The 57,671-nt window shown below is 68.0% G+C and carries 54 protein-coding genes (2 of these 54 cut by a window edge); 29 read left to right on the top strand and 25 right to left on the bottom strand.

All coding sequences use genetic code 11. The features are described 5' to 3' along the window. Positions 1–440: the 3' portion of a TetR/AcrR family transcriptional regulator gene (locus tag ACQHI0_RS16415; protein WP_427908800.1), read on the top strand. Its footprint begins 157 nt before the window's first position; the window shows 440 of its 597 coding nt (coding positions 158–597); its start codon lies beyond the left edge, outside the window; its stop codon occupies positions 438–440. Here ACQHI0_RS16415 and ACQHI0_RS16410 read toward each other — a convergent pair. Then, positions 427–1,809 (bottom strand): flavin monoamine oxidase family protein, encoded by a 1,383-nt coding sequence (locus ACQHI0_RS16410; protein WP_427908799.1) that lies wholly within the window; start codon positions 1,807–1,809, stop codon positions 427–429. The two genes, ACQHI0_RS16415 and ACQHI0_RS16410, sit on opposite strands and share 14 nt — an antisense overlap. Before the next feature lie 58 nt (positions 1,810–1,867). Between ACQHI0_RS16410 and ACQHI0_RS16405 the strand changes: the two genes are divergently transcribed. From ACQHI0_RS16405 to ACQHI0_RS16375, 7 genes are all read left to right on the top strand, one after another. After that, positions 1,868–2,065, top strand: coding sequence for a hypothetical protein (locus tag ACQHI0_RS16405; protein WP_427908798.1), 198 nt, complete (start codon positions 1,868–1,870; stop codon positions 2,063–2,065). A 136-nt stretch (positions 2,066–2,201) separates the two neighbouring features. Continuing rightward, positions 2,202–2,879, top strand: a complete 678-nt coding sequence (locus ACQHI0_RS16400) for a PadR family transcriptional regulator (protein WP_427908797.1) — start codon at positions 2,202–2,204, stop codon at positions 2,877–2,879. 62 nt (positions 2,880–2,941) lie between these two features. Beyond that, positions 2,942–3,961, top strand: coding sequence for an esterase/lipase family protein (locus ACQHI0_RS16395; RefSeq protein ID WP_427908796.1), 1,020 nt, complete (start codon positions 2,942–2,944; stop codon positions 3,959–3,961). Between the two features lie 76 nt (positions 3,962–4,037). Next, positions 4,038–4,577: a peptide deformylase gene (def, locus tag ACQHI0_RS16390; protein WP_427908795.1), complete on the top strand. Its 540-nt coding sequence runs from the start codon at positions 4,038–4,040 to the stop codon at positions 4,575–4,577. Next, entirely contained in the window at positions 4,577–5,500 is a 924-nt protein-coding gene (fmt, locus tag ACQHI0_RS16385; RefSeq protein ID WP_427908794.1) for a methionyl-tRNA formyltransferase, read from the top strand. Before def ends, fmt begins: the two co-directional genes overlap by 1 nt. 745 nt (positions 5,501–6,245) lie before the next feature. Further along, on the top strand, positions 6,246–7,604 hold the full coding sequence (locus ACQHI0_RS16380; RefSeq protein ID WP_427909184.1) for an RsmB/NOP family class I SAM-dependent RNA methyltransferase: 1,359 nt from the start codon (positions 6,246–6,248) through the stop codon (positions 7,602–7,604). Between the two features lie 94 nt (positions 7,605–7,698). Then, positions 7,699–8,043: an MmcQ/YjbR family DNA-binding protein gene (locus ACQHI0_RS16375; protein WP_427908793.1), complete on the top strand. Its 345-nt coding sequence runs from the start codon at positions 7,699–7,701 to the stop codon at positions 8,041–8,043. A gap of 23 nt (positions 8,044–8,066) precedes the next feature. Here the strand turns inward: ACQHI0_RS16375 and ACQHI0_RS16370 are convergent, their stop codons facing one another. Then, positions 8,067–8,975, bottom strand: coding sequence for an RNA polymerase sigma factor SigF (locus ACQHI0_RS16370; protein ID WP_427908792.1), 909 nt, complete (start codon positions 8,973–8,975; stop codon positions 8,067–8,069). After that, positions 8,975–9,343 (bottom strand): anti-sigma factor, encoded by a 369-nt coding sequence (locus tag ACQHI0_RS16365; RefSeq protein WP_427908791.1) that lies wholly within the window; start codon positions 9,341–9,343, stop codon positions 8,975–8,977. The genes ACQHI0_RS16370 and ACQHI0_RS16365 overlap by 1 nt, the downstream gene beginning before the upstream one ends. A 152-nt stretch (positions 9,344–9,495) precedes the next feature. Between ACQHI0_RS16365 and rpe the strand changes: the two genes are divergently transcribed. Beyond that, entirely contained in the window at positions 9,496–10,152 is a 657-nt protein-coding gene (rpe, locus tag ACQHI0_RS16360; RefSeq protein ID WP_427909183.1) for a ribulose-phosphate 3-epimerase, read from the top strand. On the opposite strand, the gene ACQHI0_RS16355 is transcribed toward rpe, so the two are convergent. Next, positions 10,153–10,623, bottom strand: a complete 471-nt coding sequence (locus ACQHI0_RS16355) for a hypothetical protein (protein WP_427908790.1) — start codon at positions 10,621–10,623, stop codon at positions 10,153–10,155. 549 nt (positions 10,624–11,172) lie between these two features. Here ACQHI0_RS16355 and ACQHI0_RS16350 point away from each other — a divergent pair. From ACQHI0_RS16350 to ACQHI0_RS16335, 4 genes are all read left to right on the top strand, one after another. Further along, positions 11,173–11,796 (top strand): riboflavin synthase, encoded by a 624-nt coding sequence (locus ACQHI0_RS16350; protein ID WP_427908789.1) that lies wholly within the window; start codon positions 11,173–11,175, stop codon positions 11,794–11,796. Between the two features lie 205 nt (positions 11,797–12,001). Then, positions 12,002–13,246 carry a bifunctional 3,4-dihydroxy-2-butanone-4-phosphate synthase/GTP cyclohydrolase II gene (locus tag ACQHI0_RS16345; RefSeq protein ID WP_378627050.1) on the top strand — a complete coding sequence of 415 codons (1,245 nt, stop codon included), beginning with the start codon at positions 12,002–12,004 and terminating at the stop codon, positions 13,244–13,246. Positions 13,247–13,271: 25 nt separating this feature from the next. After that, positions 13,272–13,748: a 6,7-dimethyl-8-ribityllumazine synthase gene (gene ribH / locus ACQHI0_RS16340; protein ID WP_427908788.1), complete on the top strand. Its 477-nt coding sequence runs from the start codon at positions 13,272–13,274 to the stop codon at positions 13,746–13,748. A gap of 2 nt (positions 13,749–13,750) precedes the next feature. Continuing rightward, complete coding sequence (locus ACQHI0_RS16335) at positions 13,751–14,236, top strand: PH domain-containing protein (protein ID WP_427909182.1); 486 nt, start codon at positions 13,751–13,753, stop codon at positions 14,234–14,236. Positions 14,237–14,385: 149 nt separating this feature from the next. Here the strand turns inward: ACQHI0_RS16335 and ACQHI0_RS16330 are convergent, their stop codons facing one another. Continuing rightward, complete coding sequence (locus tag ACQHI0_RS16330; RefSeq protein ID WP_427908787.1) at positions 14,386–16,338, bottom strand: gamma-glutamyltransferase family protein; 1,953 nt, start codon at positions 16,336–16,338, stop codon at positions 14,386–14,388. A gap of 158 nt (positions 16,339–16,496) precedes the next feature. On the opposite strand from ACQHI0_RS16330, the gene ACQHI0_RS16325 reads away from it, so the two are divergent. Then, positions 16,497–17,189: an HAD family hydrolase gene (locus tag ACQHI0_RS16325; RefSeq protein WP_427908786.1), complete on the top strand. Its 693-nt coding sequence runs from the start codon at positions 16,497–16,499 to the stop codon at positions 17,187–17,189. A gap of 82 nt (positions 17,190–17,271) precedes the next feature. On the opposite strand, the gene ACQHI0_RS16320 is transcribed toward ACQHI0_RS16325, so the two are convergent. After that, positions 17,272–17,682, bottom strand: a complete 411-nt coding sequence (locus ACQHI0_RS16320) for a hypothetical protein (protein WP_427908785.1) — start codon at positions 17,680–17,682, stop codon at positions 17,272–17,274. A gap of 214 nt (positions 17,683–17,896) precedes the next feature. Here ACQHI0_RS16320 and uvrC point away from each other — a divergent pair, with 214 nt between their 5' ends. From uvrC to tpiA, 7 genes are all read left to right on the top strand, one after another. Further along, the gene (gene uvrC, locus ACQHI0_RS16315) at positions 17,897–19,882 is read left to right on the top strand and encodes an excinuclease ABC subunit UvrC (protein ID WP_427908784.1); all 1,986 of its coding nucleotides are present in this window, start codon (positions 17,897–17,899) and stop codon (positions 19,880–19,882) included. Positions 19,883–20,002: 120 nt separating this feature from the next. Further along, positions 20,003–20,959, top strand: coding sequence for an RNase adapter RapZ (gene rapZ / locus ACQHI0_RS16310; RefSeq protein ID WP_427908783.1), 957 nt, complete (start codon positions 20,003–20,005; stop codon positions 20,957–20,959). Next, positions 20,956–22,002 carry a gluconeogenesis factor YvcK family protein gene (locus ACQHI0_RS16305; protein ID WP_427908782.1) on the top strand — a complete coding sequence of 349 codons (1,047 nt, stop codon included), beginning with the start codon at positions 20,956–20,958 and terminating at the stop codon, positions 22,000–22,002. Before rapZ ends, ACQHI0_RS16305 begins: the two co-directional genes overlap by 4 nt. Continuing rightward, positions 21,993–22,976 carry a DNA-binding protein WhiA gene (gene whiA / locus ACQHI0_RS16300; protein WP_056810477.1) on the top strand — a complete coding sequence of 328 codons (984 nt, stop codon included), beginning with the start codon at positions 21,993–21,995 and terminating at the stop codon, positions 22,974–22,976. Before ACQHI0_RS16305 ends, whiA begins: the two co-directional genes overlap by 10 nt. A gap of 217 nt (positions 22,977–23,193) precedes the next feature. After that, positions 23,194–24,210: a type I glyceraldehyde-3-phosphate dehydrogenase gene (gene gap / locus ACQHI0_RS16295; RefSeq protein WP_056810475.1), complete on the top strand. Its 1,017-nt coding sequence runs from the start codon at positions 23,194–23,196 to the stop codon at positions 24,208–24,210. A 5-nt stretch (positions 24,211–24,215) separates the two neighbouring features. Then, positions 24,216–25,430: a phosphoglycerate kinase gene (locus tag ACQHI0_RS16290; RefSeq protein WP_378627067.1), complete on the top strand. Its 1,215-nt coding sequence runs from the start codon at positions 24,216–24,218 to the stop codon at positions 25,428–25,430. A gap of 3 nt (positions 25,431–25,433) precedes the next feature. Further along, positions 25,434–26,222, top strand: a complete 789-nt coding sequence (gene tpiA, locus ACQHI0_RS16285; RefSeq protein ID WP_427908781.1) for a triose-phosphate isomerase — start codon at positions 25,434–25,436, stop codon at positions 26,220–26,222. A 65-nt stretch (positions 26,223–26,287) separates the two neighbouring features. On the opposite strand, the gene ACQHI0_RS16280 is transcribed toward tpiA, so the two are convergent. Together ACQHI0_RS16280 and ACQHI0_RS16275 are read right to left on the bottom strand one after the other, a co-directional pair. After that, positions 26,288–27,070 carry an META domain-containing protein gene (locus ACQHI0_RS16280; protein WP_427908780.1) on the bottom strand — a complete coding sequence of 261 codons (783 nt, stop codon included), beginning with the start codon at positions 27,068–27,070 and terminating at the stop codon, positions 26,288–26,290. A gap of 61 nt (positions 27,071–27,131) precedes the next feature. After that, on the bottom strand, positions 27,132–27,665 hold the full coding sequence (locus tag ACQHI0_RS16275; protein ID WP_427908779.1) for an MmpS family transport accessory protein: 534 nt from the start codon (positions 27,663–27,665) through the stop codon (positions 27,132–27,134). Between the two features lie 239 nt (positions 27,666–27,904). Between ACQHI0_RS16275 and ACQHI0_RS16270 the strand changes: the two genes are divergently transcribed. Both ACQHI0_RS16270 and secG read left to right on the top strand, forming a co-directional pair. Beyond that, positions 27,905–29,500: an MFS transporter gene (locus tag ACQHI0_RS16270; protein ID WP_427908778.1), complete on the top strand. Its 1,596-nt coding sequence runs from the start codon at positions 27,905–27,907 to the stop codon at positions 29,498–29,500. Positions 29,501–29,534: 34 nt separating this feature from the next. After that, on the top strand, positions 29,535–29,768 hold the full coding sequence (secG, locus tag ACQHI0_RS16265) for a preprotein translocase subunit SecG (protein ID WP_101468684.1): 234 nt from the start codon (positions 29,535–29,537) through the stop codon (positions 29,766–29,768). Positions 29,769–29,773: 5 nt separating this feature from the next. On the opposite strand, the gene ACQHI0_RS16260 is transcribed toward secG, so the two are convergent. Next, positions 29,774–31,984, bottom strand: coding sequence for a thiamine pyrophosphate-dependent enzyme (locus tag ACQHI0_RS16260; RefSeq protein WP_427909181.1), 2,211 nt, complete (start codon positions 31,982–31,984; stop codon positions 29,774–29,776). Positions 31,985–32,512: 528 nt separating this feature from the next. Between ACQHI0_RS16260 and ACQHI0_RS16255 the strand changes: the two genes are divergently transcribed. Then, on the top strand, positions 32,513–33,499 hold the full coding sequence (locus ACQHI0_RS16255) for a hypothetical protein (protein ID WP_427908777.1): 987 nt from the start codon (positions 32,513–32,515) through the stop codon (positions 33,497–33,499). A 107-nt stretch (positions 33,500–33,606) separates the two neighbouring features. Here the strand turns inward: ACQHI0_RS16255 and ACQHI0_RS16250 are convergent, their stop codons facing one another. After that, positions 33,607–34,575, bottom strand: a complete 969-nt coding sequence (locus ACQHI0_RS16250) for a hypothetical protein (RefSeq protein WP_427908776.1) — start codon at positions 34,573–34,575, stop codon at positions 33,607–33,609. Positions 34,576–34,944: 369 nt separating this feature from the next. On the opposite strand from ACQHI0_RS16250, the gene ACQHI0_RS16245 reads away from it, so the two are divergent. The 3 genes from ACQHI0_RS16245 to ACQHI0_RS16235 are packed head-to-tail and all read left to right on the top strand — an operon-like array spanning position 34,945 to position 39,376. After that, entirely contained in the window at positions 34,945–35,910 is a 966-nt protein-coding gene (locus tag ACQHI0_RS16245) for an alpha/beta hydrolase fold domain-containing protein (RefSeq protein ID WP_427908775.1), read from the top strand. Beyond that, entirely contained in the window at positions 35,907–37,670 is a 1,764-nt protein-coding gene (locus tag ACQHI0_RS16240) for an ABC transporter ATP-binding protein (protein ID WP_427908774.1), read from the top strand. The genes ACQHI0_RS16245 and ACQHI0_RS16240 overlap by 4 nt, the downstream gene beginning before the upstream one ends. Continuing rightward, entirely contained in the window at positions 37,667–39,376 is a 1,710-nt protein-coding gene (locus ACQHI0_RS16235) for an ABC transporter ATP-binding protein (RefSeq protein WP_427908773.1), read from the top strand. Before ACQHI0_RS16240 ends, ACQHI0_RS16235 begins: the two co-directional genes overlap by 4 nt. A gap of 46 nt (positions 39,377–39,422) precedes the next feature. Here the strand turns inward: ACQHI0_RS16235 and pgl are convergent, their stop codons facing one another. From pgl to tkt, 5 genes are read right to left on the bottom strand one after another with little or no spacing between them, the layout of a single operon-like run. Continuing rightward, complete coding sequence (gene pgl / locus ACQHI0_RS16230) at positions 39,423–40,202, bottom strand: 6-phosphogluconolactonase (protein ID WP_427908772.1); 780 nt, start codon at positions 40,200–40,202, stop codon at positions 39,423–39,425. After that, positions 40,195–41,103 carry a glucose-6-phosphate dehydrogenase assembly protein OpcA gene (opcA, locus tag ACQHI0_RS16225; RefSeq protein ID WP_427909180.1) on the bottom strand — a complete coding sequence of 303 codons (909 nt, stop codon included), beginning with the start codon at positions 41,101–41,103 and terminating at the stop codon, positions 40,195–40,197. Before opcA ends, pgl begins: the two co-directional genes overlap by 8 nt. Beyond that, positions 41,100–42,671, bottom strand: a complete 1,572-nt coding sequence (gene zwf, locus ACQHI0_RS16220) for a glucose-6-phosphate dehydrogenase (RefSeq protein ID WP_427908771.1) — start codon at positions 42,669–42,671, stop codon at positions 41,100–41,102. Before zwf ends, opcA begins: the two co-directional genes overlap by 4 nt. A gap of 4 nt (positions 42,672–42,675) precedes the next feature. Next, entirely contained in the window at positions 42,676–43,809 is a 1,134-nt protein-coding gene (gene tal, locus ACQHI0_RS16215) for a transaldolase (RefSeq protein WP_427908770.1), read from the bottom strand. A gap of 4 nt (positions 43,810–43,813) precedes the next feature. Further along, positions 43,814–45,955: a transketolase gene (gene tkt, locus ACQHI0_RS16210; protein WP_427908769.1), complete on the bottom strand. Its 2,142-nt coding sequence runs from the start codon at positions 45,953–45,955 to the stop codon at positions 43,814–43,816. Positions 45,956–46,400: 445 nt separating this feature from the next. Between tkt and ACQHI0_RS16205 the strand changes: the two genes are divergently transcribed. Continuing rightward, complete coding sequence (locus ACQHI0_RS16205) at positions 46,401–47,393, top strand: heme o synthase (RefSeq protein WP_427908768.1); 993 nt, start codon at positions 46,401–46,403, stop codon at positions 47,391–47,393. A 125-nt stretch (positions 47,394–47,518) separates the two neighbouring features. On the opposite strand, the gene ACQHI0_RS16200 is transcribed toward ACQHI0_RS16205, so the two are convergent. Beyond that, complete coding sequence (locus tag ACQHI0_RS16200; protein WP_427908767.1) at positions 47,519–48,484, bottom strand: quinone oxidoreductase family protein; 966 nt, start codon at positions 48,482–48,484, stop codon at positions 47,519–47,521. A 76-nt stretch (positions 48,485–48,560) separates the two neighbouring features. On the opposite strand from ACQHI0_RS16200, the gene ACQHI0_RS16195 reads away from it, so the two are divergent. After that, positions 48,561–48,926, top strand: a complete 366-nt coding sequence (locus ACQHI0_RS16195) for a hypothetical protein (protein WP_427908766.1) — start codon at positions 48,561–48,563, stop codon at positions 48,924–48,926. An 80-nt stretch (positions 48,927–49,006) separates the two neighbouring features. On the opposite strand, the gene ACQHI0_RS16190 is transcribed toward ACQHI0_RS16195, so the two are convergent. The 9 genes from ACQHI0_RS16190 to ACQHI0_RS16150 all read right to left on the bottom strand — a co-directional run. Next, positions 49,007–49,978 carry a COX15/CtaA family protein gene (locus ACQHI0_RS16190; RefSeq protein ID WP_427908765.1) on the bottom strand — a complete coding sequence of 324 codons (972 nt, stop codon included), beginning with the start codon at positions 49,976–49,978 and terminating at the stop codon, positions 49,007–49,009. Between the two features lie 68 nt (positions 49,979–50,046). Further along, complete coding sequence (locus ACQHI0_RS16185; protein ID WP_427908764.1) at positions 50,047–50,826, bottom strand: ABC transporter permease; 780 nt, start codon at positions 50,824–50,826, stop codon at positions 50,047–50,049. Beyond that, positions 50,823–51,755, bottom strand: a complete 933-nt coding sequence (locus ACQHI0_RS16180) for an ABC transporter ATP-binding protein (RefSeq protein WP_427908763.1) — start codon at positions 51,753–51,755, stop codon at positions 50,823–50,825. The genes ACQHI0_RS16185 and ACQHI0_RS16180 overlap by 4 nt, the downstream gene beginning before the upstream one ends. Next, positions 51,752–53,470 carry a polyprenol phosphomannose-dependent alpha 1,6 mannosyltransferase MptB gene (mptB, locus tag ACQHI0_RS16175; protein WP_427908762.1) on the bottom strand — a complete coding sequence of 573 codons (1,719 nt, stop codon included), beginning with the start codon at positions 53,468–53,470 and terminating at the stop codon, positions 51,752–51,754. Before mptB ends, ACQHI0_RS16180 begins: the two co-directional genes overlap by 4 nt. Before the next feature lie 120 nt (positions 53,471–53,590). Beyond that, a complete protein-coding gene (locus ACQHI0_RS16170; protein WP_427908761.1) occupies positions 53,591–54,121 on the bottom strand; it encodes a hypothetical protein in 531 nt (176 codons plus the stop codon). Positions 54,122–54,202: 81 nt separating this feature from the next. Further along, positions 54,203–54,703 (bottom strand): hypothetical protein, encoded by a 501-nt coding sequence (locus ACQHI0_RS16165; protein WP_427908760.1) that lies wholly within the window; start codon positions 54,701–54,703, stop codon positions 54,203–54,205. Beyond that, positions 54,700–55,956, bottom strand: a complete 1,257-nt coding sequence (locus ACQHI0_RS16160; protein ID WP_427908759.1) for a hypothetical protein — start codon at positions 55,954–55,956, stop codon at positions 54,700–54,702. Before ACQHI0_RS16160 ends, ACQHI0_RS16165 begins: the two co-directional genes overlap by 4 nt. 156 nt (positions 55,957–56,112) lie before the next feature. Then, positions 56,113–56,739, bottom strand: coding sequence for a DUF3558 domain-containing protein (locus tag ACQHI0_RS16155; protein WP_427908758.1), 627 nt, complete (start codon positions 56,737–56,739; stop codon positions 56,113–56,115). Between the two features lie 131 nt (positions 56,740–56,870). Beyond that, positions 56,871–57,671: the 3' portion of a rhomboid family intramembrane serine protease gene (locus ACQHI0_RS16150; RefSeq protein WP_427908757.1), read on the bottom strand. The gene runs 129 nt beyond the window's last position; 801 of the gene's 930 nt are visible here — the last part of the coding sequence; its start codon lies beyond the right edge, outside the window; the stop codon is at positions 56,871–56,873.

Here is a 57,671-nt window from a genome sequence, read left to right as displayed (position 1 = left end):
GCCGCAGCACCTTCTACGACCACTACACCGACAAGGAGACGCTGCTCGCCGACGCGATCGAACGGCACGCGCTCGACGCGGGCATCTCGCTGCGCGAGGGCGGCTTCGACGACGGTCTACCCGACCAGCCGCCGCAATTCCTGATCGGCTACGTCCAGCACATCGCCGATCATGCCCAGCTCTACCGGAATGTGCTGGGCGCGCACGGCTCGGCGGCGGTGCACGCCCGGCTGACCCGGCGGATCGCGACCATCCTCGCCGAGGGCATCCGGTTGCTCGGTGAGCACGCGCCGGTGGTCTCGGGCGTGCCGATCGAGGTGGACGCGGCGGCGCTGGCGGGCGCGATGCTCGCGGTGCTCACGCACTGGCTCGAGCGATTGCCCGACACGCCGGCGCCGGTTGTCGCGGAATGGATCTGGGAGATCCTCACCCGGGAATGAGGCGTGCCCCGGCGTCGAGCAGGGTGTGGACTTCGGTGGCGGCGCGTTCGCCCGAGGTGAGCGCGCCGTCCATGTAGCCGTTCCATACGGTCGCGGATTCCGCTCCCGCCCAATGGATTCGGCCGATCGGGACGCGCACGGTGTCGTGATAGGCGGTCCAGGCGCCGGGTGGCAGGTAACCGCCGTAGCAGCCCCTCGACCACTCTTCCTGGCTCCAGTCCTTCTCGACGAACTGTTCGGGTTCGGCGGCCGCGGGCCCGAAGTGGCGCGCGAAACACGCGAGCACCTCAGCTTTACGGTCGGCGGCGGGCAGCTGCCCGAGGCGGCGGGCATGGCCAGCCTCGAGGAAGCCGAGCAGCACACCTTTGCTGGCGTCGGGTGGTGAGTTGTCGTAACAGAGTTTCACCGGGCCGACGTCGCTGGTCGCTTGGCCGTTGAGCCCGTCGCGGCGCCAGAACGGCTCGGCGTACACGGCCATACATTTCACGACCGAGCCCTGAATGTAGCGCTGTACCAACTGGTCTCGGTGTCCCGGCAATGGTGGGTCGTAGGCGATGCGGCTGGTCAGGGTCGGCGGGATGGCCACGATCACCGCGCTCGCGCGGACCGTGCGACCGTCGGCGACGACGGTGACGTCGTAGTCGGTGGTCTCGATGCGCCGCACCGGTGCGGACAGTTCGACCGCGTCGCCGAGATCTTCGGCCATCCGCTGCGCGATGCGCTGCGAGCCGCCGACGATGCGCCACTGCTGGGCGCCGTCGACGGTGGAGATCAGCCGGTCGATGCCGCCACCGGAGTGTAGGTAGAACAGAAAGTGCAGCAGTGAGATATCGGCGGGTTCGGCCGCGAATACCGCCTGGCAGACCAGCGTGCATACCTCACGCGCGCCCTTCGTGCGGACATTGCGGCGCAGCCAGCTGTCGAAAGTCTGTGCGTCCCATACGGATGCGCGCCGGGCGGTCCATGGCGCGTCGAGCGGCACCGTCCGGGCCATCCGGTCGAGGCGCACCTGAGCTTGGGCGACATCGGCCAGCGCCATCGGGCGCAGCGGGGGGATCGCGCCGCGGTAGCGCTTGGTGCGGCCGCCGAATTCGATCTGGGCCAGGCCCTCGTTGTAGGTGGCGTGCCTGCTCAGGCCCAGTTCGTCGATCAGGGCGAGCACGCGATCCTGTGTCGGGCCTACCCACTGGCCGCCGACCTCCACGACATTGCCGTCGCCGATGGATTCGTTGAGTGTGCGGCCACCGACCCGGTCGCGTGCCTCGAGAACCAGGACGCGACGGCCCTTGGCGGTGAGTTCTCGCGCGGCGGCCAGCCCGGCCAGTCCGGCCCCCACCACGACAACGTCATAAACATCGGTACCCGTCACGCCGACCCTCCGGTGAACTTCGACTGAACGCTTGTCCAGTTCAAGCCTAGGGTGCGGTGTGTTCCGCCGGGGTGAAACGCGAAAGGAGTCGGCGCGTCGGGCATCGTGTCGCCTCGGCTCACTCGACTGGCTGCCAGCCTGGGCACAACAGGTCGATGTCGGTGATCGCGCCATCGTCCGCGAGCCGGACGGCGAGAACGGTCTGGCGCAGGACGTGTTCCTGCGGCTGGCCGAGCCCGAGGTCGGTGGCCAGTGACAGCGAGGCGACCAGTTCGGCGAGCCGAAGGGGCAGGGGCGGGTCCGGCAGGAATTCGGATTACTCCTTGCATTCGATGCATTGCCGATATATCGTCGATAGTGTCAAGAACAACGAGAGGCCACAGGAGGCTGTCATGCATAACCAAGAGCAACGAGAATTCGGACACTTCCGGCGCGGTCGCGGACCGGGCCCCCGGGAATTCGGTCCCGACCGTCAGCAGTTCCGCCACGGCGGTCGACACGGGCACGGCCCCGAGTTCGGACCGGGCTTCGGCCCAGGTTTCGGACCGGGATTCGGTCCCGGTTTCGGTCGCGGACGCGGCCGCGGTGGTCGTGGCAGGCGCGGTGACGTGCGGGCCGCGGTGCTGCTACTGCTCGTCGAGCGCCCCATGCACGGCTACGAACTGATCCAGCAGATCCGCGACCGCAGCGACGACATCTGGCGTCCGAGCCCGGGGTCCATCTACCCCGCATTGGCCCAGCTCGAGGACGAGGGTCTGGTGCTCATCGAGAAGGTGGCCGGTCGCAAGACCGCCCAGCTCACCGACGAGGGCAAGGCCTATGTCGAGACCCATCGTGAGGATCTCGGCGACCCGTGGGCCGAGGTCAAGCAGGACGTCGGCGCCCAGGCGCTGGACCTGCGCGGGCTGGTCGGACAGGTGATGGGCGCGGTCGGTCAGGTGGCCCAGGTCGGCACCGCGCAGCAGGCGGCGAAGGCGGCCGAGGTGCTCGCCGAGACCCGCAGGGCGCTGTATCGAATCCTCGCCGAGGACGATGTCACCTCCGAGGGCGACGCAACCCCCGAGAAGTGAGGGCGTCGTGAACCGCCTTCCCGACGTGCGGTTGTCGGACCCATGGAGTAAATGTTTGGGTCATGGAACAACTGGGAACGTTGTGGGGTTGGGGAACATCACGATTGCGCGGCGCGGTATCGGTCGCGGCACTCGCCTGCACGGCGGTGATCGGTGTGTCTTTCGCGCCGATCGCCGCCGCTGAACCGGCGGGCTATCGGCCCGCTGTCATTCCGATGCAGGCGGGTCCGGCGCAGTCCGATCACCTGGATGCCGCCCATTACATCAATGCCCATCCGAACTCGGTTCCGGTGGGCCTCAACAACTTCGGGTGTACGCCGAGCGCCGAGCACCCGCGGCCGATCGTGTTGGTGCACGGCACCGACTCGAGCGCCTACTCCGACTGGGCGGGAATCGGGCCGCAACTGGTAGCGGCCGGCTACTGCGTCTTCGCGCTGAACTACGGCGGGGCGCCGGGCGCCGACACCTACGGCACCGAGGACATGCGGATCAGTTTCGCTCAGCTCGCCCAGTTCGTCGACGATGTGCTCGTCGCGACCAAGGCGGCCAAGGTCGATCTGGTCGGCTTCTCGCAGGGGGCAAATGTCAGCCGGTTCTATGTCAACAAGCTCGGTGGTGCGCCGAAGGTCGGGACCTGGGTCGGCCTGGCCTCGCCCAGCTACGGCGGTGTCATGTACGGACTGGTGCCGGTGGGTCAGGCCGTTCCGGGAATGATGGACGTGTTCGCGAGAGTCACCTCCACGGCGGCCGTCCAGCAGGCGCAGGGGGAACCGCTGATGGTGGAGCTCAACGCGGGCGGTGACACCGTGCCCGGTGTCCGTTACGTCACCGTCGGCAGCCGGGTCGACGAGATGATCCAGCCGTTCTCCAACATCGCGCTGCGCGGTGCGGGCGCGGAGAACCTCGTCCTGCAGGACCTGTGCGCCGACGACATGACCGGCCACTTCCACCTGGTCTACGACCCCTTCGTGCAGCAGCTGCTGCAGCGCATCCTCGACCCCGTCCGGGCACCCGCCCCGGTCTGTACCCCGGTCCCGCTCGGCACCGGCATCCCCGAGGTGATCATCGCGGGCAACTCCTGACGGCCGGGCTGGACGGAAGCACCTCGCGGGGTCTCTAGACTGGGACGACCGCAATTCGTCCTCCCCGGGAGCCGCCGTGACCATTCAGCCCGTTCGCCTGTTCGGCGACCCGATCCTGCGCTCGCGTGCCGACGCGGTCACCGAGTTCGGTCCCGACCTCGCCACGTTGGTCGCCGACCTCACCGAGACCATGCACGACGACGGTGGGGTCGGAATGGCCGCGCCGCAGATCGGGGTCGGGCTGCGGGTGTTCGTCTACGACACCGGCGACGCCGCGGGTCACGTGGTGAACCCGGAATGGTCGGCCCTCGGGGCCGATGAACAGGTCGGCCCCGAGGGCTGCCTGTCGATTCCCGGTGTGCGCTACGACGTGCGCCGGGCATCGCGCGTGCGGGTCACCGGGGTCGACGTCACCGGTGCGCCGGTGGAGTTCGAGGCCGACGGGCTGCTCGCCCGCTGCGTACAGCACGAGCACGACCACCTCGACGGCGTGCTGTTCATCAACCGGCTCGAACCGGCCGACCGCAAGGACGCGATGCGCACCATCCGCGAATCCGACTGGTTCCGCGGCGGGATCACCGTGCGCGAATCCAGCGGTGTGGGCGGTGGCCGCTGATGCGGGTAGTTTTCGCCGGCACGCCGGAACCCGCGGTGCCGTCGTTGCGCCGGTTGATCGAGAGCGAAGGCCACGAGGTCGTCGCGGTGGTCACCCGGCCCGACGCGGTCGCGGGTCGCGGCCGCAAGATCATGCGCTCGCCGGTCGGGCAGCTCGCCGACGAGCACGGCATTCCGGTGTTCACGCCGCGCAAGCCGTCCGAACCCGAATTCGTCGCCGCGCTCACCGAACTCGCGCCGGACTGCTGCCCGGTCGTCGCCTACGGTGCGCTGCTGCCGCAGCAGGTGCTCGACATCCCCGCGCACGGCTGGATCAATCTGCACTTCTCGCTGCTGCCCGCCTGGCGCGGTGCGGCGCCCGTGCAGGCGGCCATCGACGCGGGTGACGACATGACCGGTGCGTCGACCTTCCTGATCGAAGCGGGCCTCGACACCGGCCCGGTGTACGGGGTGATGACCGAGAAGATCGGGCTCACCGACACCGCGGGCGAACTGCTGGCCAGGCTCGCCGAAGCGGGCGCCGTGCTGCTCGAGAAAACTCTGGACGGCGTGGAAGACGGGTCGCTGCAAGCGATTCCGCAATCCCACGACGGCGTGACCTACGCACCGAAGGTGGCCGTGGAGGCGGGACGAATCGGGTTCGACGAACCCGCGCTGGCCATCCACCGCCACATCCGCGCCGTCACCCCGGCGCCGGGCGCGTGGACCGAGGTGAACGGGCTGCGCCTCAAACTCGGCCCGGTGGAAATGGTGGAGGAAACCTTGCCCGAACGCGAGATCGAGGTGCGCAAGTCCGGCGTCTTCGTCGGAACATCGACCACGGCGGTCCGCCTCGGACAGGTCCAACCGCCCGGCAAGAAGATGATGAACGCCCTCGACTGGGCCCGCGGCGCCCGCCTCGCTCCCGGCACGGTGATCGGATGAGGGAGCAGCGAGCAGATACCGCGGTCATGCCGGAGCCGATCGACAGCGAGGTGCGCGCATGAGCGCCTCCGACCGCCGCCGTCGCCGCGAAGCCGACGCCGCGAAGGGCGTGAGCCCCCGCGAGGATCGCAAACCCACCGGAAAATCTGGCGACGCGCGCGGCACCGGTTCCCGCGACGACCGCAAGATCACCAGCAAGAATGTCGATGGTGGCTGGGCCGCCCGCGCCGCGAAGGGCACCACCACCCCGCGTGCGGACGGCGATCGCTGGACCGGCCGCGATGACCGTGGCGGCTCCGACCGACCCCGCCGCGACGACCGCGACGGGGGCACCCGATCGGGCACACCCCGCCGTTCCGACGATCGCCCTGGTTTCGCGCGCGGCGCGGGCAATCGAGGTGCTGCCGCTCCGCGATCCGGTGGGCCACGTCGCGAAGACGACCGCGCGCAGGGTGGTGACGGTGGTGGCCGGGACGACGCTCCGCGATCCGGTGTACCTCGTCGTGTCGACGACCGCCCAGGTTTCGGCGACGCGAACGACAGGGCGCAGAGTCGTGACTCGGCCGACCAGCGTGGCGCCGCGGGACGTTCCGGTGCGGGCCGAACCGGCCGTGGCGCGTCGCGTCCCGATCGTGGTGCGCGCGTAGGAGATTCGCGCGGCCGTGGCGCGGGCACCCGCGACGCCGGTGCGGGAACGGCGGGTAAGGCGCCCACGCAGCGGCGACCCGAGCGTCCCGATCCCACCGTGCCGAGTCCGCGCAAGCGGCGCGGCGAGCCTGTGGATCCGGCGCGTGAGGTGGCCCTCGATGTGTTGCGGGCCGTGCGTGAGCGCGATGCCTATGCCAACCTCGCGCTGCCGAAGTTGTTGCGCGAGCGCAAGATCAGTGGCCGTGATGCCGCGTTCGCGACCGAGCTCACCTACGGTGCGAGTCGTTCGCAGGGACAGCTCGACGCGGTGATCTCGGCGTGCGCGGGCCGCCCGGTCGACGAGATCGACGGCCCCATCCTCGACATCCTGCGCCTGGGCGTCTACCAGTTGCTGCGGACCCGCACCAGCGCGCACGCCGCCGTCGACACCTCCGTCGACCTGGCCAGCGCCGAATTCGGCCAGGGCCGTGCCGGTTTCGTCAATGCCGTGCTGCGCCGGGCGGGGGGCAAGACCGCCGAGGAGTGGATCGCCGAACTCGCCCCCGCCGACCCGGTCGGCAAGCTCGCCTTCGAGCACGCGCATCCGAAGTGGATCGCCCAAGCCTTCGCCGACGCGCTCGGCGCACAAGCAGGCGAGTTGGACGAGCTCCTGAAAGCCGACGACGAGCGCCCGGTCGTGCACCTGGTCGCGAGGCCCGGGGAAATCACCGCCGAGGAACTCGCCCTGGTCACCGGTGGCGAAGAAGGTCGCTGGTCCCCGTACGCGGTGTACCTCGACGGCGGCGACCCGGGTCAGCTGGAGCCGGTCCGCGACGGCATCGCGGCCGTCCAGGACGAGGGCAGTCAGCTGGTCGCGCTCGCTCTCACCCGCGCGCCACTGGACGGCGAGGACAAGGGCCGCTGGCTCGATCTCTGCGCAGGTCCCGGCGGTAAGGCGGCCTTGCTCGGCGCGCTCGCCGCGATCGACCTGTTCACCGTCGACGCCGTCGAACCGGCCGAACACCGCGCCGAACTGGTTCGCAAATCCACCCGCAACCTGCCCGTCACCGTCCACGTCGCGGACGGCCGCGACAGTGGGCTGACCCCCGGCTACGACCGCGTTCTCGTCGACGCGCCCTGCACCGGCCTCGGCGCCCTTCGCCGTCGTCCGGAGGCTCGCTGGCGTCGTACCCCGGCAGACGTGACGGAACTGGTCACCCTGCAGCGTGAGCTCCTGGCCGCCGCCTGGGACCTGGTGCGTCCGGGCGGTGTCGTCGTCTACTCGACCTGCTCACCGCACCTCGCCGAAACAGTGTCGGTGGTGGCCGATTTCGTCCGCCGCACCGGTGCCGAAGAGCTCGACAGCCGCGAGTTCCTGCCCGGTGTCACCGATCTCGGTGACGGTCCGTCCGCGCAGCTGTGGCCGCACCGCCACGGCACCGACGCCATGTTCCTGGCGACTCTGCGCAAGAAATAGACGCGACAGTACAACGGCGCCGTCCCCTGTACGGGGGACGGCGCCGTTCCATTCGTCCAAGCGCGCAGCGATCGCCGAGGGGGAGAATCGGCGTATGGCTATGACGTGGGATCAAGTGGTCGCGATGGCGACGGCGCTGCCGGGTGTGGCGGAAGGCACCTGGTGGCGCAGTCCGGGCCTGAACGTCGGTGGCAAGAGCTTCGCCCGATTACGTGACGAAGCCGAAGGTGGTCTCGTGCTGCTCTGCGAGCCCACGGAGAAGGAGGCGCTGCTGGCCTCCGGTGACCCAGCCTTCTACACGACCCCGCACTACGACGGGTACCCGTGCATTCTCATCGACCTGGACACGGTCGACCGGCAACAGCTCGCCGAGCTGCTCGACAGTGCCTGGTGGCTGCGCGCACCCGCGAAGCTGCGGCGGGCCCGGCAGGGCGCGTAGGACTTCGTTGTCCCGTCCGCGACTCAGTCCCGCTCGGACAATTCACGCAGGCGCGCAAGGGTTTTCGCGAGAATTCGCGACACGTGCATCTGCGAGATCCCCAGCTGCGACGCGATCTGCGTCTGCGTCATCGACTCGAAGAACCGCATGGTCAGGATGCGGCGTTCACGCTCCGGCAGGCCCGCCAGTAGCGGGCGCACCGCGATGTACTCCTCGACCCGGTCGAACTGCGATTCCTCCTCGCCCAGGGTGTCGAGCAGCGAGGCGTCGCTGTCGCGACCGATCGAGGCCGCGTCGATCGAGGTCGGCTGATAGGCGTTGCCCGCGATGACGGCCTGGGTGACCTCGTCGGGGTCGACATCGAGTTCGGCGGCGATCTCCTTGGCGGTGGGGGAGCGCCCCAACCGCTGCGACAGCTGATCCACTGCCGCGCCGATGCGCAGATGAGTCTCCTTGACGCGCCGCGGAACCCGCATCGCCCAGGTGTTGTCGCGGAAATACCGCCGGACCTCACCCATGATCGTCGGCACCGCGAAGGACAGGAAATTCGAGCCGCGACTCAGATCGAACCGGTCCACCGCGTGCACCAGACCGACACGCGCCACCTGCGACAGATCGTCGAACGGCTCACCGCGCCCGCTGAATTTGCGCGCGATGTGGTCGGCCAGCGGGATGCACCGGTTGATCAGCGCGTCCCGTGCGACCGCGTGCGCCACACTGCCCGGCTCGGTCGCCGCGAGCCGCTCGAACAGCGCGCTGACGTCGTCGTATCCGGACACCGGTTCCGGAGTTTCGGCCTCCTCCTCGAGAGTTTCCTGCTCGAGGGCTTCCTTGTCCGGTTCCGCGGCGTTCTCCGACTCCACGGCAGGAGCGTCGGGTTTGTCGGGTTCGCTGAGATTGTGCTGGTCGGGCTGGTTGTCCTCGCCGTGCACTATGCCTTCCCCCGGACCCTGCGGAATCGTACCGTCGTCGGGTACCCGGACGCGCCGGCGTCGAAGTCCTGCTGTTCGGCGATGACCTCGTCGCAGAGCGTGCGCAGCACATGCCACCCGAAGCTGCGCTGATCCGGCATGCCCTCGGCCGCCGCCACTCCGTCGACCCGCACCTGCAATTCGCTGTCACCGACGAGGAATTGGCAGGTGAGCAGCGTATCCGGGCCTGCGATCGCGATGATCGTCGAGCACACCTCGTCCACGGCGAGGCGCACGTCGGCCACCTCGTCGAGGGTGAAATCGCTGAGTAGCACCAGTGTTTCGGCCAGTCCGCGCACGATTGGCAGCTGCGTCAGCTGTGCTGCCACACGAATCTCCACCGGGGCGCCGAAGGGCCCATGTTCCGCCGAAAAATTGGTCACCCTGAGAAGGCTACCCATAACCCGGCAGGGCAATCACCATTCGGTCGCTACACTGTCGCGCTGTGTCCACTCCGACGTTCTCCCGTCCGTCCAAGCCGATGATCGCCCCGTCAATCCTGTCCGCGGACTTCGCGAATCTGGCCGCTGAGGCCGCCGCGGTGCAAGGATGCGACTGGCTCCACGTCGACGTCATGGACGGCCACTTCGTGCCGAACCTCACACTGGGTCTGCCGATCGTGCAGAGCCTGCTCAAGGCCACCGACATCCCGTTCGACTGCCATCTGATGATCGACGATCCGGGCCGCTGGGCCCCGAGCTACGCCGAGGCCGGCGCCTACAACGTCACCATCCACGCCGAAGCGACCGATGATCCGATCGCGGTGGCGCGCGATATCCGCGCCGCGGGCGGCCGTGCGGGGCTGTCGGTGAAGCCGAACACCCCGATCGAGCCGTACCTGGAGATCCTGCGCGAATTCGACACCCTGCTCGTGATGAGCGTGGAACCCGGTTTCGGTGGGCAGTCGTTCATCCCCGGCGTGCTGGAGAAGGCGCGGATCGTGCGCAACCTGGTCGACTCGGGCGAACTGCGGCTGGTCGTCGAAATCGACGGCGGCATCAACGACGACACCATCGAGCAGGCCGCCGCGGCCGGGATCGATTGCTTCGTGGCCGGATCGGCCGTCTACAACACGGCCGATCCCGGCGCCGCCGTGCAGAAGCTGCGCAACTTGGCCACCTCGGCCTGGCTGCCGTGATTACAGGGAGCGGAGTTTGCGGGTGCCCAGCGCCCGCGCCGCTTCGATGACAGCCTGCACCGGCGGCCGCTGGTCGCCGGATTCGGGTACCTGCACCCAGGTGCGATAGCCGGTGCGCTCGTCGTCGGGGGAGGGCAGCACGATCTGGCTGCCCGCGCAGGCGACGGTCGCGTAGAGGCGGAACAGTTCGGCCGACGCGGTCGCGGTGAGCGAGTCCGGTCGGCACGGGCCGGTGAGGAACGTCCAGCGCCGAGCGCGGGGGTGATCGACTACCGGACCCGCGATCGAGGCCTCGCGCAGGCGCGCCTGTACCCGCTCGCCCAGATCGCTGGGCATGGTCACCGCGCCGTAGTGCGCGCCGATGTGGAGCAGAATGCGGCGGGAATCGAAATCGATCTTGGCCGGCAGGTGCAGCTCTCGCCGATAACGTACGCAGCGCATTTCCAGCGTCGAATCGATCAGCGTGCTCACGCGGCACCCCCACATATTGCGAACCTGTTGTAACCCACAGTGTTGTCTTCCTGGAGTGGTGGACTATCCCTGGGGCGAACTCCCGGCAGCCGCAGTGCTCCGGGCGATGATGTCGGGGAAACCCGCAGTTCCAGGGCCCGACATCTGGTTGAACAGCAGGAATCGTTGACGTAACAATATTGCGTCAATGGCGCGGCGGGCGCAAGCATTCCACTCACCGTGTTTCCAGTTCGTAATGGCGGGTATTCCCAGGTTAAGGCAGCCGGATGAATGCGGGGGATCGGTTCGCCGAAAATTGGATTGAACGACAACCGCCGGAATGATTAACGGCGGCGTCGCGTCATGTCGATACACCTTTGTCGCCGAATCGATGCGCTATCGATCGCTTCCGGTGACCTTGTGCTGCGTTCGGTCGGGTTCGGCCCCCGCCCCGGTCTCACCGGCCCCGCTACTAGGCTGTGCGACAAGCCGGGCGGCCGCGCGGGAATAGCGGCAACGCACCTGCTGTTGGGCCGAACGGGTATCGATGACGCGACAAGGGAGTCAGGCATGTTCACAGGGATCGTCGAGGAGCTCGGCGAGGTCGTGGCCACCGAAGCGCTGACCGACGCCGCCCGGTTGACGATCCGCGGCAAGCTGGTGACTTCCGATGCCGGACACGGCGATTCGATCGCCGTCAACGGCGTCTGCCTCACCGTCGTCGACGTGGTCGACGGCGACAGCTTCACCGTCGACGTCATGGACGAGACGTTGCGGCGCTCGAGCATCGGCGGCCTGGTCCCCGGATCGCCGGTCAACCTCGAACGCGCGGCCGCGTTGAACAGCCGCCTCGGCGGGCACGTCGTGCAGGGCCACGTCGACGGCACCGGCACCGTGCTCCGGCGGACCCCGTCGGAGAACTGGGAAGTCGTGCGGATCTCGCTGCCGGATTCCATCGCGCGCTATGTGGTGGAGAAGGGCTCGATCACCGTCGACGGCGTCTCGCTGACGGTCTCCGCGCTCGGCATCGACGACGAACCGAACGCCGACGGATCCCGCGATTGGTTCGAAGTCTCGCTGATCCCGACCACCCTCGCCCTGACCGTCCTCGGCACCGCCCCGGTCGGCGCCACCGTGAACCTCGAGGTGGACGTCATCGCGAAGTACGTAGAACGCCTCGCCCAGCGAGGCTGACACCGATCGGCGCCGGGCCTCACAGAACACGCCGAGGCCACGCCGTAATGTAGGAAGTCATTGCCATCCCAAGGCAGTTTCTCGGCCGCCTCGATCTGGACTGACCAGAGGGTGCGACGAAGGAGTGCCCGCCGGGAGGGAAGATCGAGGCCTCAGGGCCGAGAAACCCGCGGCGCCAGCCGCCAAAATTACGGAGCAAGCAGACGTGACCAGGTTGGACAGCATCGAGCGCGCGGTCGCCGATATCGCGGCCGGCAAGGCTGTTGTCGTCATCGACGACGAGGACCGGGAGAACGAAGGCGATCTCATCTTCGCGGCCGAGAAGGCCACCCCGGAGCTGGTCGCGTTCATGATCCGCTACACCTCCGGCTACATCTGCGTGCCGCTGACCGCCGATGACTGCGACCGGCTCGGCCTGCCGCCCGCGTACGCGATGAACCAGGACAAGCACGGCACCGCCTACACCGTCTCGGTGGACGCGCGCGAGGGCATCACCACCGGTATCTCGGGCGCCGACCGGGCGGTCACCATGCGCCTGCTGGCCAGCGCGCAGGCCAAGGCCGACGAGTTCACCCGCCCCGGCCATGTGGTGCCGCTGCGCGCCAAGGACGGCGGCGTGCTGCGCAGGCCGGGCCACACCGAGGCCGCGGTCGATCTGGCCCGGATGGCCGGCTTGCGTCCGGCGGGCGTGATCTGCGAGATCGTCAGCCAGAAGGACGACGGGCACATGGCCCGCACCGACGAGCTACGGGTGTTCGCCGACGAGCACAACCTGGCGATGATCTCGATCGCCGACATGATCGCCTGGCGGCGCAAGCACGAGAAGCATGTCGTGCGGGTGGCCGAGGCCCGGATTCCGACCGCGCACGGCGACTTCAAGGCCGTGGGCTATCAGAGCATCTTCGACGACGCCGAGCACGTCGCGCTGGTGCGCGGCGACATCGGCGACGGCGAGGACGTGCTGGTGCGCGTGCACTCGGAATGCCTGACCGGCGACGTCTTCGGCTCGCTGCGCTGCGATTGCGGCCCGCAGCTGGACGCGGCGCTCGAGATGGTCGATCAGGAGGGCCGCGGCGTCGTGCTCTACATGCGCGGGCACGAGGGCCGTGGCATCGGCCTGATGCACAAGCTGCAGGCCTACCAATTGCAGGACACCGGCCGCGACACCGTCGACGCCAACCTCGATCTCGGCCTGCCCGCCGACGCCCGCGATTACGGCACGGGCGCGCAGATCCTGGTCGATCTCGGGATCCGCTCGATGCGTCTGCTCACCAACAATCCGGCCAAGCGGGTCGGCCTCGACGGCTACGGCCTCGCGATCACCGAGCGCGTCCCGATGCCGTTGCGCGCCAATGCCGAGAACCTGCACTACCTGCGCACCAAGCGGGATCGGATGGGCCACGACCTGGTCGGCCTCGACGATCTCGACCTGGGCGAAACCGCGCAGTGATCACTTCCCACGAAAGGCGGCAACGATGAGCGGCACAGGTGTTCCGAGCTTCGCTTTGGCGCAGGCCAAAGACGTCAAACTCGGCATCGTCGCCTCGCGCTGGCACACCGAGATCTGCGACACGCTCGTGGCCAATGCCGAGCGGGTCGCCAAGGAAGCCGGCGTCGAGCAGGTGACCGTGGTGCGCTGCGCCGGTGCGATGGAGCTGCCGGTCGTCGCGCAGGAACTGGCACGCACGCATGATGCGGTGGTGGCTCTCGGTGTCGTGATCCGGGGCGGCACACCACATTTCGAGTACGTGTGTGACGCGGTGACGGCAGGGCTGACCCGGGTGTCGCTCGACGCGGCCACGCCGGTCACCAACGGTGTGCTCACCACGAACGACGAAGAGCAGGCGCGCGATCGGGCCGGGCTGCCCGGTTCGTCGGAGGACAAGGGCGAGCAGGCCTGTGCCGCCGCCCTCGACGCCGCGCTCACGTTGCGCGCGCTGCGATCGGCGTGACCGTGCCGGTGGTGCGGACGTGGCGGCGCGGTGTTCCCGAGCCGGACACGGGCTGGGAGTTCGAGGTGCGTCCGCGCCGGGCGATCCGCACCGCCGTCGTCGCAGCGATCGTCATCGTCGTCGCCTTCACCGCGGGCGGACTGCTGCTGCGCACCGGCTCGACCGGGGTGAACTTCCGGGTCGCCGATCAGGTCGCGATGATCCTGATCGGGGTCGTCGGTGCGGGCGCGGTTTTGATGCTCACCCGTCCGCGGGTGCGCGCGGGTCGCCAGGGTGTCGGGGTGCGCAACATCCTGGGCGAGCAGGTCTACCCGTGGGCCTACATCCGAGGCGCGTCTTTCCCGGACCGCAAGGCCTGGGCTCGCCTCGAACTGGCCGACGACGACTATGTCCCGATGCTCGCGATCCGTTCCAACGACAAGGCCCACGCCGCCGACGCGATAGAGCGTGTGCGCGAACTCGGGGCCCGGTACGCCCCGCAGGACTGAGTCGCGCTCGCGAACAGTCCCGCTGCCGCGACTCGTGCGCCTGCGCCCGGCGGATTCGTTCGGCACTCACCATGCGCCGCATGCCGAGGTAGGTCAGCGCGGCGTCGCCGGGACGGGAGGTGCGAGTCCCGGCGACGAACCGCCTGCGGTCAGCGAGTATCGCCGAGGACCGCTCCCTCACGGCGCGGATCCGCGCCGCCGATCCAGCCGTCCTTGCCGTTGTGCTGCAGGGCGCTCAGCCCGCTGGACTGCGGTGCGACCGACACCTGGTGACCCATCGCCCGTAGCTTTTGGACCAGCGGATCGTGGTCGCCGTTGTCGGTGGGATCGATGTCGGGGTGCTCACCGCCTACGCCGGTGACCGGCGTATTGCCGGCGCCGAACGACACCCCGGAGACCGCCTGCTGCGGGTCGAGGCCCCAATCCAGCGTATTGATCAGCGTTTTCACGACGAACTGGATGATCACCGAACCACCGGGTGAACCCGTGACGAGCTTCAGTTCGCCGCGGTCGCCCTTGTCGTCACGTTCGAACACCAGGGTCGGCGCCATCGAACTTCGCGGGCGCTTGTTGGGCTGGAGGCGGTTGGCCACCGGGGTGCCGTCGGGGTCGACCGGATCGGCGGCGAAGTCGGTGAGCTGATTGTTGAGCACGAACCCGTCGACGAGATGGAACGACCCGAACGCCGATTCGACCGTGGTGGTCATCGCCGCGGCGTTGCCGTACTTGTCGACGACGGAGATGTGGCTGGTGCCGTGCTCGGGCGGCTGCGGGCCGTTGCCTAGGGGCACCGGACCGAGGTTGCCAGGCTTGGCGGTGCCCATGCTGCGCTGCGGGTCGATCAGCCCCGACCGCTCCTTCAGGTACTGCGGGTGGACCAGCGACAGGGCCGAATTGCCCGGCAGCGGAACGAAATCCGGGTCCGCGACGTACTTGTTGCGGTCGGCGTAGGCCAGCCGCTCCGCCTCGGAGATCAGGTGCACGGCCTGCGCGTCGGGGCGCCCACCGTTGGCGTCGAGCTCTTGGGGGCGCAGCGCGGGGATATCGAAATTGGCGAGGATGCCCAGCGTCGCGGCGACGGTGCTGCCACCCGAGGACGGCGCGGGCATGCCGCACAATTCGTACTTGCGGTACCCGGTGCAGAGCGCGGTGCGCTTCTTGGCCTGGTAGTTCGCCAGGTCGGTGGTGGTCAGCAGACTCGGGGTGCGTCCGCCCGCGGTGCTGCCCGCCGCCGCGATGATGTCCTGGGCGATGGCGCCGCTGTAGAGGGCTTTCGCGCCGTCGGTGGCGATCGCCGACAGTGTTTTCGCCAGTGCGGGATTGGTGAGGACGGTGCCGGCCTTCTTGGGTGAACCGTCGGGTTCGAGGAAGTAGCCGCGTGCGGCTTCGTCGGCTGCCAGATCCCGCGCGGATTCGGCGATCTGCCCGGCCAGGCGCGGACTGATCTCGAAACCGCTGTCGGACAGGCTGATCGCGGGATCGAACAGTTCCTTCCAGGCGGTCATCCCGTGCTCGGAATGCGCGAGTTCGAGCATCCGCAGTACCCCGGGAACGCCGATCGAGCGGCCGCTCGCCCGGGTGTTCGGGGCGGGCTCGGTGCGATCGGTGTCGCTGACCCAGCGCAGATAGTTCTCGGTGGCCGCCGCGGGTGCGGTCTCGCGGCCGTCGTAGGTGTCGACGGTGCGCGACTTCGCGTCGTAATGCACGAGGAACGCGCCGCCCCCGATCCCGGAAGCCTGCGGTTCGACCAGCCCGAGTACCGCCTGCGCGGTGACCAGCGCATCGGTGGCGGTACCACCCGCCCGCAGCACCCGGCACGCGGCCTCGGTGGCCACCGGGTTCGCGGTCGACACCGCGTAGGTACTGGTGCGCACGGCCGTCATGTCCAAGCGGTACCCCGACGCGATCTCGGGATTGGTACTGAGATTCTGCGAGGTCGGCGCACCGGCGCTGGTCGCGGGTGCCGCGGACACCGGCGTGCCGTTGGGCGTGCTCGTGCACTCCGCGGCACGCTTGTCGTCTGTCGAACAACCGGCCAGTACCCCCACCGCGAGCACTGCGGCCGTCGTGGCCCCGATCCACGTCCGTCGCCTTGGCGTCATGTAGGCAGCGTAACTCTCCGGTCCGACACGATTGGATCTTTTTCGGCCCGGTGCCGGCAACCGGCTCCGACGGCGCCCCGATGACGGGCACGCGAATCCTGGGTTACCCGGCCGATTTCCGCCAGGCGCGCACCGGCTAGCTGGTTACCCTGGCTGATATGGACATCGACGCGGTGCTGTTCGACTTCTCCGGCACGGTCTTCCGATTGGAGGACGATCGGACCTGGGCCGACGAACTCGTCGGCGACGACGGAACACCGTTCGACGTGGCCGCGAAAGCCGAAGTGCTGCGGCGGATGACGGCCCCGGTCGAGCAGTTCATGACCTTCGACACGGCAGGCCAACACGCCTGGGACAACCGCGATCTCGACCCCGCCCTGCACCGCCACGCCTACCTGGAGGTGCTGCGCGGCTCCGGGGTTCCCGATATCCAGGCAACCCGCCTCTACGAACGCCTCATCGACCCGTTCACCTGGACTCCGTACCCCGACACCGGCACGGTACTGGAATCGCTTGCCGCCCAAGGAATCCCGATCGGCATCGTCAGCAATATCGCCTTCGACATCCGACCCGCCTTCGGCAAGCACGGCTGGACCGACCTGATCGGCTCGATGACCCTGTCCTACGAAGTAGGCGCCATCAAACCGAATCCCCAGATCTTCCGCGACGCCACCAGTCGCCTCGGCGTCGATCCCGAACGCGTCCTCATGGTCGGCGACAGCACCGAAGCCGACGGCGGCGCGACGATCCTCGGCGCCCGCTTCGCCCTCGTCGACGCGGTTCCGACCGTCGACCGTCCCCGCGGCCTCATCGACGCACTCGCCGAACACGGGATCCGCACGGTCGACTGACCGCGACGCTGACGGTCTCGGCGCCCGACCTTCCAGTCAGCTCGCGCACCTTTCAGCGCGGGACGAATCACCCGATCGCAGGTCAGCGTTCGCGGGTGAACCAGGCGCGAGCCGAGGGGCGAAGGAGCATCGCGGCGACCGCGCCATTGGCGACGATGCCGACCGCACCCGGCGGTAGTCCGGTGAGAATGCCGGTCGAGGACACGAGCAACGCCAGCACCGCGACCGCGACCGCGGCCTTGCGCACCAGGTCGCCGCCCTGCCGGAACAACAGCACCAACGGGACCAGCGCGAAGGACGGCAGGTACCCCGCGAGCAGCGCGCCGAGCGAACCGCCAAGCGCCACGGTGATCGTGATCAGCACCACCCCGACAGCCGAGGCGACCGCGACGATCAGCCGAGCCCCGCGCACCGTGCCGGGCATGACCCCGTGCGGGGTCACCTCGTCGTCGTACAGGTCCTCGCCTGTGCGCGGCGCAGCAGCGTTGGTCATCGCACGTCCTTTCGGGCACATGTTCCGAGCAATCACGGTACACAGGCGGCCCCGGCGACCGGCCCTCGCCACAGCGTGCGAGCCCGTGGCCGACCACACCCGATGCGGGGTGACGGTCAGCGCGCCACCTGGTTCGTCAGCTCGGCCGAAGGGCGGTTGCTCGATCAACCGTCGGCGGTGCGGACCTGTCGGAGCCCCTCGCTAGGCTGGATGGGTGGCAGATCCCGCGACGTACCGGCCGGCGCCGGGCACGATTCCCGTCGAACCCGGTGTGTACAAGTTCCGGGACGTGCACGGGCGGGTCATCTATGTCGGTAAGGCGAAGAGCCTGCGGAGTCGGTTGAATTCCTACTTCGCCGATGTGTATTCGCTGCATCCGCGCACCAAGCAGATGGTCACCACGGCGGCGTCGGTCGAGTGGACGGTGGTGTCCACCGAGGTGGAGGCGCTGCAACTCGAGTACAACTGGATCAAGGAATTCGATCCGCGGTTCAACGTGCGCTACCGCGACGACAAGACCTATCCGGTGCTCGCGGTGACCCTCAACGAGGAGTACCCGCGCCTGTTCGTCTATCGCGGCGCCCGCAAGAAGGGGGTGCGCTACTTCGGTCCGTACGCCCACGCCTGGGCGATCCGCGAGACCCTCGACTTGCTGCTGCGGGTGTTCCCCGCGCGCACCTGCTCCAACGGAGTCTTCAAGCGGCACAACCAGATCGGGCGCCCCTGCCTGCTCGGTTATATCGACAAGTGTTCCGCGCCGTGTGTCGGCCGGGTCAGCGCCGACGAGCACCGCCAGATCGTCGAGGACTTCTGCGACTTCCTCTCCGGCAAGACCGACAAGATGGTGCGCGCCCTCGAACGGCGGATGCACGAAGCCGCCGAAGACCTCGACTTCGAGAACGCCGCCCGCCTGCGCGACGACGTGCAGGCGCTGCGCCGCGCACTCGAGAAGCAAGCCGTGGTCCTCGGCGCAGGCACCGACGCCGACGTGATCGCTTTCGCCACCGACGCACTCGAAGCCGCCGTCCAGATCTTCCATGTGCGCGACGGACGCGTGCGCGGTCAGCGCGGCTGGGTCGTCGACAAATCCGGTGACGCACTCGATGTCGCGGAGTCGGGAACCGAAATGGCCGCCCTGGTCGAACAGTTCCTCACCCAGTTCTACGGCGAACAGGCCGCCTTGGCGGACCAGAACGGTGACGCGGCCATTGTCGTCCCGCGGGAAGTGCTGGTACCCGAACTGCCCGCCGACGCCGAGGAGATCGGGGAGTGGCTCACCGAGATCCGAGGCTCCGCGGTCTCGCTGCGCGTGCCGCAGCGCGGCGACAAGAAGGCGCTCGCCGAGACGGTGCAGCGCAACGCCGCCGAGGCGCTGGCCCAGCACAAGCTCCGCCGCGCCGGTGACCTCACCTCGAGATCCCAAGCGCTGCAAGACATTCAGGACGCGCTCGAACTCGACAGCGCCCCGCTGCGGATCGAATGCGTCGACATCAGCCACGTGCAGGGCACCGACGTGGTCGCCTCGCTGGTGGTCTTCGAAGACGGCCTTGCCCGCAAGTCCGACTACCGCCACTACGCGATCAAGGAAGCCGCGGGCGACGGCCGCTCCGACGACGTCGGCAGCATCGCCGAGGTGACCCGCCGCCGCTTCGCCCGCCTGGCCCGCGACCGGGAACAGCCCGTCGAGATCGAACCCGACGAGGTCGACGAACCCGCCTCACGTCCCGGCATCGACCCCACCACCGGCCGCCCGCGCCGCTTCGCCTATCCGCCCAACCTCTACGTGGTCGACGGCGGCGCACCCCAGGTCGCCGCCGCCGCCGAGGTCCTGGACGAACTCGGCATCACCGATGTCGCGGTGATCGGTTTGGCCAAACGCCTCGAAGAGGTCTGGGTGCCCGGGGAAGCCGACCCGGTGATCATGCCGCGCAACAGCGAAGCGCTGTTCCTGCTGCAACGCGTGCGCGACGAGGCTCACCGTTTCGCCATCACCTTCCACCGCAGCAAACGCTCACGCCGGATGACGGCATCGGCGCTGGATTCGGTGCCGGGCCTCGGCGAGACCAGGCGAACCGCCTTGGTCACCCATTTCGGCTCGGTCGCCAGGATCAAGGACGCGACTGTCGAGGAAATCACCTCGGTGCCCGGAATCGGGGTCTCGACGGCGAAAGCAGTGCTCGCGGCACTCAACAGCCCGTAACCGCCGACGGCCGGTATCGCAGGACGCAAGATTGCGTGTGCCGTACGTTGTGTGTCTGCGCCCGATACCCGAACCGGTGCGGGATGATCGAAAGGCACCCAGAAACGGATCCGGTAGGACATGACACGCGTCGAATCGAATAACAATGCGGGGGCGGCACCCGGGCAATCCGGGACGGTCACCGACACACAGCAACCAGTAGAAGTGGTCATCGTGACCGGCTTGTCCGGCGCGGGCCGCGGCACTGCCGCGCGCGTGCTAGAGGACCTCGGCTGGTACGTCACCGACAACCTACCGCCCGAACTGATCGGGCGGATGATCGAACTAGGCGCCGCGGCCGACCCGCCGATCCGGCGGTTGGCGCTGGTCATGGACGTGCGCAGCCGATTCTTCACCGGTGAGCTCTCCGGTGTCACCGAGGAGTTGCGTGGCGCGGGCATCCGGACGAGAGTGCTGTTCCTCGAGGCCTCCGACGATGTGCTGATCCGGCGATTCGGCTTCGCCCGGCGCCGTCACCCGCTGCAGAGCGACAGTCCGGACGGCACGTTGAGCGCCGGTCTCACCGCCGAACGAGCCAGGCTCGCCCCGGTCAAGGGCGCCGCCGACCTCGTCATCGACACCACCGAGCTGTCCATCCACCAGCTGCACCGCAAGCTGGAGGAGGCCTACGGCGCGGGCGCGCCAGCCGCACTGCAGCTGACCCTGCAGTCGTTCGGCTTCAAGTACGGTGTTCCCCTCGACGCCGACATGGTGTTGGACGTGCGATTTCTGCCCAACCCGCATTGGATTCCGGAATTGCGGGAACACACCGGACAGGAGTCGGTGGTCAGCGACTACGTGTTGTCCAGGCCGGGCGCGCAGGACTATCTGCGGACCGGTGAACACCTGGTCGAGTTGACGACGACCGGATACCGCCAAGAGGGGAAGCGATACATGACCGTGGCAGTGGGGTGCACCGGCGGCAAACATCGCAGTGTCGCTATCGCCGAGGCACTGGGTACCCGCATCGGCGCCGAGACCGGGCACACGGCGGTGGACGTCGTCCGCGTCGTGCACCGGGATCTGGGGCGCGAATGAGTGGAACCGAAGCCGACCCAGCCGTCGTCGCGCTGGGCGGCGGGCACGGGCTGTACGCGACATTGACAGCGGTGCGCAGGCTGACGCGGCGGATCACCGCCGTCGTCACCGTCGCCGACGACGGCGGGTCGTCCGGGCGGCTGCGTGCCGAACTGGGCATGCTCCCGCCGGGAGATCTGCGGATGGCGCTGGCCGCACTGTCCGACGACGCCGACGGCGTCTGGACCACGGCCGTGCAGCACCGCTTCGGCGGCAACGGCGCGCTCGCCGGACACTCGGTGGGCAACCTGATTCTCGCCGGGCTCACCGACATCCTCGGTGATCCCGTTGCCGCGCTCGACGAGGTCGGCAGGTTGCTGCGGATCACCGGCCGGGTGCTGCCGATGTCGCCGATTCCGCTCGATATCGAGGCAGAAGTGTCGGGCCTCGAGTCGGATCCGCGGATCGGCCGGTGTGTGCGCGGTCAGGTTGCGGTGGCGACCACGCCGGGTAAGGTCCGGCGGGTGCGGCTGATTCCGTCCGATCCGCCTGCCAGCCCCGAGGCGACCTCGGCCATCGAAGACGCGGATGTTGTTGTGCTGGGACCTGGTTCGTGGTTCACCAGCGTCATTCCGCATGTCCTCGTACCGCAACTACACAACGCACTCGTGCGTACCGGGGCACGTAAAGTACTCGTTCTGAATCTGGCCGCGGAGCCAGGGGAGACAGCCGGCTTTTCCGCGGAGCGTCATCTGCATGTATTGTCCCAGCACGCACCGGATTTCGCGGTCGACGAGGTGCTCGTCGACTCGGCGTCGGTGCCCGAGGGGCGGCAACGGGAACATGTAGCAAGAGCCGCCGAACAGTTGCGTGCACGGGTAACGTTCTGCGATGTCGCCGAGCCGGGAACGGATCGGCATCATCCCGGAAAACTAGCCGCCGCACTGGATCAGCTGATCCGGTCGCCGCGGCCGCAACTGGCAGGGCTTCGAGTCGAGGGACGGCACAGTGTCACAGATGTGCGTTCCGGGTCGGTGGGAAAGGAGCGCGTCTCGTGGCGATGACAGCCGAGGTGAAAGACGAGCTGAGCAGGCTCGTGGTGTCGCAGGTCAGCTCGCGTAAAGCGGAACTGTCGGCGTTGCTGCGGTTTGCGGGCGGTCTGCACATCGTGGGGGGCAGGGTAATCGTGGAAGCCGAGGTGGACATGGGGTCCATCGCCCGGCGACTGCGCAGAGAGATTTTCGAGCTGTACGGATACGGCTCCGACGTGCACGTGCTCGGCGCGGGTGGGTTGCGGAAGACTTCCCGGTATGTCGTGCGGGTGTCGAAGGAAGGCGAGGCGCTGGCGCGCCAGACCGGTCTGCTCGATGTTCGTGGCCGTCCCGTGCGTGGGTTGCCCGCGCAGGTGGTCGGCGGCAGCATCGGTGACGCCGAAGCGGCGTGGCGTGGCGCGTTTCTGGCGCACGGTTCGCTCACCGAGCCGGGTCGTTCCTCGGCGCTCGAGGTGAGCTGCCCGGGTCCGGAGGCGGCGTTGGCACTGGTCGGCGCGGCGCGCAGGCTCGGCATCACCGCGAAGGCGCGGGAGGTGCGCGGCACGGATCGGGTCGTGGTGCGTGACGGCGAGGCGATCGGCGCCCTGCTCACCCGGATGGGCGCGCAGGACACCAGGCTCACCTGGGAAGAACGGCGGATGCGCCGCGAGGTGCGGGCCACCGCCAACCGGCTCGCCAACTTCGACGACGCGAACCTGCGCCGCTCGGCGCGGGCGGCCGTCGCGGCGGCGGCGCGGGTCGAACGCGCACTCGAGATCCTCGCCGACGATGTGCCCGAGCATCTCGCCGCGGCGGGCAGGCTGCGGGTGCAGCACCGGCAGGCGTCGCTGGAGGAACTCGGTCAGCTGGCCGAGCCGCCGATGACCAAAGACGCTGTCGCGGGCCGGATCCGGCGCTTGCTGTCGATGGCCGATCGTCGCGCCAAGGACCTCGGCATCCCCGATACCGAGTCCGCGGTGACAGCGGAACTGCTCGACGACGCGTAGTAGGAACTTCGCACAGACTCCTCGCACCGAAAGGTGTGGCGAATCCGACGATTAGGGCAGAGCGGTCATACCTGACCGCTCTGCCCTTTATTCTGGGGTCTCCGCAGGCCTGAGGCCGGGGAGCTCACAACTCACAGGTGGCTGTCGTGAAGGCTGGCGCGGCTACTACTGTGGTGACCGTCGGAATGAATCCGCTTGAAAGCTGAGGAGCGATAACGTGACTGTCCGGGTAGGTATCAACGGCTTCGGTCGTATCGGACGTAATTTCTTCCGTGCGGTGGAGGCGCTGAAGGCCGTCGGCGAGACCGATATCGAGATCGTCGCGGTCAACGACCTCACCGACATCAACACCCTCGCCACCCTGCTGAAGTACGACTCGATCCTGGGTCGGCTGCCGCAGGACGTCTCCGTCGAGGGCGACACCATCGTGGTCGGCGAGCAGCGCATCAAGGCGCTCGCGATCAAGGAAGGCCCCTCGGCACTGCCCTGGGCCGACCTGAACGTCGACGTGGTCGTCGAGTCGACCGGCATCTTCACCGCCGCCGAGAAGGCCAAGGGCCACCTGTCCGCGGGTGCCAAGAAGGTCATCATCTCCGCGCCTGCCACCGGCGACGACATCACCATCGTGATGGGCGTCAACGACGACAAGTACGACGGCAGCCAGAACATCATCTCCAACGCCTCGTGCACCACGAACTGCCTCGGCCCGATCGCCAAGGTGCTCAACGATTCGTTCGGCATTGTGAACGGTCTGATGACCACCATTCACGCCTACACCCAGGACCAGAACCTGCAGGACGCGCCGCACAAGGACCTGCGTCGCGCCCGCGCCGCGGCCCTGAACATCGTGCCCACCGGCACCGGTGCCGCCAAGGCCATCGGCCTGGTGCTGCCCGAGCTGCAGGGCAAGCTCGACGGCTACGCGCTGCGCGTTCCGGTTCCGACCGGCTCGGTCACCGACCTGACCGCGACGCTGGCCAAGCCCGCCACCATCGAGGAGATCAACGCCGCGATGAAGGCCGCCGCCGAGGGCCCGATGAAGGGCATCCTCAAGTACAACGAGGACCCGATCGTGTCGAGTGACATCGTCACCGACCCGCACTCGTCGATCTACGACGCGCCGCTGACCAAGGTCATCGACAACCAGGTCAAGGTCGTCTCCTGGTACGACAACGAGTGGGGCTACTCGAACCGCCTGGCCAACCTGGTCGATCTCGTCGGCAAGTCGCTCTGAACGCGATGACTGTTCAGACACTGCAGGATCTCCTGGCCGAGGGTGTCGAGGGTCGGGGCGTGCTCGTGCGCTCCGACCTGAACGTTCCCCTCGACGACAACGGTCAGATCACCGACCCGGGCCGCATCATCGCCTCGGTGCCGACCATTCAGGCGCTGGTCGAGGCCGGCGCCAAGGTGGTCGTGATGGCGCACCTCGGTCGCCCCAAGGGCGAGCCCGACGCCAAGTTCTCCCTCGCCCCCGTGGCGGCGAAGCTGGCCGAGCTGCTGGGCCGCAACGTCCAGCTGGCCGGTGACGTGGTGGGCTACGACGCGCTCTCGCGCTCGGAGGGTCTCACCGACGGCGACGTGCTGCTGCTGGAGAACGTGCGCTTCGATCCGCGCGAGACCAGCAAGGACGAGTCGGAGCGGGCCAAGCTCGCGGCGGCGTTCGTCGAGCTGGTCGGCGACGACGGTGCGTTCGTCTCCGACGGTTTCGGCGTGGTCCACCGCAAGCAGGCATCGGTCTACGACGTCGCCCAGCAGCTCCCGCACTACGCGGGCACGCTGGTCGCGGCCGAGGTCGAGGTGCTGCAGAAGCTCACTCAGGACCCGGCTCGCCCGTACGCCGTGGTGCTCGGTGGCTCGAAGGTCTCGGACAAGCTCGCAGTGATCGAGGCGCTGGCGCCCAAGGTCGACACCCTGGTCATCGGCGGCGGCATGTGCTTCACCTTCCTTGCCGCGCAAGGACTTCCGGTCGGTGGCTCGCTGCTGCAGGCCGAGATGATCGACACCTGCAAGGATCTGCTCGAGCGCTTCGGCGACGTGCTGCACCTGCCGGTCGACATCGTGGTGGCCGACAAGTTCGCGGCCGATGCCGACACCAAGACCGTCGCGTCGACCGAGATCCCCGACGGCTGGCTCGGCCTGGACATCGGCCCCGAGTCGGTGTCGCGGTTCGCCGCCCTGCTGACCGAGGCCAAGACCGTGTTCTGGAACGGCCCGATGGGCGTGTTCGAGTTCGAGAAGTTCGCCGCAGGCACCCGCGGTGTCGCCGAAGCCATCGTGACCGCCACCTCCAAGGGTGCGTTCACGGTCGTCGGTGGCGGTGACTCGGCCGCGGCCGTGCGTGCGCTCGGCCTGCCCGACGACGGTTTCTCGCACATCTCCACCGGTGGTGGCGCTTCCCTGGAATACCTGGAAGGCAAAGAGCTGCCCGGTATTTCGGTGCTGGAGGGCTGAGCGATGGCAGCACGTAAACCGCTCATCGCGGGCAACTGGAAGATGAATCTCAACCACCTCGAGGCCATCTCGCTGGTGCAGAAGGTGGCGTTCGCGCTGCCCGAGAAGTACTTCGCGAAGGTCGACGTAACGGTGATCCCGCCGTTCACCGATCTGCGCAGCGTGCAGTCGATCGTCGACGGCGACAAGCTGCTGATCACCTACGGTGCGCAGGATGTCTCGGCGCACGATTCCGGTGCCTACACCGGCGAGATCAGCGGGTCGATGCTGGCGAAGCTCGGCTGCACCTTCGTGGTGGTCGGGCACTCGGAGCGTCGTCAGTACCACCACGAGGACGACGCGACCGTGCTGGCCAAGGCCAAGCAGGCGCTGAAGAACGAGCTCACCCCGATCGTCTGCATCGGTGAGGGTCTCGGCGTCCGTGAGGCGGGTACGCACGTCGAGTACAACCTCGAGCAGCTGCGCGGTTCGCTCAAAGGCCTGACGGCGGAACAGATTTCGCAGGTCGTCATCGCCTACGAGCCGGTCTGGGCCATCGGCACCGGCAAGGTCGCCTCGGCGGCCGACGCGCAGGAAGTGTGCGGCGCGATCCGCGGCGAGCTGGAGAAGCTGGCTTCCCCGGAGGTCGCCGCCGGAGTCCGCGTGCTCTACGGCGGCTCGGTGAACGCCAAGAACATCGGCGAGCTGATCCGCCAGACCGATATCGACGGCGCGCTGGTCGGCGGTGCTTCGCTCAAGGGTGATGAGTTCGCCACCCTGTCGGCGATCGCCGCGGGCGGTCCGCTGCCCTGATCGGGTAGTTCAACGCCGAAGGGCCGGAAACCGCTGGGTTTCCGGCCCTTCGTCTACGTGAGCGGTTACCGCGCGCGCAGGATCAGGCCGTAGCCGTTGTCGTTGCGCACCGTGAGCGCGTCTGCGTCGATAGTGGCGGTGGTTCTCCCGTCCAGCGCACGCAGCACGTTCTGCTCGACCTCCATCACCTCCGGCGGGCACATCATCTTGGTGGTGCCGATGGCGAAGTTCACCGCCTCGCCGGGACCGACGCCCGCGGTTCCGGTCATCCGATTGCAGCCGGCGTTGCCGTTGACGGTGCCGCCCTCCCCGATGGTGAGGGTCGGGCTCGCCTCGTCGAGCGCGGTCGAGCGAATCTGCGCGTCCGGGGTGAGCATGGTGGTGACCACCCAGGTGGTCCCGATCAGCGGCTTGTCGGGGCTCACGATCTTCTTGTCGGTGAGATGGATGGTGACGGACTTGCCCGTCAGTGTCAGCCGGTCACCGTCGAGGCGCCAGGTGGGATCGGATTCCAGGAAGTCGGACTGCCAGGCGTCGGCGCGTCCGCGCTCGCCGGGGCATGCCATCAGGGTGCCTGCCAGCGGTGACGTGTGCAGGACGTGGTTGCTCAGGTCGACGGTGCCGCCCGCGGAATTACAGCCGGAGCTCGCCGAGATCCGGCCGTCGGAGAAACCGAGCGTCATCGGCCCGCCGCCGGGGATCTTGTCGCCGACGACCTCGGTGGAGATGTAGGTATGGCCCATCGGCGTGGCGGTGTCGTCCACCGGTTCCTTCTCGGCTGATCCGCACCCGGCCATTGCCGTGCCGAGTATCGCGAGGGCGGCGAGTCGTCGAAGGAATATCCGCATGAAGCCGATGGTACGGCCCGCCCCGGACACCGCCAGGCGATGTCCGGGGCGGGCGGTCGACTTACTTGCCTGCGTCACCCGTGCAGTCCGCGGTGGCGAGTGAACCGCTGGCCTCGTCCTGCGCGATCACCTTGCCGTCGACGACGATCTTGCAGGAGACCGTTCCGCCGTCGATGCCCGACATGACGCTCAGCGCGGAGTGCTTCACCAGACCGGTGATCGTCACATCCTTGGACCACGGCAGTGGCACGTCGGCTTCGGTCTGCACGTCCAGGGTCCCGTCGGAGTAGATGACGGTGCCGGTGCCCGAGCCCGCGGCCTGGTAGGAGACGGTCACCTCGCGGCTGACCTCGTTCTCGATCTCATTGGCGACGGTGCCGACGAAGGCCACGCACCCACCGACGATCAGCAGCAGCACGACGAGAATGCCACCGAGCACCCACGGCCACACCTTCTTCTTGCGCGGCGGCTGCGGGTAGCCGCCCTGCGGCGGGTAGCCACCCTGCGGCGGGTAGCCACCGCCGGGGGGTTGCTGGCCGTACGGCGGTTGCTGGCCATAGGGTTGCTGGCCATACGGCTGCTGCGGGGCATTCATGCGTTGTCCTCCGTGTCGTACGAGCTCCCCCCGAACGAAACGGGAGCTGCGGTGCTGATCGCTCGAAAGCGGTCAGAAGATAACACCGTATCGGTCGATCACTTCCCTATTGTCGTGGGCCACAAGGTATCTGATAGTTCGCCGGGATCTTTCGCAATGGCCGCGCGCGGACGGCGAGCGGCGAGCTCGGCGGGGGTCACCTCGCGCGCGATGGCAGTCGCCGGGGATAAGCTCGTCGGGTGGGCATCGTCGCGGCGGAACGGATCTCGACCTGGGCGCCGTTGCGGTCGCCGCTGTTCCGGGCGTTGTGGATCGCTCAGCTGGTGTCGAATCTCGGCACGTGGATGCAGACGGTCGGCGCGCAGTGGCTGGTGGTCGACCAACCGAACGCGGCCGCACTGGTGGCGTTCGTGCAGACCGCGCTGACGTTGCCGGTGATGTTGCTGTCGATCCCGTCCGGGGTGCTGGCGGACCTGGTGGATCGACGGCGGCTGCTGCTCGGCGCGCAGACCGGCATGGCGCTGGTCTCGCTCACCCTCACCGTGTCCACCGCCACCGGCCACACCACCCCCGCGGTCCTGCTCGGTCTGCTGTTCCTGCTCGGCTGCGGACAGGCGCTCACCGCCCCGGCCTGGCAGGCGATCCAGCCGGAGCTGGTGCCGCGCGATCAGATCACCTCGGCCGCGGCACTGGGCAGCATGAGTGTCAATATCGGTCGTGCCGTCGGGCCCGCGGTGGCGGGGGTGATCGTGTCGCTGGCCGGGCCCACCGTGGTGTTCGGGTTCAACACGGTGTCGTTCGTCGGCATCGTCGCGGTGCTGCTGGTGTCGAAGTGGCCGACGCGAACCAGCCCACTGCCCAGCGAACGGCCCCTCGCGGCGTTGCAGGCGGGGACCCGGTTCATTCGGGCCGCGCCCGCGATCAGACGGGTGCTGTTCCGCGCGATCCTGTTCATCGCCCCCGCCAGCGCGGTGTGGTCGCTGCTGCCGGTGATCGCGCACGACCGGCTGGGACTGTCGTCCTCCGGCTACGGTCTGCTGCTCGGTGCGCTCGGGCTCGGGGCGGTCTGCGGCGCGCTCGGATTGTCACGGTTGCGGGTCCTGTTCACCCCCACCCAGCGGCTCGCGCTCGCCGCGGTGCTGTTCGGGCTCGGTGCGGTCGCCGCCGCGCTGGTCCACCACGTGGTGGTGGTACTCGTGTTGCTGGTGGGGGCCGGGCTGGCGTGGTTGCTGGCGATGTCGACGCTGAACTCGACCATGCAGTTGTTGCTTCCCGCGTGGGTCCGGGCCCGTGGGCTGTCGGTGTACATGCTGGTGTTCATGGGCGGTCAGGCGATCGGTTCCCTGCTCTGGGGCCTGGTCGCCGGCGCCTACGGTGCCGTGGCGGCGCTGCTCATCGCGGCGGTGCTGCTCGCCTGCTGTGCCGTGAGCACCCTGTGGTGGCCGATCCGGCACAACGTCGAGGAGATCGACCTCTCCCCGGCGGCATTCTGGCCCGAACCGCAACTCGTCGTCGAACCCGAACCCGCGGACGGGCCCGTCCTGGTAATGCGCGGCTACGACGTGCCACCCGCCGACGTGGCCGTCTTCACCGAATCGATGGCGCTGGTCGGCCGGTCACGGCAGCGCACCGGCGCGATGGAATGGCGGCTCTACCGCGACGTCGGCACCGTCGACCGCTTCGTCGAAGCCTTCGTCGTCCGGTCCTGGGCCGAGCACATGCATCAGCATCAAGTGCGCCTGACCGCCCGCGACCGCGAGATCGAACAGACCGTCGCCCACTACTCCGCGGGTCCCCACACCGTCTCACACCTGGTCGCCGTCGAGGCTGGTTAGACCAGTCCGCCCTCCACCACCTAGGATGAACCTCATGTCGCTGTTCCTCGATATCCTCCTTGTGATCACCAGCTTGCTGTTGGTGCTGCTGGTGCTGTTGCACCGCGCCAAGGGCGGCGGCTTGTCCAGCCTCTTCGGTGGCGGCGTGCAGTCGAGCCTGTCCGGCTCCACCGTCGTCGAGAAGAACCTCGACCGCATCACGATCTTCGTCGGCATCGTCTGGTTCATCGCGATCCTCGGCATCGGCCTCGAGATCAAGTTCGCCTGAGTCGGCTAGCTCGACGACACGATTCGTCGGGCGGCGGCTTCTATCGCTGATTCGCCGAGCAGGACGGTGTCCGCGGCCGGTCCCAGCGGTATGAAGCTGTCCTCGCTGGTCACCCGGGCGAGTGCGCCGCGGTAACCGGCGTCGACGAGTGCGGCGAACACCGACTCGGACACGCCTCCACTGCGACGGGTCTCGTCGGCGACCAGTACACGCCCGGTGGTCTCGGCATGGTGGACCAAATCGGCGATCGGTAGGGGATCGAGCCAGCGCAGGTCGAGTACTCGCGCGTTGATTCCTTGGGCGGCAAGGCGTTTCGCTGTGCGGAGGCTCATCGGAACGCCGTTGCCGAAGGTGACGATGGTCAGATCCGTGCCGTCGCCGTACGTGCGGGCGCTGCCGATCGGGGCGTGTTCGGTGGTGGGGCAGGCCAGCCAGGCTTCGTCGCCCTGGTGCAGATCTTTCGTGTGATACAGCGCGATCGGTTCGACGAACACGCAAACTCGGCCGTCGACGCGGGCCGCTGACACGCAGGTGCGCAGCATCGCGGCCGCGTCGTCCGCGCGCGCCGGTACCGCGACGACGACGCCGGGGATGTCGCGCAGTGCCGCCAGGGAATCGTCGTTGTGGAAGTGGCCGCCGAAGCCCTTCTGATAGGCGAGGCCCGCGATGCGTACCACCATCGGATTGCGGTATCGGCCGTTCGAGAAGAACTGCAGGGTCGCCGCTTCACCGCGGATCTGGTCGGCCGCGTTGTGGACGTAGGCGAGGTATTGGATCTCGGGGATCGGGATGAATCCGGCGAGACCGGTGCCGAGTGCGGTGCCGACGATCGACTGTTCGTCGAGGAGGGTGTCGAAGACGCGACGCGCTCCGAAGCGTTTTCTGAGGCCTTTCGTGACGCCGTAGACGCCGCCCTTGCGGCCGACATCCTCACCGAAGATGAGCACATCGCGATCCCTGGCGAGGAGCTCGCCGAGGGTGTGGTTGATCGATTGCGCCATTGTCATCAAGGCGACACGGTCGTCGGCCTTCGCCGCGGCGGTATCAGCGTGGGGCAATTCCGTTGTGGTGGAGGGTGATTGGTGATCCGACGTCGGATCGGGAGCGGCAGTGCGCCGATTCGTGGCCGACGACGGCCGGGTGACATCGTCGCGTATCGCGTCGGGGTGAGCCGGTGCGAGCGGTGCGATCACGGCCGCAGCCGAATCGAGGCGAGCCTCGTGCACGACGGCATCCGCGGTCTCCCGCACGTGTGCCCCGATCCGCTCATAGCGCTCGAGCAGCTCGTCGGCGTCGGTGACTCCCGCCGCGATCAGGTAGCGGGCGGTGCCGAGCAGTGGGTCGCGGGCCAGGTCGGCGGCGATCTCGGCCGGACCTCGGTAGGCGGACTCGACATCGGACCCCGCGTGCCCGCCGAGCCGGACCATGCGCAAATGCAGGAACACCGGCGTCCGCCAGGTCCGCGCCAGATGCACCGCGTCCTGGGCGGCACCGAGCACATCGGGCAGGTCGCAACCGTCGGCGGCGAGGTAGGTGAGTCCCGGCCGCGGGCCATAGGCGCGTTCGATCCAGTCCGGCGCGGTGGGCACACTGATGCCGAGCCCGTTGTCCTCGCACACGAACACCAGCGGCATCGGCACCCCCTGATGGGTGGCATGCAGTGCGGCGTTGATCGCACCGACCGCCGTCGAATGATTGGCCGACGCGTCGCCGAAACTGCACACCACCACCGCATCCGCGGGCCACGGACACGAAACCCCTTGCTTGGCGGCCCGATCCAACGCGAAGGCCAGACCCACCGCCCGTGGCAGATGCGAAGCGATGGTCGAGGTCTGCGGAATGATCGACGCCGCCGCACTCCCGATCACCTTGTGCCGACCACCGGAAATCGGATCCGCGGCCGCCGCGACCACCCCCAGCAGCACATCCCGAATCGGATCCAGCCCCGGAATCCGCTTGCATCGCTGCACGAAGAAGGCCGCCGACCGATAGTGCAACAACGCCGGATCATCGACGCGCGACGCGGCCGCCACCGCCGCATTCCCCTCATGTCCGGAGGACCCGATGCTGTAGAACCCCTGCCGAGCGGCCCCCAGCCGCCGCGCCGCCAGATCGAGATGCCGACTGGCGACCTGCGATTCGAACAGTTCGATCCCGAACGCGGCGTCGACGGTCTCGAGCGGGTCGATCCTATCGGGCACCGCGCGACTGTCCATCGCGGCCCGAAAGGCCCCGTCCAGGTCAAGCGAACCCAGCGCCACCGCAACAACTCCTCGCCCGCAGTCGAGTCGACCTCGATTCCGTCGCTATGCCAAGAAAGTTACTGTGATTCTCGATGAATAACGTGCAATTTCCGCCAGATGCGCGCGGATTGTGTCAGCAACCAAGAACTCGCCGTGTCGGTGCGACTCGACCGAGCGCTGTCCCCGCTCATCGACGACCTCGGGGACGTGGCCGACTCGGTGTCCCTGGCTGACTCGCGATGGGGCGCGGTGCCGGCGGCGGCTCGTGATCATGGCGGAGGCGATGACCCGAACCGGCCACGTTTGAGCAAGGAGTGAGTGACGACACAGTCTACGTCGTGAGGCGGGATCTCGCGGGGTGATTCCGCTGGTGGCAGGCCATGGTGGAATCGGACAGACGTATAGCTCGGTGATTGTCAACCCGCACTCAGGTTTTGACGCCGTCGTATTGGTCATGTTTACAGTGGCGCGTCCGGCACCGTGACGGTGCCGGATGTCGACATGATCAGAAGCGGGGAGTTCGAGATGGCCGGCAAGCACCGAAGAGTCAAAGCAGGAGTGATCGCGAGGCGCGCGGCGCCGGCATTGGGGGTCCTGCCCGTGATGTTCGCGGTCGCCTGCACCAACACCGGCACCGATGTCGCGAGTTCGACATCCACCAGCCTGGCACCCAGCGACACGCAGGCGCCGAAACCCACTACGGCAACGCCGAACCCGGCGAAACCGGAACCGGGAACCGCGACCCCGCCGCCGCCCGGCGAGCGGGGCGGCCCCACGCCCGTGGTCGGACCGGGCCCCACCACCACCGTGCAGCCGGGCGTCACCGCACCGGGCGACGATCCGAACGCCGCGTTCGGTCCGCGCACCACTCCGCGTCAGCCGGGTGTCACCGTGCCGCAAGAGGCGAAGCCGGGCCCGTTCGGCGAATACGCTGTCCCGCCGGGGCACCGGACCGTACCGAGCAACGAGGGTGCGCCGCCGGTCGACCTCGGCGCGCTGCACGCGCCGCAAGCGGTGGAGCCGGTCGCGCCCATCGCGCCGCCGGACCGCACGCTGCGCCTCGGCGACTTCACCTCCCCGGTGCCCGACGCGGTGCCGGAAGACCTTCTCGACGGCGTGAACTCGGCCGCCGCCAACGCCGAAGCCGCGATCGCCACGGGCGGAAAGTCGATCGGCATCGACCCGAGCCGGTCGGACAAGATCGCGGCGGGCGCCTTGGCCGGCGCGGCGGTGGGCGGCGTGCCCGCAGCGGTCGTGTGCGGTGTGGCCGGCGGATTGATCACGTCCGCGACCCTCGCCCCTGCTGCCGCGGTAGCAGCCGGTACCGCGGCGGGCGCCGCAACGGCTGGGGTCATGGCGGCTCCGGCCGCGGGCGCGGCGTTCGCGGCGACGGTCGCCGCCGGTTCGGCAGTCGGCGCTGTCGCCTGCGGCGTGCCAGCGGCCGTCGTCGGCGGAGTCATCGGCGGTGCGGTGGGTAGCGCGATCTGACGCGACCCGCGTCGCATCGCCCGTCGATCTGAATACGTTGCCCTCCAAGCTGATTCGGCTTGGAGGGCAACGTCGTTCAGTGGTCCCGATCGTATCCGGGCCGAATCTCACTGTCCCCGTTCGCGAATCGACGCGATCATCGTTCGCCCGTCGCGGACGGTGGTGGTGATGAGCTGGGTGTAGAGCAGATCGTCGGCCGGCATGCCGCCGGGACGACGTTCGGTCAGGTCGAGTTCGTAACTGTCCGGGCCGATCTGGCTGATCTGGGCGCAATAGGTGGTACCGAGCGGGACGTACTTGTCGATGCCGTCCTGGATGATCGGGGCCGAACCGACGGTGTCGGCTTCAGGCGCCACGAACGACCGTGCCTTCTCGCCGTTGCGGTCGGTGTAGAACGCGTACTCGAAGCCGAGGATCACGCCGGGACCGGAGTTGCTGTCACCGGGACCGCGGCCGATGGTCAGGTTGCCGCGCTGTTCGTCGGCACAGGCGAGTGGCCCCGCCGTCTTTCGCGCCGTGGTCGTCGGTGGGCTGGTCGCGGCGACGACCACCGTCTTCTCCGGTCCGCTGTCCTGACCGGTCATGACGACGTAGGTCATCGCCGCCGCCACGCCGACCGCGATCGTGGCCACCGAAGCAAGCAGGACGATTCCTACCTTGCCGCGGCCGGATCTCGACGACGGGTCGGTGGGCGTGGTGTTCGTGTCTTCATCCCACGAGGACTGCTGTCGACCAGATGCCTGGGCAGGCTTGAAGATCGCGGCCATCGGATCGTCGTCCCACGACGGCGGAGGCTCGCGCCGGTCCTGCTGAACCGGCCGGGCTGGTGCCGACCGGTCCGGCAGCCCGACGGCGCCGGTGGCGTGCATCGGCTCGTCCCCCGCGGGCGCCCGGAACTGAGGCGGTGGCGCCGGGATCATCGCTACCGGGGCAGGCTCCGGATCGGCTGGTCGCCACGAAGTCGGAGCCTGCTCGTGCAAACCCGCCACGGCGGCCGGATCAGGTCCGAGCGCGTCCAGCGGCGGACCGAATGGTGACCCCGGACTCTCGTCCTCCCATGGTCCTGAGGAACCCACCCATCACCCTTTCCCTTCCCATGCCGGCACCTCGCACCCGGCCCAAGCGCAACTCGGCGCACGGGGCACGACACCGCCACCGGCAGGCAAGCCGTGACGTCCCGGTTTGGCAAACTCGCGTCCCCCGCCACACCGATCGCCCGACATTTTAACCGCTGAACCCCGACGCGAAACCGGACGGGAAGGGCGGACAGGGGATATGACGACGCGCTGTGCGATTGATCATGATCTGGCAGAAAAAGGTTTAGACGACTCGAACGCGCCGTCGAAGGTGACCGCATGTTTCCGAAAGCGCCGCGGTGTTCGCGGCTGTCAGGGTATCGGTACGCCGCCGGGAACGGGCGGTGAGCGAGCGCCAGGAGGTACGTCATGCGAGGCAGAGTTCCCCTACGGATGCGGGTGTTGGCCGCCCTCCATGCTGGGCCGGATTGGGATTCGATCACCCAGGCGGAGGTAGTCGAAGTGCGGGCGGCGCAGGAGAAGTTGCGGCGGTCCGCGCTCGGGACATTGATCACCGGTAAGTCGGACCGCGGTGCACTCGGCACCGACCACACACTCGAATTGCCCGGTCGCACACTGAATGTTCGCGTGCATCGGCCGGTGCGCGGGGGCTCGGGGCTGCCGTTGATCGTCGCTTTTCACGGCGGTGGGTGCGTCAGCGGGGTGCCCGCGCAGGATGATTGGTTGCTGAGTCACCTGGCTGCCGAGTGTCCGGCGGTGGTCGCGTCGGTGGACTATCGGCTCGCGCCGGAGTATCCGATTCCGGCGGCTTTCGAGGATGCCCGGGATGCGGTGCCGGTGCTCGTCGCGCGGGCGGGGGAGTGGGGCGCGGACGGGGCGCTGCTCGCGCTGCTCGGTAGTAGTGCGGGGGCATCGCTGGCGGTGTCGACCGCCCGCGAGATTCGTGAGCTGCGGACGCAGGTCCTGATCAATCCCCAACTCGACTGGACCGACGGGGCGTTCGAGTACCCCTCGTTCACCGAGAACGCGGACAGCCCCACGGCGACCCCGGCCCATTGCCGTGCGGTGCACCGCATCGCGCTGCCAGCGGGTTTCGATGCCCGCGCGATATCGCCGATGTTCCACGACGACCTCGCCGGTTCCGCCCCGACGCTCCTGCAGTCCGCGGGCCTGGATCCGCTGGAAGATCAATCGTCGGCCTATGCCGATCGATTGCGGCAGGCGGGGGCAGCGGTGACGCTGACCCGCTATCCCGAAGCGGTACACGGCTTTCTGAGCATGTCTGGTCTGATCCCCGCCGCCAGACCGGCTCGTGCGGAGATTCTCGACCATCTGCGCAGCCACCTGTCCGTGCGTCCGGGAGCGCGTCGATGATCCGCGAGCAAGCTCCGGCAACGAGCCTCACCGCGCTGCTTCGTCCGTATCTCGGCAGTTTCACGGCAGTGGTGATCTTGCAGGTCATCGGTGCCGTGGCCGGGCTTGCACCCTTGCTGGCAGTGGTCGAGTTGGGCCGCACGGTGTTGTCGCCCGGCGAGATCGACCGCGCTCATGTGTGGCTCGTCGTGCTGGCCGGTGCGGTGGGCCTGCTGGTCCGATTGCTGTGTACCGCGGCATCTTCGGCCATCGGGCACCTTCTCGATGATCGGGTTCAGCTGTCGTTCCGGCGGCAGTTGGCCGACCAGCTCGGGCGAGTGCCGATCGGCTGGTTCGCGCGACGCCGCACGGGCGAACTGGCGAAGATCGTGGGTGAGGACGTGAGCGCCGTGCACCCGTTCATCGCCCACGCGCCCGGCGAGCTGGTGTCCGCGTTCGTGGTGCCGTTGGTCTCGCTGGCTTACCTGTTCACCGTCGACTGGCGGCTCACCCTCATCACCCTGATCCCGGTGGTGCTGGCCATCGCGCTCGTCCCGTTGATGATGACCCCCACCCGGCTGCGCGAACAGCAGGATTTCGACACGGCCATGGGTGGCATCGCCAGCTCGGTCGTCGAGTTCGTGCAGGGCATCGCCGTGGTGAAGGCATTCGGCGGTTCCGAGCGTGCCCATCGCCGATTCCGCACGGCCACCGACGATTTCGCGGATATCTTCCTGCGGATGGTGCGTGGCCTCGCGGGTCCCGCGGCCGGCATGCAGGTGGCGTTGTCGCCGCCGTTCGTGCTGCTGGTCGTGCTGATCGGCGGTGCGGTGCTGATCACGAACGGTGGGCTGGCCCCGGCTGATCTACTGCCGTTTCTGCTGCTCGGCATCGGACTGACCGCGCCCGTGGCGGCCCTCGGGCACGGTTTCGACGACCTGCAAGCCGCCGGTCGCGCGGCAGGCCGAATTCGTGACGTTCTCGACGAGGCGCCGCTGCCCGAGCCGACCCGGCCGCGAGCACCGCGGGGGCACCGGGTGGAGTTGCGCGGGGTCCGGTTCGGCTACGACACCGAGCACGAAGTACTGCGTGGGATCGACCTGGTGCTCGAGCCCGGTACCGTCACGGCGCTCGTCGGGCCGTCGGGCAGCGGCAAATCCACCCTGGTCCAGCTGCTGCCGCGGTTCTTCGATCCGAGCCACGGCACCGTCGCGCTCGGCGGAGTCGATCTACGCGAACTCGGCAGCCGCGAGCTCTACCGGACGGTCTCGTTCGTCTTCCAGGATGTGCGCCTGCTGCGCGCGTCGATCGCGGACAATATCGCCCTGGCCGTCCCACACGCGGACCGCGACACCGTCATTCGCGCCGCGCGGCTGGCGAACATCCACGACCGAATCCTCGCGTTGCCGCACGGCTACGACACCGTGATCGGTGACGGCGCGTCCCTGTCCGGCGGTGAGGCACAACGGATTTCGCTCGCAAGGGCACTGCTCGCCGACGCGCCCGTCCTGATCCTGGACGAGGCGACCGCGTTCGCCGACCCACACACCGAACAGGCGGTGCGACAAGCTTTGGCCTCGCGCGGCGGCGACCGGACCGTCCTGGTCATCGCCCACCGCCTGGAAACGATCGCCGACGCCGACACCGTCGTGCTGCTCGACAACGGCACGATCATCGAACAGGGCCGACCCGCGGATCTGCTCACCCGGCAAGGAAGATTCGCCGACTTCTGGCACGCGCACCGGACGGTGACCGCGGAACTACAGGGAGACCCACGATGATTCGCATGCTGTTGCGCGTGCTCGGACCCGAGTACGCGAAACCGGTGCGGCGCACCGTCGCGCTGATGACCGTGACCGCGGTCGCCGAGGGCTTTTCCTACGCGCTACTGGTTCCGGTATTGCGAGCGCTGTTCGGTGACCGGCCCGCCGACGCCCAAACCTGGCTGATCGCGCTGGGAGGTGCCGTCGCCCTCTACGCGGTCCTGCGCTACCGCAGCGATCTTTCCGGTTTCCGCGTCGGAACCACCTTGCTGCGTGGCGTGTACTACCGACTCGGCGACCACCTGGCCCGGCTCCCCATCGGCTGGTACACAGCGGGTCGCGTCGGGGAGGTATCGGTGCTCGCGAGTCGCGGTGTGCTGCAAGCGTTGAGCGTGCTCGCCCACCTGATGGCGCCGCTCATCTCCGCCGCCGTGACGCCGCTGACGATCATCGTCGTGATGTTCGCGTTCAACTGGCAGCTGGGGGCGGCCGCGGCCGCCGCGGTACCGATCGTGGCGGCGATCCAGGTCTGGTCCGGGCGCTCGATGGCGGCCGGCGACGAGGATCGGCACCAGCGCGATCACGATGCCGCGCAACGTGTCATCGAATACCTGCAAGCCCAGCCGATCCTGCGGGCCGGAGGGCGCACCGCGCAACGGTTCGACCTGCTCGACGACTCGCTGCGCGAAGTCGCTCGCGCGTCGCGCCGCCGAGCCTTCACCGCGCTGCCCGCAATCCTCGGTCTCTCGCTGGCGGTGCAGGCGATGTTCACCGTGCTGCTCGCCCTCGGCGCCTACCTCGCCCTCGGCGGAAACATCGGCGCGGCAGAGGTTTTGGCCATCCTGATCCTGGCCGCCCGCTGCGCCGACCCGCTGCTGTCACTGGCCGATATCGGCGGTCAACTGCGCAGCGCCCGATCGGAACTGGTTCGCCTCGACGCACTCCTGCGCACCGAGACCCTGCCCGAACCCAGCACGCCACTCCAGCCGCGAGCCCACGACCTGACCTTCGACGCCGTCAGCTTCCGGCACGGCACCAGGACGGTGCTCGACGACGTGTCACTGACGGTTCCCCAGGGGCAACGGCTCGCCGTTGTCGGCCCCTCCGGAGCGGGTAAAACCACTCTCCTGCAACTACTCGCCCGCTTCTACGACGTCGACGCGGGGACCGTGCGCATCGGCGGTGTCGACGTGCGCTCGATCAGTACCGAAACGCTGATGGCCCAGTTCGCCATCGTGTTCCAGGACGTTTACCTCTTCGACGGCACCATCGAGGACAACATCCGCCTCGGCCGCCCCGACGCCACCGACGACGAGGTCAGAACGGCCGCCACCGCGGCCCGCCTCGACGAGGTGATCGACCGGCTCCCCGGCGGCTGGACAACCAACGTCGGCGAAGGCGGCACGTCACTGTCCGGCGGTGAACGCCAACGTGTTTCGATCGCCCGAGCACTACTGAAAGACGCCCCGATCGTCCTGCTGGACGAGGTGACCTCCGCCCTCGACCCACTCAACGAGGCCGCGGTCCACGAGGGAATCGAACGCCTGATGGCGGGCCGAACCGTGGTGATGGTCGCCCACCGCCTACGCACCGTCCACCGCGCCGACCGCATCGTCTTCCTCGACAACGCCCACATCCAGGAGGACGGCACCCACGAAGAACTCCTCCGCCGAGCAGGTCGCTATGCCGATTTCTGGACGACCTCCCTGACTCCCGTCACCTGACACGACGAAGCCGGGCCCGATCACGGGCCCGGCTTCGTCAGGTGCGTTATTCCTCGTCGAGGAGCAGGCCCGTCGCGGCGGGCTCGTCGATCACCCAGGTGGTCGACTCGATGCCGACCGCGCCTGCCGACGGAATCTCGTCGGGGGAGGCGTCGTTGACGGCCGCGGCCACGGCGGCGGCCTTGCCTTCGCCGCTGACCACGAGCATCACGTGGCGGGAGCGGTGCACCGCGGGCAGGGTCATCGTGACCCTGGTCGGTGGGGGCTTCGGGCAATCATGGACGGCGACAACATAATCCGTTGTTTCTTGCACTGCCGGTGAGTGCGGGAACAGGGAGTTGATGTGGCCTTCGGGGCCCATGCCGAGGACCGTGAGGTCGAATTCGCCGCGTTCGTCGAGTTCGGTGTGCACGAGCTGGGCGTAGGCGGCGGCGGCTTCCTCGGGCGAGCCGTAGGCGCCGTCGGAGGGGGCGATCGGGAAGACGTGGGCCGGGTCGAGCGGGACGAAGTCCAGCAGCGCCTCGCGGGCCTGGAGTTCGTTGCGGTCCTTGTCCCCGACCGGGACGAAACGTTCGTCGCCCCAGTAGACGTAGAGGGTGGACCAGTCGATGGCGCCGGGGGTCTGGCGGACGCGTTCGAGCAGGCGGATGCCGTCACTGCCGCCGGTGAGCGCGACCGAGGCGTGGCCGCGTTCGGCCTGGGCGGCGACGATCACGTCGACGAAGCGTTCGGCGGCGGCGTCGGCGAGCAAGTCGGCGTCGTCGTGGATCTCGATCGTATTGGCGGGGAATTCGGCACCGAGGTCGTCATGGTCGAGATCACTCATAGGTCACCTTCTCGATTCCGGCGAGCGCCTCGGCGTAGATCTCGTCGGCGTCGAGCCGGCGCAGTTCTTCGGCGAGGCAATCGCGAGTTTCCCGGCGTGCCAGCGCGATCCGCTGGTCGGGTTCGCCGGTGCGGGTCAGCGTGGCCGTCCTTCCTAGTTGCGGGCGTTCGATGGCGATCGAATCGGTGGCGCGCTGGATTTCCACCTTCAACTCCCCGGTCCGGCGGATCACCGGGCAGTGCAACCGGGAGGCCAGCCAACCGGCCAGGGTGTCGAGTGCGGGTTCGGACGCAAGGCCCGACACGATCACCGAGGTGACCGGTTCGAACGGCGGCTCGTCCAGTGCCGCGGCCAGCAGCGCCCGCCAGTAGGTGATCCGGCTCCAGGCCAGATCGGTGTCGCCGGCGGCGTAACTGGCCGCGCGCTTCTTGATCGCGCCCATCGGATCGGGAGCGAAGGTGGCATCGGTGATGCGGCGCTTGGCGAGCTTGCCCACCGAATCCAGCGACGGGAACTCCGGCGCGCCACGCGGCCACCACGCCACCACCGGGGTGTCGGGCAGCAGGAACGGGGTCACGACGCTGCTCTCGTGGTTCACCAGCGCACCTTGCAGGCGCAGCACGATCACCTCGGCCGCACCGGCGTCGCCGCCCACCCGGATCTGGGCGTCGAGGCGGTCCTCGGCGTCGCGGTCACCACGGGCCAGCACGATGACCCGGCAGGGATGTTCGCGACTGGCGTCGTTGGCGGCGTCGATCGCGTCCTCGGCCTCGGAGGAGTCGAGGGTGCATACCACCAGCGTGAGCACCCGGCCCTGGGTGATCACGCCGTTGGTCTCGCGCAACTGCACCATCCGCTTGCCGACATCGACGGTATTGGTGTCGGGCATGTCGACGATCACGGACGCCGCCATTCCCGCCCGCTGCGCGCGAGCATCTCATCGGCCGAGGTGGGACCCCAGGTCCCGGCCTCGTAGGGTTCGGGTTTGCCGCCCGCGGCCCAGTGCGCGAGCACGGGATCGAGGATGCGCCAGGACAATTCGACCTCCGCGTTGACCGGGAACAGCGACGGCACACCGAGCAGCACGTCGAGGATGAGCCGTTCGTAGGCCTCGGGGGAGGACTCGGTGAACGCCTCGCCGTAGCTGAAGTCCATGTTCACATCGCGCACTTCCATGCCGGAGCCGGGGACCTTGGAACCGAAGCGCAGGGTGATGCCCTCGTCCGGCTGCACCCGGATGACCAGGGCGTTCTGGCCGAGCTCCTCGGTCATCGTCTGATCGAAGGGCAGGTGCGGTGCGCGTTTGAACACCACCGCGATCTCGGTCACCCTGCGGCCCAAGCGTTTTCCGGTGCGCAGATAGAACGGCACACCCGCCCAGCGCCGGTTTTCCACGTGCAGGGTGATCGCGGCGTAGGTCTCGGTCCGCGATTGCGGATCGAAGCCTTCCTCCTGATGCAGGCCGACGACGTGCTCGCTGCCCTGCCAGCCCTCGGTGTACTGGCCGCGCGCGGTCGTCTCATCCAGCGGCGCAACGAGTTTGGTGGCCGAGAGAGCCTTGATCTTCTCCGTGGTGAGCTGCATCGGCTCGAAGGAGGTCGGTTCCTCCATCGCGGTCAGCGCGAGCAACTGCAACAGGTGGTTCTGGATGACGTCGCGCGCGGCGCCGATCCCGTCGTAATAGCCTGCGCGACCGCCCAACCCGATGTCCTCGGCCATGGTGATCTGCACGCTGTCGACATAGTTGGCGTTCCAGATCGGCTCGAACAACTCGTTGGCGAAGCGCAGCGCCAGAATGTTCTGGACCGTCTCCTTGCCGAGATAGTGGTCGATCCGGAAGACCTGCTCCTCCGGGAACACCCGGTTCACCAGCGCGTTGAGCTCCTTGGCGCTGGTCAGGTCGTGACCGAACGGCTTCTCGATCACCACACGCCGCCACGGGGTGTACCCGTCGGGCTCCGGCTCGGCCTCGGCCAGGTCGTGCTCGGAGAGCTGGTCGAGCACCACGGGGAACATGTTCGGCGGAATCGACAGGTAGAAGGCGTAATTGCCGCCGGTGCCGCGGGTCTCGTCGAGGCTCTTCAGGGTGTCGGCGAGCGTCGAGAAAGCCGCGTCGTCGTCGAAACTGCCCTGCACGAACCGCACCCCTTCGGCCAGGTGATCCCAGACTTCCTGGCGGAAGGGGGTGCGCGCGTGCTTCTTCACGGCCTCGAGTACCACCGAGGCGAAGTCTTCGTCGGCGTAGTTGCGCCGAGCGAAGCCGACCAGGGCGAAACCAGGCGGCAACAGCCCCTGGTTCGCGAGGTCATAGATGGCCGGCATCAGCTTCTTGCGGGACAGATCTCCGGTGACACCGAAGATCACCAAGCTGCACGGGCCCGCGATGAAGGGGACCCGTTTGTCGCGTTCGTCGCGCAGCGGGTTGTGCCACAGCCCCGCCGCCTGATCCGTCGATGCTGTGCCGGCCATCGTGCTAGTTGCCCTCCGCCGCGATGTTCAGCTGGCCGGTGGTGGCCTCGATCAGTTCGCCCCACGCGCCCTCGAACTTGTCGACACCTTCGCGCTCGAGCAGTGCGAACACATCGTCGAGATCGATACCGACCGCGGCCAGGTCGGCGAAGACCTGTGCGCCCTCGGCGCCGCGGCCGCTGAGCGTATCGCCCTGCAGCTCACCGTGATCGGCGAACGCCTGCAGCGTCTTCTCCGGCAGGGTGTTGACCGTGTTCGGGCCGACGAGTTCGGTGACGTAGAGGGTGTCGGGGTAATCCGGGTTCTTCACCCCGGTCGACGCCCACAGCGGCCGCTGCCGGTTGCCACCCTGTGCGGCCAGGTGGTTGTAGGTGGAGGTGTGCGCGCCACCGTCGAACACGTCCTGGTATTCGGCGTACGCCAGCCGGGCGTTGGCCACACCCGCCTTGCCGCGCAGGGCAAGTGCCTCCGGGGTACCGATCGCCTCGAGGCGCTTGTCGATCTCGGTGTCGACCCGGGACACGAAGAACGACGCGACCGAGTGGATCTTGGCCAGGTCGTGGCCACCGATCTTGGCGTTGCGCAGACCGTCGAGGTAGGCGCCCATCACCGCGCGGTAGCGCGGTACCGAGAAGATCAGCGTCACGTTCACGCTGATGCCCTCGGTGAGCACCGAGGTGATCGCGGGCAGCCCGGCCTCGGTGGCCGGGATCTTGATGAACAGGTTCTTGCGGTCGACGATCTTCCACAGCTCGATCGCCTGGGCGACGGTCTTGTCGGCGTCGAAGGCGAAGCGCGGGTCGACCTCGATCGACACCCGCCCGTCCACCCCACCGGTCGCCTCGAACACCGGCGCGAGCACGTCGCAGGCGGCGCGCACGTCATCGGTGGTCATCGTGCGGATCGCCGCGTCGGCGTCGGCGCCTTGGGCCGCAAGGTCTTTCAGCTGTGCGTCGTAGGCGTGGCCCACGCTCATCGCGGCCTGGAAGATGCTCGGATTGGTGGTGACACCGACGACGCTGCGGGTCGCGACCAGGTCGGCGAGATTGCCGGACTGGATGCGATCACGCGAGAGATCGTCGAGCCACACCGAGACGCCCGCGGCCGCGAGCGCGGCGAGGTTCTCGTTCTGTGCCATGGTCTTACCCCTTCACCTTGTCGGTGGAACGCAGTGCCGCGCGGACGACGGCATCGGGGGTGATACCGAATTCGCGGTACAGAGTCTTGTAGTCGGCCGACGCGCCGAAGTGGTCGATGCCGACGACCTCGCCCGCGTCACCGACGAATCGGTGCCACGGCATCGCGATACCGGCCTCGACCGCGACCCTGGCCCGCACCGACGGGGGCAGCACCTCGTCGCGGTATCCCTGATCCTGCGCGTCGAACCACTCCACACACGGCATCGAGACCACGCGGGTCGGGATGCCCTGCTCTTCCAGCGTAGTGCGCGCGGCGACCGCGAGGTGGACCTCGGAACCGGTGCCGATGAGGATCACCTGGGGGGTGCCGGTGGAAGCCTCGGCCAGGATGTAGCCGCCCTTCTTCACGCCTTCGTAGCTGGTGCCCTCCAGGGTCGGGATGTCCTGGCGGGTCAGCGCCAGCGCGGACGGGCCGTCCTGGTGCGGCGCGTCATGGACCGAGAAGTGCGAGGTGTGTTCGTCGGAGTCGCGTTCGAGGACGGTGCGCCAGGCGTACACGGTCTCGTTGGCATCGCCGGGGCGCACGACGTTGAGGCCGGGGATCGCGCGCAGCGCGGCCAGGTGCTCGATCGGCTGGTGGGTCGGGCCGTCCTCGCCGAGGCCGATGGAGTCGTGGGTCCAGACATAGATGGCGGGCACCCGCATCAGCGCGGCCAGGCGGACGGCCGGGCGCATGTAGTCGCTGAACACGAGGAAGGTGCCGCCGTAGGGGCGGGTCGGGCCGTGCAGCGCGATGCCGTTGAGGATCGAGCCCATCGCGTGCTCACGGATACCGAAGTGCAGGGTGCGCCCGTACGGGTTGGCCTTCCACGCGCCGGTGGAGATCGACTCGGGGCCGAAGCTGGCCTGGCCCGGCATCGTGGTGTTGTTGGACTCGGCCAGGTCGGCCGAACCGCCCCACAGCTCGGGCAGCTCGTCGGCGACCGCGGCGAGGAACTTGCCCGACGCCTTGCGGGTGGCCATGCCCTTGGGGTCGACCTCGAAGCTCGGCAGCGCCTCGGTCCAGCCCTTGGGCAGCGAGCGGGTCTGCAGACGATCGAACAGCGCCTTGTTCGAGGGGTTGGCCTCGGCCCACTTGTCGAAGCTCTGCCGCCACTGCGCCTGTGCCTGCGCGCCGCGGGCCAGTGCCTTGCGGGTGTGCTCGATGACGGCAGGGTCGACGACGAAGGACTTCTCCGGGTCGAAGCCCAGCGCCTTCTTCACCGCGGCGACCTCGTCGGGGCCGAGCGCGGCGCCGTGCGCGCCACCGGTGTTCATCTTGTTCGGGGCAGGGAAGCCGATGATGGTGCGCAGGATGATGATCGAGGGCTTCGACGTCTCGGCCCTGGCCGCATCCAGGGCCTTCTCGATGGCCACCACGTCTTCGCCGCCTTCGACGATCTGCACCTGCCAGCCGTAGGCCTCGTACCGCTTGGCCACGTCTTCGGTGAAGGCGATATCGGTGTCGTCCTCGATGGAGATCTCGTTGTCGTCGTAGATCACCACGAGGTTGCCCAGCTGCTGGGTGCCCGCGATCGAGGAGGCCTCGGCGGTGACGCCCTCCTGCAGGTCGCCGTCGGAGGCGATCGTGTAGATGAAGTGGTCGAACGGGCTGGTGCCCTCGGGAGCGTTCGGATCGAACAGCCCACGCTCACGTCGGGCGGCCATCGCCATGCCGACCGCCGAGGCCAGGCCCTGGCCCAGCGGGCCGGTCGTGATCTCGACGCCGTCGGTGTGGCGGAACTCGGGGTGACCCGGGGTGAGCGAACCCCACTGGCGCAACTGCTCGAGGTCGGTCAGCTCCAGACCGAAACCGGCCAGGTAGAGCTCGATGTAGAGGGTGAGGCTGGAATGTCCACAGGACAGCACGAAGCGATCGCGACCCACCCAGCTCGGATCCGCCGGGTTGTGGCGCATCGTGCGCTGGAAGAGGGTGTAGGCGACCGGCGCGAGGCTCATCGCGGTACCGGGGTGCCCGTTGCCCGCCTTCTGCACGGCGTCGGCAGCGAGTACCCGGGCGGTGTCGACGGCCAAGGTGTCGAGGTCCGTCCAGTCGCTGGGATAGTTCCGCTGAGTGAGGGCGCGAATGTCGTCTGTGACTGGCACGACCGTAGTTCTCCTGACCTAGGTTTCGTCGACGGCGATAGCTTGGCAGCGGCGATGGTGTTCGACAGCGGGTCGCACGCGGCCGGGATGCGTACCGATGTACAGGAATACCCTAGTGGTGCTGCTACAGCGGTTGGCGCGAACCCTGGCGTTGAGTCTAGTGCGGATCGCCGTGCGTCGGCGGTGTGCGGTGCAGACCCTCGCCGCCGTGCGGACGGAGCCCGTCGCGGTGCCGTTCACCTGCGCGTCGATGCGGGTTCACCGCCGAGTGGGCCCGGGATGCGGGCTCGTGGGGCGTAGTGACCGCGCCCACGGTGGCGGGGGTCTGGCGCGGAGCGGCAGGTGAGTGGGTCTACCATCCTCTGTAGTAGTGGCCGCGCCGCAGCCGCGCGCTGCTCGTTCCATTACCGGATGCGAAGCGAAGCACAGCGTGCGAGGAGATACAGTGCGGATCGGTCACGAGCCGGGTAGTAGCGGTGCGCACGGAACTTCGTCGACGGCGCTGGCCGATCGCCTGGCGGGCGACAGTCTCGGCGCGCGGATAGTGCGCAAGCCCCTTGCCTACATCGCCCTCACCAAGCCACGCGTCATCGAGCTGCTGCTCGTCGCGACTATTCCGACGATGCTGCTGGCCGACCGCGGCACCGTCGATATCCGGCTCATCCTGGTCACCCTGTTCGGTGGCTGGATGGGCGCGGCCAGTGCCAACACCCTCAACTGTGTCGCCGACGCCGACATCGACAAGGTGATGAAGCGGACCGCACGGCGGCCACTGGCCCGCGATGCGGTGCCCACCTCGCACGCGCTCGTGTTCGGTGTCGCGCTCGGCGCGATCTCCTTCGCCTGGCTGTGGTGGCAGGCCAACCTACTCAGCGGCGCGCTCGTCGTCGCGACGATCCTGTTCTACGTTTTCGTCTACACCAAGGGCCTCAAGCGCCGGACCTCGCAGAATGTCGTGTGGGGTGGCGCGGCCGGGTGTATGCCCGCCCTCGTCGGCTGGTCCGCGGTGACCGGCGATATCGGCTGGCCCGCGCTGGTGCTGTTCGCGGTGATCTTCTTCTGGACGCCGCCGCACACCTGGGCGCTGGCCATGCGCTACAAGGAGGACTACCGCGCGGCCGGCGTGCCGATGCTGCCGGTGGTCGCTACCGAGCAGGTCGTGACGAAGCAGATCGTCATCTACACCTGGTTGACGGTGCTCGCGACGATGGCGTTGGTTCCCGCGACGGGCGTCATCTACGCCGCTGTGGCGCTGGTGGCCGGTGCCTGGTTCCTGCTGATGGCGCACCAGCTCTACGCCGGGGTGCGCCGCGGCGAGTCGGTGAAGCCGCTGAAGCTGTTCCTGCAGTCGAACAACTACCTCGCGGTGGTGTTCTGTGGGCTGGCCGTCGACTCGGTGCTCGGGTGGGAAACGGTCGGCAGCTTCATCGGGCTGTAAGACATTCTCGACCAGTGGCCGGGCAGCGATGCCCGGCCACTGTCGTTTCCGGCTGTCGGGGCCGCGGTGAGAGCTGCTCGAGCCGGTATGCGCTTTTCCGGGTGAGCGGACAGTCGAGGTCGTGGCTAGGGCAGCAGCACGATCGAGCCGGTGGTCTTGCGCGCCGCGAGATCGCGCTGTGCCTGAGTCGCATCTGCCAGCGGGTAGGTAGCGCCGACGCGCAGGTTCAGGGTTCCCGCGGCGATCCAGTCGAAGACATCCGTTGCGCGCCAGAGGAATTCGGTGCGGTCGCGGGTGTAGGCGCCCAGAGACGGTCGGGTGAGCCAGAGCGAACCGGCGGGATTGAGTCGTTGCGGGTCGAAAGGGGGGACCGCGCCGCTGGCCGCGCCGAAGAGGGCGAGGGTGCCGCGGACGCGGAGGGAGGCGAGGCCGGCTTCGAAGGTGCTGGCGCCGACGCCGTCGTAGACCGCGGCTACGCCGATGCCGTCGGTGAGGTCGCGGACGCGGGCGGCGAGGTCGTCGCCGTAGCGCAGGACGTCGGTGGCACCCGCTTCACGCGAGAGCTTTTCCTTGGCGTCGGTGGAGACCGTGGTGATGACGCGGGCGCCCTTCGCGACAGCCATCTGGGTGAGCAGCAGGCCAACCCCGCCCGCGCCCGCGTGGATGAGGACCGGGTCGCCGGGTTCGGGGGTGAACACGGATTCGGTGAGGTAGTGGGCGGTCATGCCCTGCAGGAGCGCGGCGGCGGCGACGGCCGGTTCGACGCCGTCGGGGACCTGCACCGCGACGGCCTCGTCGACCGCGACCAACTCCGCGTAGCTGCCGGGCGCTGATGCCCAGGCGACCCGGTCGCCGACCGCGAATTCGGTGACGTCCGAGCCGATCGCCACCACGAGCCCCGTTCCCTCGGAGCCGGGGGTGTAGGGCGTCGCCTGCGGGTAGAGGCCGGTGCGGAAGTAGATATCGATGTAATTGACACCCACACCCTGGGTCTTCACCAGCAGCTGGCCGGGGCCGGCCTGGGGGTCGGCCACCTCCACGTACTGCAGAACCTCGGGACCGCCGTGCTCGGAAACCTGAATCGCGCGCATGAGTCCCCTTTCTACACCCCGTGTTCCAGACCACTCGGGGCTGGACTGGAAACTACCGGCCGGTAAACTGCGGTGCATGAGTACAACCGCCACCCCCGAGGCCGTGAAGGTGCCGGCCGAGGTCGAGAAGTCCATCGTGAAATTCCTCGCTGAGCACGGTGGTTCGGGAACGGCCGTGCTGCAGTATCTCGGCGAGCAGGGTGTCCGGATCACCCTTGTCGGCGCCGACGGCATCCTCGGTGACCGGGTGGTCGGCGATCTGGCGACCGCGAAGGCACTCGTCGAGCGAGTCGACGGGCTCGTCGAGACCGACGAGTGGAGCCGCGAGCTCGGCTCGATCGTCACCCCGGCCCCGTCACACTGGGCCAGGATGGCCGGCTGGGTCGCCGGTCAGACCAAGTTCCCGAAGGCGCGCAACGGAAAGTTGTTCGCAGGCGCCTGATCCTCGCGGCGCAACGGCCGACGAACATCGAACAGCCCGCGATCGGATGCACCGATCGCGGGCTGTTTCGTTGGGACGGGTCAGCGCACGGAAGCCTGAGCGACCGTGGGCACCTCGACCTTCTCGCGCGTGCGCAGCGACGCCCACAGCGCGGCGGTCGCGGCGGTGCAGGCGGCGGCGCCACCGACGTGGATGGCGACGAGGGCAGCGGGCACATCGGTGAAGTACTGGACGACACCGACAAGCCCCTGGGCGAGCACGATCGCGAGCAACACGAACAACCGCTTGCGGACAGCGGGCGTGATGCCGACGGCGAAGAGCCCGAACGCGAGCCCGACGAGCAGTGCGAGATACCCGATCATCAACTGCGAGTGCAGATGCACCAGGGTGACGATCTCGACTTCGAGGCGCTCGACCTGTCGCTCGATGCTCTTGTCACCGGCGTGCGGCCCGGCCGCGGTGACCAGTGTGCCCGCGATGAGCACCCCCGCGAGCGCCACCCCGGACAGGGCGGTGAGCCAGCGCAGGGGAGCGGGCACCTGGACGGTCTCGATGCCGTCGTCGGGTTCGCAGATCTTCGCGTAGAGCACCACCGCGAGCCACACCATCGCCATCGAGGCGAGCAGGTGCACCGCCACGGTCCACCACAGCAGCCCGGTGCGCACGGTGATCCCGCCGATGACGGCCTGCACGACGGTGCCCGCCGGCATCAGCCAGGCGTAGGTCAGAACTGTCTTGCGCCTGCGCGCCCGGACGACTGCGAGCACGATCAGCCCGGCGCACAGCGTCACCGCGAAGGTGAGCAGCCGGTTGCCGAACTCCACGGTCTGGTGCAGGACGGGTACTTCCGAGACCCCGATCGGGGTGAAACTGCCGGGGAAGCACTGCGGCCAGGTCGGGCAGCCGAGCCCGGAGGCGGTGACGCGCACGATGGCGCCGGTCACCGAGATGCCCGCCTGGCTCAGGATCACCGCGATGGCGATGAGCCGCTGCACCCGCAGCGAGGGGAGCGGCAGCCGGTCGACGAGGCCAACGAAGGCGCGATACAGCACGTCAGGAATGGTACCGGCCGATAATTCGACGCTGATACCAGGGCTACTACAGTGCGTCGTTGGTCACGTCAGTGGAAGCGGAACAGCCTGGTCGCGAGCCATCCGCACACCACGCCCCACACCGCGAGCACCGCCACCCCGAACCAGTCGATCGACCCCGACAGCGCCGCATCCAGCGCATATGCCAGCGCACCGGACGGGATGAGCCGTGCGATCACGGTGAGCGCGGTGGGCAGGGAGTCGACGAGCACCAGGCTGGCGATGCCGAGCATGATGAACCACAGGATGTTGGCCAGCGCCAGCACGACCTCGGCCTTGAGCGTTCCGCCGAGCAGCAGTCCCATCGCCGCGAAAGTGGCCGTGCCGAGAGCGATCACCAAGGCGCCGAGCGCGAGTCCGCCGATGCCGGGTCGCCAGCCGAGCGCGACGCCGATGGCACCGAGCAGCATCGCCTGCAGCACCACCACGATGAGCACGGCCGCGCACTTGCCCGCGATCACGCCCCAGCGGGGCAGCGGTGTCGCACCGAGCCGTTTGAGGGCGCCGTAGCGGCGGTCGAAGCCGACAGCGATGGCCTGGCCGGTGAACGCGGTCGACATCACCGCGGTCATCATCACCATCGGCACAATCCGGTCGACCCGATGCTCGCCGAGATCGCCGAACGGCAACAGGGTCAGGCCGATCAGCAGGGTGATCGGGATGAACATGGTGAGCAGCAGCTGTTCGCCGTTGCGCAACAACAGCTTCAGCTCGAGCCCGGTCTGCGCCGTGAGCATCGCCATCCGCGAGGCAGGCCGCGGATCGGGGGCGAAGGTGCCGGGCAGGAAACGGCTGGTGGTCTCGCTCATCCGCGCAGGTCCCGTCCGGTCAGTTCGAGGAAAACGTCTTCCAGGCGACGCTGGTCGATGCGGATGTCGGTGGCGAGCACGTCCATCCTGGCGCACCAGGCGGTGAGCGTGGCCAGGACCTGCGGGGTGATCTCGCCCTCGATCAGGTACATCCCCGGCGTGGTCTCGTGCGGCGAGAAACCTTCCGGCAGGGCCGATTTCAGCAAGGCGATATCGAGTTTCGGTGGGGCGCAGAACCGCAGCTGGCCTGCCGCGCCGTGGGCGGTGACCTCGGCGGGGGTGCCCTGCGCGACGATCCGCCCGTGATCGATGATCACGAGCTGGTCGGCGAGCTGTTCGGCCTCGTCCATCATGTGCGTGGTGAGCACGACGCTCACGCCGTCGCGGCGCAGGGCGTCGATGAGCTCCCAGACGATCAGGCGCGCCTGCGCGTCCAAACCGGCGGTGGGTTCGTCGAGGAACACGATCTCGGGCCTGCCGACCAGCGCGCACGCGAGCGCGAGCCGCTGCTGCTGACCGCCGGACAGGCGTCGATAGGGTGTGCGGCGGTTGTCCCGCAGACCGAGCGTCGACAGCAGCCAGTCAGGGTCGATGGGATCGGCGGAATAGGCCGCGACCAGGTCGAGCATCTCCCCGGCGCGGGCGCCGGGGTAGGCGCCGCCGCCCTGGAGCATCACGCCGATCCGCGGTCGCAGCTGTTCGGAGTCGGCAATCGGGTCCAGGCCGAGGACGCGGACCGTGCCCGCGTCCGGGCGCACGAAGCCTTCGCACATCTCGACGGTGGTGGTCTTGCCCGCGCCGTTGGGTCCGAGCAGAGCGAAGACCTGGGCGGGCTCTACGTCGAACCGGAGACCGTCTACCGCGGTGGTCTCGCCATAATGCTTGACCACACCGTCGACGCTAACGGCGGGTCCAGGGCGACTTGTCACGATGTCACACGGTAAGCCGTGCCCTCCTGTGACGGAGCCGACACCCCCGGCTGGGCCCGCCAGGGCAGTGTGTGCCGGGTGAGCGCGAAGAACAGCGCGAAGCAGACCACGGCGGCCAGCGCGGCGCCGATGATCTGGAAGACCTGGAATTCCGCACCGCGCGGCATCACCAGCATCGAGACCACCGCCGAGAAGGCGACGGCGGGCACGCGGAACACCGGCTGGGTGGCCCAGGCCGCCAGCGGGATGATGGCCCAGAGCAGATACCAGGGCTGGACCACCGGGAACAGCAGCACGATCGCCGCCAGCGAGACACCCATCGCGCCGACCGGATGCAGCCTGCCCACGCCGGTCGCGACGAGCATGCGCAGGGTCACGAAGACCGCGACCAGTCCCGCGATCGGGCGGGTGATCGAGAGCAGAGCGGTCGTGTGATCGCCGAGGCCGAGCAGGACGCCCCCGAATCCGGTGACGATGCCGATGATGGTCGGCAGCGACATCCAGCTCCGGACGGCGTTGGCGACGCTGAGGGTGTGGACCCAGCCGAAGCCGAGCCCGCTGGCGAACCCGATGAAAAGCGTTGTCACCACGGCGATGACACCCAGCAGAGCCGCGGCTTTGGCGACGGCCGCGAACGACCCGCCCCAGCGTCTGGCCAATGCCATGCCGACGAACCCGAGGGCGATGATCGACGTGAGCTTGATCGACGACGACAGCGTGATCACCACCGCCCCGCCGATCAGCAGCCCGTAGGCGCGGGCATCGAAAGGTGGCAGATTCGTGGCCGTCAGCCGGTCGGGTCTGCCGCCTTCGCCGTAGATCGCGCGCAGCATGAGCTCCACTCCGGCCAGCATCAGACCGAGCATCAGCGCGTCGTTGTGCACGCCGCCGACCAGGTGGAACAGCACCAGCGGGTTCGCCGCACCGAGCCACAGCGCACTCACCGGAGCCACCCCGCAACGCACCGACAACCGCGGCAGCGCCCACACGATCAGCGCCACACCGGCCAGCGCCAGTAACCGGTGCACCCACACCCCGGCGATGATGTTGTCGCCGGTCAGCTCGGCGATACCGCGGCCCATCCACAGGAACAGTGGACCGTACGGCGCGGGCGTATCGCGCCAGATCGTCGGCACATTGTTGGTGAGCACATTGTCGATCCCGAGTCCGGCGACCGGGCCTTCGGAATAGGGGTCGATGCCGCGGGCGGCGATCTCGCTCTGTGCCAGATAGGAATAGACATCGTTGCTGAACATGGGTGGCGCCACGGACAGCGGGATGATCCACAGCAGCAGTGTGCGGTCCAGTTGCGAGCGGCTCAGCCGGTGCAGCGGCGAACCCGCGAGTCCACCGATCGCGAAGCGTCCCAGCAGCAACCACGCCCCGATCACCAGCGCGGTGCCGAACATGCACATCGCCAGCGACCCGGTGTGCGCTCGCGCGAAGATCCCGAGCACCCGAACACCGGAGACCGGATTCTGGTGCACGGGTTGGGCGCCGATGCCCAACGCCGCGATCGCCATCAGCACCGCGCCGGTCGCGCCCATCAGCCGGATCCGGTCCAGTTGCGCGCGTTCGCGCTTGTCGAGCCCCGGGACCTCGGTCTCGTCGCGATGCAGCACCGCGACGGTGTGATCGGGCGCCGACACGTCGAGCCCGAGAGCTCGCCGCCCGAACGCCAGTGTCTTGCGCGCCGCGCCCTCCAGTACCGCCACGAAGTCAGAGCCTAGTGTGCGCGGACACGACAGGGTTCTTCAGTAGCCACCGAGCCGATGCGGCCGCGACCAGGGCACTCGCTTCTACCTGGGCACTTCGTCGGGGAATCGATCCGTACATCACCAGATATCGATCCACATAGGCCGCTTCGGAATTTCGATCAGGGCCGACTTCTTACGAACCAGGACGGGAACCGAGGCCCCGATGCTCAGCTGTTCACCCATTGCTCGCGCTGTGGCCACCCGGAACTCGTGGTACAAGAACTGCTTCCGTACCTGGACCTCCGCACCGGAATCCGGGTGCGGGAACTGAACCTCGATCTGTAGCCGCCACAAATCGAAGTTGAACAGCCTTCTACTGCGTTTGCATTCCAGATCCGACTCGACCACTACTGCGGACACCTCGCTACCGACCCGCCGCAGATAAGCCCGCCGCATCCGCCAAGCGCCGGCCAACAAGACCATCCATCCAAGGACTCCCAGTATCAGGCTCGCTGGAAAGAACAGCGCCATTGCGACGCCGGAACCGGTCCATCGGGCTAGTGCGACACCGAGATTCAGTGCGCCCCCGACGAAGATGACCGACCCGACCGCGACACCCGATATCCACACCAGCGTCATCGGGTTGACCAGCCTGCCCGACCGCGCCATACGAACTCCTCAAGCAAAACGGAAATGTGATGAGCCACCTGTAGCGGCACCTCGGAACACGACGTCACGGCATGGTGCGTCTCAGCGCCAAGGCCGATCGTCGGGGAAATCCTCGAAGTCCTCCGGCCAGTCGCTGGGGCCGACGACGTTATCCGCTGGTCGGAATCGACCGGTGGAAGTCTGGGCGGGTGGCCACGCGGGCGGCGGTGGTGGAGGTGGCGCTTGCGGGGGTTCCGGTGTCCATTTCCAAATGAACTCCTGCGGCAAGCTTTTCATCTCGGCGACCTCCGGTGGAACCGGACGGGCGAGTGTCTCGATGTCGCACCATCGGCATTCACCGGCGGCTACTCTTTCGGCGTAGGCCTTCAGTGCCGGGGACGCCGTGTCCATCCCGGCGACCATCGAGATGAACTCCTCGGTCACCTCGGTGGCGCTGTTGAAGAGTTCGTCAACGTTTATGCTGTTCAGGCGGATAGTGGCCGTTCGTAGATCGTCCGCGGCGTCCATGACCTTGCGCGCGAAAGCCTCCACCTCGGCGTCGAGATCGGGCTCTCGCATGCTGCCCCACTGCGGCCGGGTCATTTCGCGTTCTCCCACGGCGCGGCACCGGTGTCATAGCCCTCGGTCGGCCGGTTCGTGTAGTTGCCGTAGTCGGCGATTCGCGTGAGATCCTGGCCGATAGCTGTGGCTCGGGTCGCCTGGTCAACCCTCTTGGTGACGGGTGCGACGGCCTCCTCCAATTTTTGTTTCGCGTTGTCCTGCAACTTGCCTATCGGATCCTTGATGTACTCGAGCAGCTTCTGGAAAGCCTCAACGAGCTCTTTGATCTTGAGAACCGTGTTGACGGCGTTTGTGACAATCGTGGCGATATCAACGACGAGTTTGGCGATCCGGGCAGCGCCCAGCGCCGGGACGGCCGCGGACAAGATGTTGGCGACCGACTTGAGAGCACCTTTGATGTCGTCGAAATCGACATACTTGTTGAGCATCCCCCACAAGCCTTCGATGATGGCTTTGATTCCATCCCTGATCAAATCGGCGACCACGCCCGCGCAGTCGCTGACGACGCGGCCGACAGGACCTTCCCATTTCATCGCGGCGATCTGCTTTGTAGCCCAGTCGGTGAAGGCTACCGAGGCTTGACCGTCCCAATTCGGCGTGTTGTTCGTGGTCCCGTCGATCCGCTTGATTCCGGATTCGAGATTCTCACCGCATGCCTCGAGGCCGTTGCCTGCCGACTTGTAGACGTCGCCGAGCCTGCGGATCTCGGACCAGTTGCCGGGAATCGGCGACAAGCATTTGCCCAGTGGATCTTGTTCGTTGCCGGCCGCGCGAGTCATGCTCTTGATCGATTCGTTCACGCTGCCGAGCGTTGGGAAAATATCTGCGATGAGACCGATGACGTCATCTTTGTTCGCCGATGGTGGGTCGAGTTTGACCTCTTTCGGCTTCGGGTACGTAGCGGCACCCTCGTATTGGGCCGTGGCGCCGGTCTCCTCGACGTTGTCGCCTACTGCGAGACCGGATTCGGTGTGTGCGTTCAGCGCCGCGTAGGTCTTCTGATCCTGGCTGTGATACATCCAGGCGGCCTTGTTGAGTTCGGTGCCGGTGCTCGCGGTGGTAGTCGCCAGCACTTCGTGGCGCTTGGACATCCATTCGGCGGCGTCATTGATGGGGGCTACCAGCGTGTCGATGATCGGTCCGTGGAGCCAATCAGCGGCCCGCCCCTCCTTGGCCACGAAGGCTGAGGCTGCCTGGGCGTCCGCGGCGATCAAGGTGACGAGATTGCCGAGACCAGCGATCTCACTGGGATTCGCCGCGAAGGTTTCCGCCATCGGTGTTATGCCCTAACTGTGCACTACTCAACGAGGCGGAGCTGAACGTCGTTTCCCCACCGCCGGACTCCCGCTCCGGTCATGGTCGGACCTTAGGGGCACGACTATGGCCTGTCAAAACCGAAGAACTGTGCCATGTCCCAATGCTCGAATGACCTAGTTGCCGCCGAGGGATTCGCTGAAGATTTCGGCCAGTTGGCGGATCTGGTCACATGGCTCCGGCACGGCAACCGGACCGGGGGGCACTGTCAGACGCACAGTGAAGGTTCCATCGGGGGCTTTGATGGACGCTGAGCATGAGCTGGGGACCTGTGGAGTCCGGTACAGCACGGCTTCGCGCCCGCCGATCGGGTCGGAGTCGAATACGGTGTGGCCCGGGTTGCGCTTGATGTCGTCCAGCGTCATGTCGCTCGACGTCACCCCCAAACCGCCGGTCGGATACTTCTCGCCATCGACGAGTTCCTCACGCCAGAATTGGCAACCGATTGTCGTCAAGAGGCTGGATACGCTTTCGTCTGCGGCTCTTTCGCGAGTAGCCGGGTCGAATCCAGCGCGGGTCACCAGATCGTCGCCCACGCTGACACAGGGGTCGAACCGAACCTGGGTGGCGCCGGTCTGCACCGGTGCCGGCGGGACCTGAACCTGCACGGAAGCGGAGGTCGTGGGCGCGGTGGTCGCTGGAACTACCGTATTCGCGCGGTCCTCGGTGGAATTGCCCGCACAGGCAACCAGCGTTGTCGCGCTTACCGCCAGGCAACCAGCGGCGAAGCTTCTTCTGATCATCGGAGCCCGATCTTTGTGTCACCGCGCGATATCGGCAGTACCAGACGGTCGCTGGTCGTTCGTGATCATTGCAGAAGGCCGCCACGCCGAACGACTCGGTCCGAATGGCGATCGTGCACTGCCGGTCTGAACTACCTGGGTACTTCGACAGGGGTCGGCGCGGCGACGGCCGGTGGTCCGTCGAAGTCCGGGTCCGAGCGCAGCGAGAATACGGCGGCGATGATCACGGCCAGGCAGACCAGCGCGACCGCCCCGAGTGCCGCCCAGCCGATGCGTTGCGCGGATCGCTGATCGCGGGCCGACAGCCAACCGGGCACGAACAGGATGCCGAGCGCGCTCAACGTGCCGGCGGCCAGGCCGCCGAGGTGGCCCCACAGCGAGATTCCCGGGATCGAGAAACTGATCAGCACGTTCACGCCGATGACCACCAGCATCGGAGTCGGGCTCTGCCGCAACCGGATCAGCGTCACCGTGACGGCGCCGAACAGGCCGTACACCGCACCCGAGGCGCCCGCCGTCGCGGTGATCGAATCGGACAGCATCATGACCGCCGCCGACCCGCCGAGCAGCGAGACCAGGTAAACGCACCCGTACCTGACCCGGCCGAGCACCTGCTCGAGGTCACGCCCCACGACGTACAGCGCGAACATATTGACCAGCAGATGGATCGCGCCGTAATGCAGGAACCCCGACCCGAACAGTCGCCACCACTCGCCGTCGGCCACCAGCAGCGGCACCAGCACGAACTCGCGGAACACCGCCGACCCGCGATAGTTGTCCATCGGGCTACCGGCCTGCGCCGCGGTGATCACGTAGACCAGCACATTGATCGCGATCAGCCCGTAGGTCACATAGGGAACGGGCCCGCCCTGGCGTGCCCCGCTGACGGTTCGCACCGGTCGCACGTCCTGCTGCCCTTGCCGCACACAGTC

Origin of the sequence: Nocardia sp. FBN12 (genome assembly GCF_050320175.1) — a bacterium.
Taxonomy (GTDB): Bacteria; Actinomycetota; Actinomycetes; order Mycobacteriales; family Mycobacteriaceae; genus Nocardia.
The sequence above is the reverse complement of the archived record's forward strand: the minus strand, read 5'-3'. Positions and strand labels throughout refer to the sequence as shown.

Coding starts and splice junctions, on each gene's coding strand:
- ACQHI0_RS16400 (WP_427908797.1), top strand. CDS start 2,202: ATGCATAACCAAGAGCAACGAGAATTCGGACACTTCCGGCGCGGTCGC.
- ACQHI0_RS16395 (WP_427908796.1), top strand. CDS start 2,942: ATGGAACAACTGGGAACGTTGTGGGGTTGGGGAACATCACGATTGCGC.
- fmt (WP_427908794.1), top strand. CDS start 4,577: ATGCGGGTAGTTTTCGCCGGCACGCCGGAACCCGCGGTGCCGTCGTTG.
- ACQHI0_RS16375 (WP_427908793.1), top strand. CDS start 7,699: ATGGCTATGACGTGGGATCAAGTGGTCGCGATGGCGACGGCGCTGCCG.
- rpe (WP_427909183.1), top strand. CDS start 9,496: ATGATCGCCCCGTCAATCCTGTCCGCGGACTTCGCGAATCTGGCCGCT.
- ACQHI0_RS16350 (WP_427908789.1), top strand. CDS start 11,173: ATGTTCACAGGGATCGTCGAGGAGCTCGGCGAGGTCGTGGCCACCGAA.
- ribH (WP_427908788.1), top strand. CDS start 13,272: ATGAGCGGCACAGGTGTTCCGAGCTTCGCTTTGGCGCAGGCCAAAGAC.
- ACQHI0_RS16330 (WP_427908787.1), bottom strand. CDS start 16,338: ATGACGCCAAGGCGACGGACGTGGATCGGGGCCACGACGGCCGCAGTG.
- ACQHI0_RS16325 (WP_427908786.1), top strand. CDS start 16,497: ATGGACATCGACGCGGTGCTGTTCGACTTCTCCGGCACGGTCTTCCGA.
- ACQHI0_RS16320 (WP_427908785.1), bottom strand. CDS start 17,682: ATGACCAACGCTGCTGCGCCGCGCACAGGCGAGGACCTGTACGACGAC.
- rapZ (WP_427908783.1), top strand. CDS start 20,003: ATGACACGCGTCGAATCGAATAACAATGCGGGGGCGGCACCCGGGCAA.
- ACQHI0_RS16305 (WP_427908782.1), top strand. CDS start 20,956: ATGAGTGGAACCGAAGCCGACCCAGCCGTCGTCGCGCTGGGCGGCGGG.
- ACQHI0_RS16290 (WP_378627067.1), top strand. CDS start 24,216: ATGACTGTTCAGACACTGCAGGATCTCCTGGCCGAGGGTGTCGAGGGT.
- tpiA (WP_427908781.1), top strand. CDS start 25,434: ATGGCAGCACGTAAACCGCTCATCGCGGGCAACTGGAAGATGAATCTC.
- ACQHI0_RS16280 (WP_427908780.1), bottom strand. CDS start 27,070: ATGCGGATATTCCTTCGACGACTCGCCGCCCTCGCGATACTCGGCACG.
- ACQHI0_RS16275 (WP_427908779.1), bottom strand. CDS start 27,665: ATGAATGCCCCGCAGCAGCCGTATGGCCAGCAACCCTATGGCCAGCAA.
- secG (WP_101468684.1), top strand. CDS start 29,535: ATGTCGCTGTTCCTCGATATCCTCCTTGTGATCACCAGCTTGCTGTTG.
- ACQHI0_RS16260 (WP_427909181.1), bottom strand. CDS start 31,984: ATGGACAGTCGCGCGGTGCCCGATAGGATCGACCCGCTCGAGACCGTC.
- ACQHI0_RS16255 (WP_427908777.1), top strand. CDS start 32,513: ATGATCAGAAGCGGGGAGTTCGAGATGGCCGGCAAGCACCGAAGAGTC.
- ACQHI0_RS16245 (WP_427908775.1), top strand. CDS start 34,945: ATGCGAGGCAGAGTTCCCCTACGGATGCGGGTGTTGGCCGCCCTCCAT.
- ACQHI0_RS16240 (WP_427908774.1), top strand. CDS start 35,907: ATGATCCGCGAGCAAGCTCCGGCAACGAGCCTCACCGCGCTGCTTCGT.
- ACQHI0_RS16235 (WP_427908773.1), top strand. CDS start 37,667: ATGATTCGCATGCTGTTGCGCGTGCTCGGACCCGAGTACGCGAAACCG.
- pgl (WP_427908772.1), bottom strand. CDS start 40,202: ATGAGTGATCTCGACCATGACGACCTCGGTGCCGAATTCCCCGCCAAT.
- zwf (WP_427908771.1), bottom strand. CDS start 42,671: ATGGCCGGCACAGCATCGACGGATCAGGCGGCGGGGCTGTGGCACAAC.
- tal (WP_427908770.1), bottom strand. CDS start 43,809: ATGGCACAGAACGAGAACCTCGCCGCGCTCGCGGCCGCGGGCGTCTCG.
- ACQHI0_RS16200 (WP_427908767.1), bottom strand. CDS start 48,484: ATGCGCGCGATTCAGGTTTCCGAGCACGGCGGTCCCGAGGTTCTGCAG.
- ACQHI0_RS16195 (WP_427908766.1), top strand. CDS start 48,561: ATGAGTACAACCGCCACCCCCGAGGCCGTGAAGGTGCCGGCCGAGGTC.
- ACQHI0_RS16185 (WP_427908764.1), bottom strand. CDS start 50,826: ATGAGCGAGACCACCAGCCGTTTCCTGCCCGGCACCTTCGCCCCCGAT.
- ACQHI0_RS16170 (WP_427908761.1), bottom strand. CDS start 54,121: ATGGCGCGGTCGGGCAGGCTGGTCAACCCGATGACGCTGGTGTGGATA.
- ACQHI0_RS16165 (WP_427908760.1), bottom strand. CDS start 54,703: ATGACCCGGCCGCAGTGGGGCAGCATGCGAGAGCCCGATCTCGACGCC.
- ACQHI0_RS16160 (WP_427908759.1), bottom strand. CDS start 55,956: ATGGCGGAAACCTTCGCGGCGAATCCCAGTGAGATCGCTGGTCTCGGC.
- ACQHI0_RS16155 (WP_427908758.1), bottom strand. CDS start 56,739: ATGATCAGAAGAAGCTTCGCCGCTGGTTGCCTGGCGGTAAGCGCGACA.